Annotated in this window: 45 protein-coding genes (1 of these 45 running past the window's edge); 22 read left to right on the top strand and 23 right to left on the bottom strand. The window is 46.5% G+C overall.

All coding sequences use genetic code 11. From position 1 onward, the window contains the following. Together NF543_RS20955 and NF543_RS20950 are read left to right on the top strand one after the other, a co-directional pair. Positions 1-287: the 3' end of a LytR/AlgR family response regulator transcription factor gene (locus NF543_RS20955; protein WP_257670155.1), read on the top strand. 397 nt of this gene lie to the left of the window's left edge; the window shows 287 of its 684 coding nt (coding positions 398-684); its start codon lies off the left edge, out of view; its stop codon occupies positions 285-287. Positions 288-464: 177 nt separating this feature from the next. Continuing rightward, positions 465-1,799, top strand: coding sequence for a TolC family protein (locus NF543_RS20950; protein ID WP_257670154.1), 1,335 nt, complete (start codon positions 465-467; stop codon positions 1,797-1,799). Here NF543_RS20950 and NF543_RS20945 read toward each other — a convergent pair. From NF543_RS20945 to porX, 7 genes are all read right to left on the bottom strand, one after another. Next, positions 1,796-2,866, bottom strand: a complete 1,071-nt coding sequence (locus NF543_RS20945; protein WP_257670153.1) for an ABC transporter ATP-binding protein — start codon at positions 2,864-2,866, stop codon at positions 1,796-1,798. The genes NF543_RS20950 and NF543_RS20945 overlap by 4 nt on opposite strands. 80 nt (positions 2,867-2,946) lie before the next feature. Next, positions 2,947-3,210 (bottom strand): hypothetical protein, encoded by a 264-nt coding sequence (locus NF543_RS20940; protein WP_257670152.1) that lies wholly within the window; start codon positions 3,208-3,210, stop codon positions 2,947-2,949. A 302-nt stretch (positions 3,211-3,512) separates the two neighbouring features. Then, on the bottom strand, positions 3,513-4,421 hold the full coding sequence (locus tag NF543_RS20935) for an outer membrane beta-barrel protein (RefSeq protein ID WP_257670151.1): 909 nt from the start codon (positions 4,419-4,421) through the stop codon (positions 3,513-3,515). A gap of 112 nt (positions 4,422-4,533) precedes the next feature. Beyond that, complete coding sequence (locus tag NF543_RS20930) at positions 4,534-5,352, bottom strand: hypothetical protein (protein WP_257670150.1); 819 nt, start codon at positions 5,350-5,352, stop codon at positions 4,534-4,536. Continuing rightward, positions 5,339-5,884, bottom strand: coding sequence for an RNA polymerase sigma factor (locus tag NF543_RS20925; RefSeq protein WP_257670149.1), 546 nt, complete (start codon positions 5,882-5,884; stop codon positions 5,339-5,341). Before NF543_RS20925 ends, NF543_RS20930 begins: the two co-directional genes overlap by 14 nt. 135 nt (positions 5,885-6,019) lie before the next feature. Further along, positions 6,020-6,433, bottom strand: a complete 414-nt coding sequence (tsaE, locus tag NF543_RS20920) for a tRNA (adenosine(37)-N6)-threonylcarbamoyltransferase complex ATPase subunit type 1 TsaE (RefSeq protein ID WP_257670148.1) — start codon at positions 6,431-6,433, stop codon at positions 6,020-6,022. A gap of 22 nt (positions 6,434-6,455) precedes the next feature. Then, positions 6,456-8,009 (bottom strand): T9SS response regulator signal transducer PorX, encoded by a 1,554-nt coding sequence (gene porX / locus NF543_RS20915; RefSeq protein ID WP_257670147.1) that lies wholly within the window; start codon positions 8,007-8,009, stop codon positions 6,456-6,458. Positions 8,010-8,239: 230 nt separating this feature from the next. On the opposite strand from porX, the gene NF543_RS20910 reads away from it, so the two are divergent. The 7 genes from NF543_RS20910 (at position 8,240) to NF543_RS20880 (ending at position 15,003) form a co-directional block, all read left to right on the top strand. Next, positions 8,240-9,475, top strand: coding sequence for an HD domain-containing protein (locus tag NF543_RS20910; RefSeq protein ID WP_257670146.1), 1,236 nt, complete (start codon positions 8,240-8,242; stop codon positions 9,473-9,475). A gap of 65 nt (positions 9,476-9,540) precedes the next feature. Further along, complete coding sequence (gene lpxD, locus NF543_RS20905; protein WP_257670145.1) at positions 9,541-10,581, top strand: UDP-3-O-(3-hydroxymyristoyl)glucosamine N-acyltransferase; 1,041 nt, start codon at positions 9,541-9,543, stop codon at positions 10,579-10,581. Positions 10,582-10,628: 47 nt separating this feature from the next. Continuing rightward, positions 10,629-12,047, top strand: coding sequence for a bifunctional UDP-3-O-[3-hydroxymyristoyl] N-acetylglucosamine deacetylase/3-hydroxyacyl-ACP dehydratase (locus tag NF543_RS20900; RefSeq protein WP_257670144.1), 1,419 nt, complete (start codon positions 10,629-10,631; stop codon positions 12,045-12,047). Then, entirely contained in the window at positions 12,044-12,838 is a 795-nt protein-coding gene (lpxA, locus tag NF543_RS20895; protein ID WP_257670143.1) for an acyl-ACP--UDP-N-acetylglucosamine O-acyltransferase, read from the top strand. Before NF543_RS20900 ends, lpxA begins: the two co-directional genes overlap by 4 nt. 62 nt (positions 12,839-12,900) lie before the next feature. Next, the gene (locus NF543_RS20890; RefSeq protein ID WP_257670142.1) at positions 12,901-13,521 is read left to right on the top strand and encodes an ABC transporter ATP-binding protein; all 621 of its coding nucleotides are present in this window, start codon (positions 12,901-12,903) and stop codon (positions 13,519-13,521) included. Between the two features lie 182 nt (positions 13,522-13,703). Then, positions 13,704-14,264, top strand: a complete 561-nt coding sequence (gene efp, locus NF543_RS20885) for an elongation factor P (RefSeq protein WP_257670141.1) — start codon at positions 13,704-13,706, stop codon at positions 14,262-14,264. Positions 14,265-14,415: 151 nt separating this feature from the next. Beyond that, the gene (locus NF543_RS20880) at positions 14,416-15,003 is read left to right on the top strand and encodes a 5-formyltetrahydrofolate cyclo-ligase (RefSeq protein ID WP_257670140.1); all 588 of its coding nucleotides are present in this window, start codon (positions 14,416-14,418) and stop codon (positions 15,001-15,003) included. Here the strand turns inward: NF543_RS20880 and NF543_RS20875 are convergent. Next, a complete protein-coding gene (locus tag NF543_RS20875) occupies positions 14,987-16,279 on the bottom strand; it encodes an HAD-IB family phosphatase (protein ID WP_257670139.1) in 1,293 nt (430 codons plus the stop codon). The two genes, NF543_RS20880 and NF543_RS20875, sit on opposite strands and share 17 nt — an antisense overlap. Positions 16,280-16,285: 6 nt before the next feature. After that, a complete protein-coding gene (locus NF543_RS20870) occupies positions 16,286-17,311 on the bottom strand; it encodes an NAD-dependent epimerase/dehydratase family protein (protein ID WP_257670138.1) in 1,026 nt (341 codons plus the stop codon). A 191-nt stretch (positions 17,312-17,502) separates the two neighbouring features. Between NF543_RS20870 and NF543_RS20865 the strand changes: the two genes are divergently transcribed. Beyond that, complete coding sequence (locus NF543_RS20865) at positions 17,503-18,684, top strand: formimidoylglutamase (protein ID WP_257670137.1); 1,182 nt, start codon at positions 17,503-17,505, stop codon at positions 18,682-18,684. A gap of 30 nt (positions 18,685-18,714) precedes the next feature. Beyond that, entirely contained in the window at positions 18,715-20,079 is a 1,365-nt protein-coding gene (locus NF543_RS20860; protein ID WP_257670136.1) for a DNA recombination protein RmuC, read from the top strand. Between the two features lie 5 nt (positions 20,080-20,084). On the opposite strand, the gene NF543_RS20855 is transcribed toward NF543_RS20860, so the two are convergent. The 6 genes from NF543_RS20855 to NF543_RS20830 form a co-directional block, all read right to left on the bottom strand. Next, positions 20,085-20,873, bottom strand: a complete 789-nt coding sequence (locus NF543_RS20855; protein WP_257670135.1) for a murein L,D-transpeptidase catalytic domain family protein — start codon at positions 20,871-20,873, stop codon at positions 20,085-20,087. A gap of 25 nt (positions 20,874-20,898) precedes the next feature. Further along, positions 20,899-22,137 (bottom strand): beta-ketoacyl-ACP synthase II, encoded by a 1,239-nt coding sequence (gene fabF, locus NF543_RS20850; protein ID WP_257670134.1) that lies wholly within the window; start codon positions 22,135-22,137, stop codon positions 20,899-20,901. A 95-nt stretch (positions 22,138-22,232) separates the two neighbouring features. Next, the gene (locus NF543_RS20845; RefSeq protein ID WP_257670133.1) at positions 22,233-24,911 is read right to left on the bottom strand and encodes a carboxypeptidase-like regulatory domain-containing protein; all 2,679 of its coding nucleotides are present in this window, start codon (positions 24,909-24,911) and stop codon (positions 22,233-22,235) included. A gap of 41 nt (positions 24,912-24,952) precedes the next feature. Continuing rightward, entirely contained in the window at positions 24,953-25,849 is an 897-nt protein-coding gene (locus NF543_RS20840; protein ID WP_257670132.1) for a GLPGLI family protein, read from the bottom strand. 105 nt (positions 25,850-25,954) lie between these two features. Continuing rightward, entirely contained in the window at positions 25,955-27,013 is a 1,059-nt protein-coding gene (locus NF543_RS20835; RefSeq protein ID WP_257670131.1) for a phytase, read from the bottom strand. 35 nt (positions 27,014-27,048) lie between these two features. Further along, positions 27,049-29,898: a TonB-dependent receptor gene (locus NF543_RS20830; protein WP_257670130.1), complete on the bottom strand. Its 2,850-nt coding sequence runs from the start codon at positions 29,896-29,898 to the stop codon at positions 27,049-27,051. Between the two features lie 105 nt (positions 29,899-30,003). Between NF543_RS20830 and NF543_RS20825 the strand changes: the two genes are divergently transcribed. Beyond that, positions 30,004-31,326 (top strand): MutS-related protein, encoded by a 1,323-nt coding sequence (locus tag NF543_RS20825; protein WP_257670129.1) that lies wholly within the window; start codon positions 30,004-30,006, stop codon positions 31,324-31,326. On the opposite strand, the gene NF543_RS20820 is transcribed toward NF543_RS20825, so the two are convergent. Next, complete coding sequence (locus NF543_RS20820) at positions 31,323-32,543, bottom strand: glycoside hydrolase family 88 protein (RefSeq protein WP_257670128.1); 1,221 nt, start codon at positions 32,541-32,543, stop codon at positions 31,323-31,325. The genes NF543_RS20825 and NF543_RS20820 overlap by 4 nt on opposite strands. A 718-nt stretch (positions 32,544-33,261) precedes the next feature. Between NF543_RS20820 and NF543_RS20815 the strand changes: the two genes are divergently transcribed. From NF543_RS20815 to NF543_RS20780, 8 genes are all read left to right on the top strand, one after another. Continuing rightward, a complete protein-coding gene (locus NF543_RS20815) occupies positions 33,262-34,029 on the top strand; it encodes a hypothetical protein (RefSeq protein WP_257670127.1) in 768 nt (255 codons plus the stop codon). A gap of 222 nt (positions 34,030-34,251) precedes the next feature. Further along, positions 34,252-36,771: a DUF5686 and carboxypeptidase-like regulatory domain-containing protein gene (locus NF543_RS20810; protein WP_257670126.1), complete on the top strand. Its 2,520-nt coding sequence runs from the start codon at positions 34,252-34,254 to the stop codon at positions 36,769-36,771. Positions 36,772-36,793: 22 nt separating this feature from the next. Further along, entirely contained in the window at positions 36,794-37,567 is a 774-nt protein-coding gene (locus NF543_RS20805; protein WP_257670125.1) for an enoyl-CoA hydratase/isomerase family protein, read from the top strand. A gap of 38 nt (positions 37,568-37,605) precedes the next feature. Next, a complete protein-coding gene (locus tag NF543_RS20800) occupies positions 37,606-38,649 on the top strand; it encodes an AI-2E family transporter (protein ID WP_257670124.1) in 1,044 nt (347 codons plus the stop codon). Positions 38,650-38,810: 161 nt separating this feature from the next. Then, on the top strand, positions 38,811-39,905 hold the full coding sequence (locus NF543_RS20795) for a DUF2891 domain-containing protein (RefSeq protein ID WP_257670123.1): 1,095 nt from the start codon (positions 38,811-38,813) through the stop codon (positions 39,903-39,905). A gap of 5 nt (positions 39,906-39,910) precedes the next feature. After that, on the top strand, positions 39,911-40,585 hold the full coding sequence (locus NF543_RS20790) for a hypothetical protein (RefSeq protein ID WP_257670122.1): 675 nt from the start codon (positions 39,911-39,913) through the stop codon (positions 40,583-40,585). Positions 40,586-40,589: 4 nt separating this feature from the next. Continuing rightward, positions 40,590-42,539 carry a hypothetical protein gene (locus NF543_RS20785; RefSeq protein ID WP_257670121.1) on the top strand — a complete coding sequence of 650 codons (1,950 nt, stop codon included), beginning with the start codon at positions 40,590-40,592 and terminating at the stop codon, positions 42,537-42,539. Between the two features lie 107 nt (positions 42,540-42,646). After that, positions 42,647-44,113, top strand: a complete 1,467-nt coding sequence (locus tag NF543_RS20780; protein ID WP_257670120.1) for a glycine--tRNA ligase — start codon at positions 42,647-42,649, stop codon at positions 44,111-44,113. A gap of 5 nt (positions 44,114-44,118) precedes the next feature. On the opposite strand, the gene NF543_RS20775 is transcribed toward NF543_RS20780, so the two are convergent. The 4 genes from NF543_RS20775 to NF543_RS20760 all read right to left on the bottom strand — a co-directional run bounded on the left by NF543_RS20775 (position 44,119) and on the right by NF543_RS20760 (position 49,653). Continuing rightward, positions 44,119-46,440, bottom strand: coding sequence for a glycoside hydrolase family 95 protein (locus NF543_RS20775; protein ID WP_257670119.1), 2,322 nt, complete (start codon positions 46,438-46,440; stop codon positions 44,119-44,121). A gap of 88 nt (positions 46,441-46,528) precedes the next feature. After that, positions 46,529-48,484, bottom strand: coding sequence for an alpha-L-fucosidase (locus NF543_RS20770; protein WP_257670118.1), 1,956 nt, complete (start codon positions 48,482-48,484; stop codon positions 46,529-46,531). Positions 48,485-48,764: 280 nt separating this feature from the next. Then, positions 48,765-48,983, bottom strand: coding sequence for a hypothetical protein (locus NF543_RS20765; RefSeq protein WP_257670117.1), 219 nt, complete (start codon positions 48,981-48,983; stop codon positions 48,765-48,767). A gap of 106 nt (positions 48,984-49,089) precedes the next feature. After that, a complete protein-coding gene (locus NF543_RS20760) occupies positions 49,090-49,653 on the bottom strand; it encodes a porin family protein (RefSeq protein ID WP_257670116.1) in 564 nt (187 codons plus the stop codon). A 415-nt stretch (positions 49,654-50,068) separates the two neighbouring features. Between NF543_RS20760 and katG the strand changes: the two genes are divergently transcribed. Both katG and cobA read left to right on the top strand, forming a co-directional pair. Then, on the top strand, positions 50,069-52,342 hold the full coding sequence (gene katG, locus NF543_RS20755) for a catalase/peroxidase HPI (RefSeq protein ID WP_257670115.1): 2,274 nt from the start codon (positions 50,069-50,071) through the stop codon (positions 52,340-52,342). A 377-nt stretch (positions 52,343-52,719) separates the two neighbouring features. Continuing rightward, positions 52,720-53,523, top strand: coding sequence for a uroporphyrinogen-III C-methyltransferase (gene cobA, locus NF543_RS20750; RefSeq protein ID WP_257670114.1), 804 nt, complete (start codon positions 52,720-52,722; stop codon positions 53,521-53,523). A gap of 57 nt (positions 53,524-53,580) precedes the next feature. On the opposite strand, the gene NF543_RS20745 is transcribed toward cobA, so the two are convergent. The 3 genes from NF543_RS20745 to NF543_RS20735 all read right to left on the bottom strand — a co-directional run bounded on the left by NF543_RS20745 (position 53,581) and on the right by NF543_RS20735 (position 57,563). Further along, on the bottom strand, positions 53,581-54,828 hold the full coding sequence (locus NF543_RS20745; protein WP_257670113.1) for a YeiH family protein: 1,248 nt from the start codon (positions 54,826-54,828) through the stop codon (positions 53,581-53,583). Between the two features lie 31 nt (positions 54,829-54,859). Beyond that, on the bottom strand, positions 54,860-55,987 hold the full coding sequence (locus tag NF543_RS20740; protein WP_257670112.1) for a formylglycine-generating enzyme family protein: 1,128 nt from the start codon (positions 55,985-55,987) through the stop codon (positions 54,860-54,862). 136 nt (positions 55,988-56,123) lie between these two features. Continuing rightward, complete coding sequence (locus NF543_RS20735; RefSeq protein WP_257670111.1) at positions 56,124-57,563, bottom strand: phytoene desaturase family protein; 1,440 nt, start codon at positions 57,561-57,563, stop codon at positions 56,124-56,126. Between the last annotated feature and the right edge of the window lie 108 nt (positions 57,564-57,671).

Here is a 57,671-nt window from a genome sequence, read left to right as displayed (position 1 = left end):
CCGGATACGAACAGGTGAAGTTATCCTATCAGGAGATTGACTACCTCGAAGCAACAGGCAATTATGTCAACTTCGTGCTGGGTGACCACCATATTCTTAGCCGGATGACGATCACGGAATGTGAAGCATTGCTTCCACCTGATAAATTCCTGCGCATCCACCGTTCGTTTATTGTCGCTTCAGCAAAGATAAATAAGATAGAACGCCATCAACTCACCGTCAATGGCAGCATACTACCCATAGGGGCCTCCTACATGCACGAAATTCGGCTTTTGACAGAAAAATAATCCCTGGACAGACAAGCCTCTATCATACAGCCACGAGCTAACTGTCCGTTTTCGAACACTTACTGCACGATATCGAACGCAAACCAGCAAAACACTAACACGCAATTTGCTTATTATCTTATAGTTATAATTTTGGCGCAAACTATGTACATCCTATGCCAAAAATAAAGCAACGAAATGTTCTATAGTATCCGTTATATAATTTGTTTGGGGGCGTTCCTTTCCTTAGTTGGCCAAATCGCTATTGCACAAGACACCTTAACCCTTGAACGTTGTATTGAATTGGCTCTTGAAAATAACCTAGATGTTCAGCAAAGCCGTATACGTTCCCAAAGTGAAGCCATCAACTTGCGGCAAACGAAGCATAACCTGCTTCCCACACTGGGAGCTGAATTGCGCCATAGCTATAGCCAAGGACGAACCATTAACCCTACCACTAATCAATACGTGGAGCAAAGTTTTACCTCCGGCAATCAAAGCCTCAACAGTTCACTGGTATTATTCGATGGGTTACGGATGTTCCGTAGCATTACCCAGCAGACATATGCCTACCGTGCTTCCCAATTGGAAGAACAGTTGATGAGGGAACGGATAGCACTTGGTGTCACATCAGCGTATATCCAAGCATTAACGGCCCGCGATATGGTATCCCAAATCGAAAATCAGGTGGAAGTGACACATGAGCAGGTTAAACGAAGTACAGTGCTCAACGAAGAAGGGGCCATTTCGCCGGGCGACTACTATGACCTCAAGGGGCAGTATGCAAGCGACCTCAACAATCTTAACGATGCAAGAAACACACTCAATGAGGCCCTAGTTAGCTTATTCAAGCTCTTGAATTTACCTTATGATGGGGCGACCTCACTAACCTCACTACAAGAACTGCCCCTATCGGAAGCCCAAGTAGCAGATGCCGACCAACTTTACCAAACAGCTTCAGATCGTTTGGGCATCATCAAGGCTGCCGATCATTGGAAAAAACAAGCGGAATTCGGACTTAAAGCTACACGTTCTTCTTATTTTCCCTCATTATCTATGGGGGCTGGATTATCTAGTAACTATTCACAAGACGGTCTAGGCACTTACTATGATCAAGTGCAGAACAACCTTGGTCGGTCGTTAGGTTTTACGCTTTCCATACCGATTTTATCAAGGCTTCAAGTACGGAATAATGTTGCTCAAGCCAAGCTTAACTTGTCAGACGCAGAGAATATTGCTCAGACACGCCGCAATGAGCTACAACAAACCACAAGCCAAGCGTTATTCAACTTAGACGCAGCAAAGGAGCGCTATAAAAATTTAGTGGAGCAGGTGGCACATTATACTGAATCGTTCCGGATAGCCGAAGTGCGCTTTAATACGGGAGACATCAACTCCGTGGAATTCCTCATTGCCAAGAACAAGATGGACAATGCCAATGCCAACCTGGTGATTGCCCGTTACCAATGGCACCTCCGGCAGCGCATCGTAGATTACTATAACGGGGAGATGATATTGGATGGCGAAAACTAATGAAAGGGATAAGCATGCTTGACTTGGATATCTACAAAAGTTCCCACCGGAAAAGCGTCCTTAGCGTGGTTGATTACCCTTACTTGCAAATGCCCATCCCCCACCAGTAGTTCCTCATAAAACCCTTTGAACCGCACGTCCAATACTTCAAATGGTGACGAAGGGTTTTCGTGCAAATCCATCCATTCGGGGTGGATGGCAATGTTAGCGCTGGCTTCGATACGCAGTTGCGTCGCCTCTTCCTGGCTTAGGATATTGCTTTTGGCAAGCAGTCTCGCCGTATAAGCATTAGGTGGTTGCCGATAAAGTACGGCAGGATTACCCGCCGCCATCAAATGCCCTTCCTTCAATACCAGCAATTTATCGGCCATGGATAACACTTCAGCAGGATCATGCGAAACCAGCACCACGGTAACGCCCGTTTCCCTTACGATATCTATAATGTCGCGTTGCAGCACTTCACGAAACGAAGCGTCTACTTGGTTGAAGGGTTCATCCATTAGCAGCACTTCCGGTTCGTTGACTAATGCCCTCGCTATAGCCACGCGTTGTTTCTCGCCTCCGCTCAGGTCCGCAATGCGCTGCTTATCAAGATGGGCCATACGCAGTCTTTTTAAGATCTGTGCAGTTTTGCTGTATTTGGCCTCCAAATCCGTATTAGACAATTGCGAGGCTACGTTGTCCCACACATTGGCATAGGTGTTGAGGTCATCGAAACCCTGCGATACCATCCGCATGGCATCATGTCCGGGAATGAGCTTTTCTTTTGGATTGGGCACTCGCCATCCCCGATATCGCACCTCGCCATCATCCGGCCCCAGCACCCCGTAAATCAAGCGAAGCAATGTACTTTTGCCACTCCCGCTTTCGCCGATGATGGCCGTAATTTGTCCTTCGCTAATACCAAATGACAACCCACTAATGGCTACAATTGGTTCCTTGCCATGGAAAGAACGACTCAGGTTTTTCCCATGAATCAAAGGGAGACCATCCTGATAGGTATCGTTTGGTAATGTACAAGAAGAGGCGCTCATGGGTTGTATAGCTGTTAAAAAAATCGAAATCATGCAGACGGCACGAAGTTAACAAAAATATAGGGGATAGTCCGGAAGTTGGGAAGTCTAAAGATCACCAGGACAGTTAGCAGCTAGATTTTAATCAAAAAGAGCTTCCCACAAGCACTTTCGTGGGTATGGGGATTCAGGAATCGTCCGGTCAACCGCGTAATTCGGAACGTTGGATGTTCATAGGATTCTGCCACCGGAATGCCTGCCTCACGAATGATGTTCAAGGTGCCTTCATGTGCCAGTATCCATGTGGTTTCACCCTGATCGACCCGCTCCTTCACCCCCTCTAGATCAATGGCAATAGGCAACGTTTCCATATAGAAATAAAAAGCAAATTCAATCATCTCCCATGTACCTCAACGCATCCTTATCCACTTTTGCTTCGTGCTCGAAAGCAAGTTCGCTCAATCCTTGATAACGGAGCAACTGGGGGTAGAAATTGGCCTTCAACAGGAAATAAAGGGCAGCACTGAATGCACCTCGCCGTCCTCATTTCCATTACGTTCTATATCATTGCAGCCTCTGTGTCACTCTGTGGAGCCTATTTTGTTTTTAACCCTCGTCCATTGGAGATTATTAAATTGCCGGACAGGAATGGAGATTAATGATGCTCAGTATGCTGCACTCCTTGCCCGGACTTGGCCAACTAAAACCCAAGCATCAGCCCAAAGGTAAAGTTCTGTAAACCTTCTTGATTCGGGCTATTTTCAAAGATATCATTAAAATAGTACTTGGCATAGATGCCGAATGCGCCCACTCCAAACCGGGCAAATGCACCGTACCGGAATTGGGTGAAATTATAATTATCCTTAAATTTCTGCTTGCCCAATTCTCCACTTTTGAACCGCTGTGTCCCTTTGAGTAGGAAGCCGCCTTCTGGGCCAAATGCAAATCGCAGGCGGCCGAGTCCGTTATAATATTTACTGCGCAATTCAAACGTAAGGGGCAACCGGAGGTAAGTGGATGTGAGGCGGTTTTTTGAATAATCCACCTCGGCGTGTTCCCAAGTCAGCGGAGTAGTGTTTTCGAGGAAATCAATGTTTTCTCGTAAGCGGATATAGGTCCAGTCAAAACCGCCTGACAGGAATATACGGAAGTTGTCATTGAAGCGATAGCCTGCCTGCAATAGGTCAAATCCGAAGTTGACCGTCTTGCCGGGGCGATACCTGAAATCTCGGTTATTGTCTGATAAGGAGAAGCTTCCATTATCCAGTAGCTTAGCCAATCCGAGGTCAATTCGCGAAAATGTGATGCCATAAATGGGATAGGATGTTTTAGGATGAGAAGTGGTTACTTTCACATGCTCTTTTCCATTGGTTTCATTTGAATCAAGCTTATAGGCCTTCTCTGATTTTTCAATAGTAATCATTCCCTCATCCTTGCCTGGTATGATGATACGTACTTTACGCTTCTCCCCAGTCTTTACGTCTTCCATGATGACGGTATCGGCAGGGAATCCTCCTCCCCTTCGAAGGCTGTCTATCCGTTTTTTCTCCTGTGCAGGCGCCATCAGAACGGTGGCGCAGCATAACACTGTAAGGCTAATAGATTTCATCTGTTTAAATTATTCGTTTGTGTTCGTCTTTAGCGGCACTCATGAGCGCTACGCTGAGTTACTAATGTATTGTATGTTTTTTCCTTCAATAAACCTATGAGGTTTTCTTTTCTTATTTTATTTTCTTCTTCTTGTTTTTGGCCAATCCAAAATTAAAGTCCAATTTCAGCGATCCTTCATTGTCATTGGAGAAGGTAACCAGCTTTTCCTCACGTTGGTCCACTGTACCTACCACATAATTCAGAATGTTGCTGAGACCAAAGGGTTGTTTCCCATCAGTTGAGGCTAACATCGTCTCCTCCTCATCCTCCAAGATTACCGGTGGTTTTATATCCGGCACATTAGCCACCACATTTTCCGAAACGATGGTTCCATCCTCGGGCTTATCTGAGGCAACGGCCCCTATCTTTCCTTCAGCAGGCTTCTCGGTTTCTAACACGTCCTTAGTAGTAACCCATTGAGAAGGATCCGTCTCGTTTGGCGATTCTTTCGCTACTTCACGCGTTTTCTCCACACCCCTGGTGTTCTCGTTTCTTTCAATCCTTGATCTTTTTTTGGCAAATAACCGCTTCAACCGTTCAACATCCAACGGGTCAACTGTTGTCGCTGGCTTTTCCTCCGGTATATATGTTGCGACTGGCTTCCTGCTATCTTCCTCCTGAATTACCGCCTTGCCTTGCAGGTAAGTTACTTCCAGTGGACGACTATACCAATAGGCCATGCCACACACCACAAGCAATGTAGCGGCCACAGCCAGCCACCACGTGGGCAACCGACGGCGTCCTCGGGCCATCGATACCATATGGTGCCCATCCTGCGCGTCCAACTGGGCCTCAATCTTATCCCATAAACCTGTGGGAACTTCCGGTTTAAAGTTTTCGAACTTATCGCGCATCTGGCGATCAAATCCCTTATCTTCATTTGGATTCATATGTGCCTCCTTTTATTTTTTCCTTGAGCCATGCCCTTGCCCTTGATAGTTGGGACTTGGATGCTCCTTCACTGATATGCAGTGCTTCTGCGATTTCTTTATGCGAATACCCTTCCAGGGCGTACATATTGAATACAATACGATAACCGGCTGGAAGTGTTTGGATAATCTGCAACAAATCTTCGCACTCCAATGCGTCCATGGCAAATGTTTGCATACCATCATGAGTCTCATCGATTTCCACTGCATGTCCGCCCCGCATGTTTTTACGATAAGCTGCTATCGCCGTATTCACCATGATTCTCCGGATCCATCCTTCGAACGATCCTTCTCCCCGATAGCTTTCAATATTGCCAAAGACCTTCATAAATCCCATTTGGAGCATATCTTCCGCCTCAAAGGTGTTGTTTGCATAACGCATACACACGCCCAGCATTTTGGATGCCAATGCACGATATAGCTTTTCCTGTGCCTGGCGGCTACCTTCCTTGCAGCCTTCGTACAAACTATCGATCGTAATCGTCTGTTCCAATTCTGGTGTGTTTATTAGTATGATGGCAATATTCGTAAAAAGGTTGCATGGGTGGTTGATTTTTTTGAAAAACAAAACCCCATAGGTTTCCCCGTGCGAAAGGCCACACGCAAAACCTATGAGGTTTAAAAGCTATCAGCGGATTACCAAAATCTTCCTGCTGCCATCCGGCAACACTTCTATCCGTATTGTGATCGCATCATCAGGCAACAATCCGGATATTTTCTCCGGCCATTCCACGAAACAGTACCTGCCAGAATAAAAATATTCCTCATAGCCCATATCATAGGCTTCCTGTTCAGAGGTTATGCGGTAAAAATCAAAGTGATAAACAGACCCTTCCAGCGATGTGTATTCATTCACGATGGAAAAGGTAGGACTCGCAGTGGCATCCATCACACCCAGTTGCTGGCAGATCGCCTTAATGAGCGTAGTTTTGCCTGCCCCCATCGCACCATAAAAGAGAAAAACGCGCTGCTCATTGGCAATAGCCAGCAATTGGTCAGCCGTTTCAGGCAGCGCCGCCAAACTTTCAACTTCAATGACCATCCCTGCAAAAATACAATTTTTACTATTTGGTGGTATACGTGGCAAACGGGATAATCACCTCTTCTAATGATATGCCACCATGTTGGAAAGTTTCATTGAAATAATTGACAAAGTGGTTGTAATTGTTGGGGTATACAAAATATGTGTCTTCTTTGGCAAAGATGAAACTGGAACTGACGTGGAGCTTAGGCAATGATGCATCATGCGGATTCTTCACATGGAAAACATCCTTGGCGATGTAATTGAGATTCTTGCCTTGCTTATAGCGCAGATTGGTATTGGTATTGCGGTCGCCGATGACTTTGCTGGCGTGCTTTACCCGGATGGTTCCATGATCGGTAGTGATAATCACCCGCACCCGTTTTTGCGCAAGCCATTTCAGCGCATCCAGCAACGGGGAATGTTCGAACCATGAAAGTGTAAGCGAGCGGTATGCGGCCTCATCATTGGCCAACTGACGGATCATGGCCATATCGGTACGCGCATGCGAAAGCATGTCTACAAAATTATATACCAGCACATTGAGGTCGTTACCCATAAGGTTACTCAAATTTTCTGCCACATCCCGCCCCTGTTCAAGCGTTAAAATTTTATGGTAAGAATACTTGCATTCCTTACGCATAGTTCGCTTAATGTGGTCGGCAAGGAACTCTTCCTCATGCAAATTTTTTCCCCCTTCGTCCTCATCATTCTGCCATAGGTTAGGGAATCTCTTCTCCATTTCCAAAGGCATCACCCCACTGAATATCGAATTGCGGGCATATTGAGTTGCAGTAGGTAGTATGCTATAGTAACTTTCCTCTTCTTCAAGCCTGAAATAATTAGTGATTACCTCATTAATCACACGCCATTGGTCATAACGTAAGTTGTCAATGACGAAAAAGAACGTGGGCCTGTTATCTTGTAACGTCGGGAACACCTTCTTGCGCATCAATTGATGCGACATGATGGGGCCTTTCTCCGGTTCATTGATCCATTTGAGGTAATTTTTTTCCACAAACTTGGAAAACTGCATATTGGCTTCGGCCTTTTGCAGGGTAAGCACCTCATGCATGCCGGCATCCTCAAGCTTTTCAAGTGATATCTCCCAATAAATCAGCTTTTTATAAACATCCGCCCACTGCTCATGGTCCAAATTATCATTAAGGATCATGCCCAAATTCCTGAAATCCTGTTGGTAAGCCATAGAAGTCTTTTCGCTAACCAACCGTTTGTTTTCTGTCAGTTTCTTGATGGTAAGCAAGATTTGTTTTGGGTTAACGGGCTTGATGAGGTAATCGTCTATTTTTGAGCCGATAGCATCTTCCATCAGGTGTTCTTCTTCATTCTTGGTTACCAATACCATCGGCACAGCAGGGTTGATGTTTTTCAACTCGGAGAGCGTTTCCAATCCAGTGAGTCCCGGCATGTTTTCATCCAAAAACACCAAATCATAGAACCCCGTTTTAAATGCATCTACCGCATCATTGCCATTGGTCACCGTTTTCACATCATAGCCTTTCTCATTGAGTAGCATAATGTGTGGTTTCAGCAAATCGATCTCATCATCCGCCCATAGTATTTTCGTTTCTTGCATCCTTTATCCCGTTCTTTCTAATTTTTATTTATTGTGTTTGACGTAAGCTGATGGTATACATGGTATCAAAATCCACGTAGCTTTGTCGTAATAGGCACGAACTTAGTGAAAAGTTTAGCCAAACTGTTATTTTTAACAAAAATTAACAGGCTTGTCCCTTATCTTTGCAACATTGGTAAACCTATCGGAGCTCATGTTGCTCAGGCTGTTTATCAGCAGAAAAAATAACGTTGAACAAGAAAAAAATAATAAACGATCCAGTTTATGGATTTATCTCCATTCCTTCCGGTTTTATTTTTGACCTGATACAACACCCCTATTTCCAACGGTTACGTTATATCAAGCAGGTGAGCATGACCCATTTGGTTTACCCCGGTGCGTTGCATACTCGCTTTCAGCATGCGTTGGGCGCTATGCACCTCATGTCATTGGCCATAGAAACCCTACGCAGCAAAGCCATTACCATTACACCGGAGGAGGAAGAAGCCGTGTTATCAGCTATTTTGCTGCACGATATTGGCCATGGCCCTTTTTCGCATTCACTGGAGCAAACCTTGGTCGAAGGAGTTTCTCATGAGCTGCTATCAGCGCTCATGATGGATGAGCTCAATCTTACATTCGGTGGCAGATTGGATTTGGCCATCACCATTTTTAATAACCGTTATCCAAAAAAATTCTTGCATCAATTGGTTTCCGGTCAACTTGACATCGATCGGATGGATTATCTCAGTCGCGATAGCTTTTTTACAGGGGTATCTGAAGGGGTCATCAGCTTCGACCGCATCATTAAAATGCTCAACGTCATTGACAACGAGCTCGTTGTGGAACAAAAGGGCATTTACTCCGTTGAGAAATTCTTGATTGCCAGGCGACTGATGTATTGGCAGGTGTACCTGCACAAGACTGTACTCAGCGCCGAACAAATGTTGCTTAAGATACTCCAACGTGCTAAGGAACTGTATGAAAATGGAACTTCTCTTTTTGCAGCTCCATCCTTGGAACATTTTTTGCGCAATAAGATTACCCGGGAAAATTTCACGGAAGATGTGTCACATTTAGTGCATTTTTCTCGTTTGGATGACACGGATATTTTGTCTGCTGTAAAGACTTGGGCACATCATTCCGATGATATTTTAAGCATGCTTTGTTCAAGGCTTATGGCAAGGGCACTATACCATACCGAGTTATTTGGTACAGCTCCAAAGGAAGGGCAAGTAGATGATTTGAAAAACAGGGCTGTAACATTCTTCGGAATCGATGCCTCTAAGGTGGATTATTATGTATGGACGCAATCGATTGAGAACAGTGCATACGAACCAAATGCCAGTAATATCAAAATTTTAATGAAAGATGACAGCATACAGGATATTGCAGAAGCGTCTGATTTGTCCAATCTGGAGACGTTGTCAAAAAAAGTCCAAAAATTTGCTGTTTCCTTTCCGAAAGAGCTATTGACGGTGTCATGATCATTCAATTGATTGATAGCCAGTAATAGAATTTGTTTATACTATTTTAACTTATACATTTGCAGATGCAATTTTCCGCACGTCAAATCGCAACACTTGTAAAGGGAACTCTTGAGGGAGATCCTGATGTGATCGTGGAACAATTGGCCAAAATCGAAGAAGCATCAAGTGGTTGTTTATCCTTTTTATCCAACCCAAAATATGAGCAGTACTTGTATACGACAAAGGCTTCTGTGGTGATTGTCAATGAAGACTTAAAGGTGGATAAGCCCGTTCAATGTACCATCATCCGTGCAAAAAATGCGTATTCAGCATTCTCGACACTATTGGAAATGTACAACAAGATGCGTTTGGATAAAACGGGCATAGAAGAGCCTTCCTTTATTCATCCGACTGCGAAAATTGGCAAAGACGTCTATATTGGTGCTTTCACTTATATCGATAAGGGTGTGGTCATTGGCGACCATTGCAAAGTGTATCCCCATGTATATATTGGTGATAATGTTAAAATAGGAAACAACACGACGCTTTTTGCTGGTGTGTCTGTTTATTTTGATTGTGTCATTGGTGAACGGGTCATTGTGCATTCAGGAACGGTCATCGGCAGTGATGGTTTTGGCTTTGCTCCTCAGGAAGATGGGACATACAATAAAATCAGCCAAATTGGCAACGTCATACTCGAAGACAACGTAGAGATTGGCGCCAATAGCGTAATAGACCGGGCTACAATGGGCTCTACCATTATTCGCAAAGGAGTGAAACTCGACAACCTTATCCAAGTAGCACACAATGTGGAGATTGGCAAAAATACGGTCATTGCTGCCCAGTCGGGCATTTCCGGCAGCACCAAAATTGGCGACAACGCTATTGTAGGAGGCCAAGTGGGGATCGTAGGCCATATCAACATCGCCAACGGCAGTAAGATACAGGCCCAGTCGGGCATCAATCGATCCATCGTTGAAGAAGGCAAAAAATGGTCGGGAAGCCCCGCCACTCCGTATAATGCGCAGATGCGCTCACAGGTCATCTATTCGCGGTTGCCGGAACTGGAACGCCGCCTTGAGGAATTAGAGCAATTATTATTAACCAAAGAAGAAACGAAATAAAAAAACAAGCGCTTTAAATCCGATATCGGACGAGCCAAATAACAACGATGAACGTAAAACAACGAACGATCAAATCGGAAATTACCATCTCGGGCGTGGGCCTACATACTGGCAAGCCCGTAACCATGACCCTGAAACCTGCACCTGAACACCACTGGTTTAAATTCAGACGCGTCGACCTTGAAAACCACCCCACTATCTTAGTGGATGCCGATAATGTTTCGGATACTTCGCGAGGAACCACCATTTCTCAAAACGGAGCAAGTGTAAGCACCATCGAACACTTAATGGCGGCGTTGGTAGGCTTGCAGATAGACAATGTACTCATCGATATCGATGGGCCTGAAGTACCCATTATGGATGGCAGCTCGGCACCTTTTGTGAAGGCATTGGAACAGGCTGGCTATACGGATCAAACGGCAGACCGCGATTATTATGAGATCCCCCATAACATTCACCATACGGAGCCGGAAAGGAAAGTAGAGATGGTAGCCATGCCATTGGATGGATACCGCTTCACTTGCATGATAGATTTCAATTCACCCGTATTGGGCAGCCAGCATGCATCCATCAGTGGCATTGATGAGTTTTCGCGTGATGTATCTTCTTCACGTACATTTTGCTTCCTCCATGAATTGGAGATGTTGTTGCAAAATGACCTCATCAAAGGGGGCGACCTCAATAATGCCATCGTGGTGGTAGATAAGGAAGTAAGCAAGGAGGAATTGCGAAACCTCGCCAAATTATTCAATCGCGAAGATATAGATGTAGCCAAGGAGGGAATATTAGACAATATCGAGCTCCGCTACCAAAATGAGCCTGCACGCCATAAACTGCTAGACATGATAGGTGATCTTGCTTTGGTGGGCCGCCCCATTAAAGGCCATATCATGGCCGCAAGACCGGGCCATGCTGCCAATGTGGCGTTTGCCAAAAAAATAAAGGCGCACATTAGAAAGGAAAGGAAGGAAAAGGGCCGTAAATATGCAAAGCTGTATGATCCCAATATGCCTCCTTTGTATGACACCATCCAGATCATGAAAATCCTGCCGCATAGGCAGCCGTTCCTGATGGTCGACAAGATCTTAGAATTGACTAAGACACACGTGGTGGGATTAAAAAATGTGACGATGAACGAAGATTTGTTCATGGGTCATTTTCCGGGCGCACCCGTTTTTCCTGGTGTATTGCAAATTGAAGCCATGGCCCAAACGGGTGGGATATTGGTGCTTAGCACCGTGCCGGATCCCGAGAATTACCTGACACTCTTCCTAAAAATAGAGAATGCCCGCTTTAAGGCGCAGGTAAATCCGGGGGATACGATTATATTCCGATGTGACTTGTTGGAACCAATCCGTAGAGGCATCGCACAGATGAAAGGCATAGGCATGGTTGGCGAGAAGGTGGTCGTTGAAGCCGAGCTGATGGCACAAATTGTAAAAGTAAAAGAGGGGCAAGCATCATGATACAGCCATTAGCTTATATACATCCACAGGCCAAAATTGCAGGAAATGTGGTTATTGAGCCATTTGTAACCATCCATAAGGACGTCGTCATCGACGAAGGCACTTGGATTGGCTCCAATGTGACCATCATGGACGGGGCTCGTATAGGCAAGAATTGTCGCATATTTCCCGGTGCTGTCATCTCAGCCATTCCCCAAGACCTCAAATTTGACGGAGAGGAAACTGTTGTGGAAATTGGAGATAACACGACAATCAGGGAATGCGTTACCGTAAACAGAGGCACCAAGGATAAATGGAAGACTGTGATTGGCAAAAACTGCCTCATCCAAGCCTACAGCCACATCGCCCATGATTGCATTGTGGGCAATAATTGTATTTTCTCGAATAGTAGTACACTAGCTGGCCATATCACCGTGGGAGATTACGTCGTATTGGCAGGTATGGTGGCCGTTCATCAATTCTGTCATGTTGGCTCGCACGCTTTTATTGCAGGAGGATCTTTGGTCCGTAAGGATGTTCCCCCTTTCGTAAAAGCCGCACGTGAACCTTTGTCTTATGTTGGCATCAATTCCGTGGGTTTGCGAAGAAGAGGATTTTCTTCTAGCCAGATTAATGAGATACAGGATATATACCGCGTACTATTTGTCAAAAACAACAACCTCACTAAGGCATTGGACATTATCGAAGCTGAATATAAACCTACGGAAATACGCGACGAGATACTTGATTTCGTACGGAATTCCAATAGGGGTGTGATGAAAGGATTTGGCCAAAACAAGGGTGTACTTTAATTATGTCCGAAGGTAGCTAATAAACCATACGACTTTTAAACCACCCTCTTGGTAGATGAATTGTGGAAATCAACCTTGAAAACATCGGCAGACGATTCAATCGCGATTGGGTTTTCCAGCATTTGGATTACCATTTCGCGGCCGGGCAGAGTTATGCCATCTTGGGACCCAATGGATCCGGTAAGTCTACTTTACTTCAGGTCATTGCCTCAAGCCTTACGCCATCCATGGGCCATATCCGCTATATACGGAACGGCAATATGATTGAACCTGATAACGTTTATCGGTTCATTTCGCTTGCCGTACCATATATGGAACTGATCGAGGAATTTACGCTCATCGAACAAATCAGGTTTCATTTTACTCATAAAAGTTACCTGATGGGCTACAATGAACGTACATTGATGGAATTACTTGGTTTGCAAAATGCAATGGATAAACAAATTCGGCATTTTTCATCTGGCATGAAACAACGGTTGAAACTGGGGTTGGCCTGTTGCTCGGATGTGCCGATGATCTTGCTGGATGAGCCTACCACCAACCTAGACAAGCATGGTGTTGATTGGTATCTGCATCTCGTGGATAAAACGAAGACGGGCCGTCTATTGATTGTCTGCTCCAACCAGGAAAAGGAATATGCCTTTTGTGAACATGCCATTCACATTACGGACCACAAAACTTGATCAGACAGCCTTCCTTACCGCCGATATACCTGTGTTTTTTTTCTACACGTTGTTCGTTTGACACACAATCTCGACCCGCTGGAAATCACAAGTAACGTTATGTTTTGTCATACACCCTATTTGTATATGGATAACATATTTTGTATTTTTGCACCACATCATAGAAACTGTGTTAGATAGATATGGCCAAAGCTTCAGAAGTAAAAACCGGTAACATTTTGCGTTTCAATGGCGAATTGGTGACCGTGGAAGAATTTTTACACCGTACACCGGGAAATCTCCGGGCGTTTTACCAAGCTAGAATGCGAAACGTGAAAACAGGGAAGCTGGTAGAGTACCGTTTCCGTACGGATGAGGAGGTAGAGATTGCCCGTGTAGAGACGAGCGACTACCAATACCTCTATGAGGAAGGAGACGCTTTCGTCGTGATGGACAACAATACTTTTGAACAGTTCAATGTCCCGAAACAGCTTTTTGGAAGTTCGGCACACTTTTTGAAAGAAGGTATGCAGGTGATTGTCGCATTAGAAAGCGATGAACCTATCATGGCACAAGCACCTACGACAGTTGAATTAGAGGTAACATATACCGAGCCTGCCGTAAAAGGAGATACATCTACAAATGCATTGAAAGCTGCTACAGTAGAAACTGGAGTAGAGATACGTGTGCCGCTTTTCGTGAATCAAGGAGACAAGGTAAAAGTTGATACACGCTCGGGAGATTACATCGAGCGCGTGAAATAAAAGAATTCAAATTTTTAGGTTTAGGTTGATTATTCGGTCTTGGGGCTCCCCGCCTCAAGGCCGATGTTTTTTTGGGCTATCGATATCGTTACATACCTATTTCCCCATACCATGTCAGTAGTGTACATTTGTGAATAGAACAGTACTCCCTATGCAACATACCAAATACGAACTGCGCAAGATATACCGTGAAAAACGGATGAACCTCGCTATTGAGCAATTTCATTCGTTGAATCAGCAACTGATGCAGCAGGTCAAACAATTGAGCCTTAAGCCCTACTTAACCATCCATCTCTTTCTTCCCATAACAGGCAATCATGAACCGGACACCCATGCAATTGCCGGCTGGCTAAGGAAAACGAACCCAAGGATACGCATAGCCATAGCAAAAAGCAATGACGAGACCAGCGGCATGCACCATTTCATATGGGATGCTGATACGGTTTTAAAGGAAAATCATTGGGGTATTCCGGAGCCTGAAAACGGGATACCTGTATCCACAAACGAAATAGACGCTATCTTTGTTCCCTTGCTTGCCTTTGACAAGCTGGGCAACCGTGTAGGATACGGCGGGGGTTTTTATGATCGTTTTTTGGCCGAGTGCCGAGCCGATACAATTAAAATTGGATTATCCTTGTTCGATGCTATAGACATCATTAGTGATACCAATCAATATGATATTGCACTTGATGCCTGTGTAACGCCATACCGGATTTGGTATTTCAATACAACACCCTAAACTTCACGGTATTCTCGATTTGCCTCAACTGCTTGAGCAATCGATTATCGTATTCGATATTCACATCGGTTACGGCATAGCCGATATTACCTTTGGTCATTAGGAATTGTGCCACAATATTAATCTCGTTTTCGGCAAAGACCTTATTGATTTGCGCCATGATGCCTGGTACATTTCGATGGATATGAAGCAGACGATGTGCCCGCTCTACTTTGGGCAATATCAGGTTCGGGAAATTGCGGCTCATATACGTGTCGCCATTGTTGATGAAATCAGCCATGCGGCGCGGGATGAACTCACAGTTGCGCTTCTTATCCTTTTTATCGTCAAAAAGTACGATTCCCTTATCATTGCAGATGTCGCGGTTCACCCCGTACTTACTGTCGCCCAAGTAACCGATGGTCTTGAGCTTATCCGCTCTGGCCAGCTGACCGTCATCGAGCTTGACGTCTTTGCCCAATAGCATCATGCCCACATCCTTTACATATTTCTCTTCAAACGTCTGCTTCACCCGGATGGAAAAACCGTCACGCTTGAGGATGTGGGGCGCGATTTCAGGCACATCGCCCACAATGAGGCAAAGGATGCGGTTTTTGGGGTAGGATATGGCACGTGGTAAGTCATTCACATACAGAAACTCATCGAAACTTGGAGTTATGTGATCGGCCTTCTCCGATACGCTTTTGCGCTCAATGTTTTCGGTGAACGCAAAAAAGCGCTCAATCAAACCCGATTCCTTTAGTTGGAAATCCGAATAGCCATCACCAATGCCGTAGATCATGCCTGGCAATTGCAGTTGCTTAAGCAATTTCACCTTGCCCCCTTCTTCCGATAAGGGATTACTTTCATCATATCCAATAATGTTGTCTTGCTCATCAAATATGAACGTATTGGCATAGATATTTTCCGGTTTGATGTGGTATGGGCTTACTACGGGCACGATGAATTCTTTGAACCCGCCGGATACGATCATTACACTGTCGCTATGCTTCCGGAAAAACTCCCGGTTGCGTAGAAATGAAGGTGATACCTTCTTCTTGAGCACAGTCACCAACTTCCTGAGGTGCTCCCGATTGGCTTCCAATAACTTTACCCTTCCGGCGAGACTCTCCCTAAAGGACAATTGGCCATTCATTGATAGGTTGGTGAGCCGTTCGATTTCCTCATATATCAACTCCCTGGCTGGATGGTTGGCCAAGGAAATACGGGCCAATTCATCCAACGCCTCCACCTGAGTGAAGGTACTGTCAAAATCGATGATGTAATAGTTGTTCAAGATTTCTTAGCTGTTTATTAATGCCGCACATATTTCACGCAACGTGTTGTCTATCGGTTTGAATGTGATGCCTATAGCATCCACTATCTTTTTATTTGAAAAGCGCATCTTGCGGTTTGATGCCTTTGCAGATTCCTTGGTGAGTAATGGTGTTTTGCCCGTAAATGCTGCCATGAGCTTGGCCGCGCGCCATGCAACACCTAGCATAAAGGGTGTCGCCTGTATATGGGGAGCCGGACGATTGAGGTAGACGCTACATTTTTCCAATAACTCCTTGTGTGTCATGTTTACATTGCTGAGCAAATAACGCGCTCCACTGATGGATGTATCTGCCATAAGTGCAACCATAGCCTTAGCTACATCTTCCACATCAATAAGGCCCACAGAGCCACCTGTATAAAACTTAAGCCCCCTATGCAGCAAGGAAAAGACGGATCCACTGCCCTCCGTACCCGCCGTGGGGCCAATGATAAGTGCCGGGTTTACGATCACGGCGTCCAACCCTTCGGCGATGCCCCGCCATACTTCCATTTCGGCCTCATATTTTACAATTGCATAGCCCGACTGGTCTTTGCTAAATTCCCATAAATCGTCTTCCGTGGTTTCCCGACCGTCCTTACCTCGTCCGACCGCGGCGATAGAACTAACATGTAGCAACCGTACTTGCCGCTCCGTTGCTAATGTCACCACGTTGGCCGTCCCATCCACATTCACCTTCGTCATCCGCTTGCGGTCTGCCTTCTGGTATGAAATCATGGCCGCGCAGTGGTACACCTTGGTTACTCCTTGGAAAGCATCTTCCAATGCAAAAAAATCATTGATATCGGCATTCACCCACTGCAGGCGTGCCAAGCCGCTCAAACTAGCGGGCACAGTAGATGAAATCCGTTTTGTCGCCCGGACATCAATCCCTGAATCAATGAGTCGCCTGATGAGTACAGCGCCAAGAAAACCTGTTCCGCCTGTTACTAAAACCACTATATATAGTTGATATAATGCTTCCAAAAGTAAGGTAATAAATGGAGATTTCATCTGCATAAATATTGATTTTTACTTTATATTCTTTATAGCATCAATGAGATCAAGCGGCAGCTCCTGCAGGTTTCATCCAAAAATTTGCTTTCAATGGTAGATAGCGCCCTATAAAATAGCTATCCCCTTTGCCCATGCAAGCATTTTATGTAAGTTTGTCAAATATTTTTGCCAAGCAACATATAACGACCATGTCCCTATCCGTTTTCTTTTCCCCCATTTCCCTCCAGGATATTACTCCAGATACCGGATTTTTCAACTCGCAAATCGGAGCATCTATCGAGGTATACGATAAAAATTTCCCCGACATGGAGGATAAGCGACCAGACATGGCGCTACTAGGAGTACAGGACGACCGTATGGCTATCGGCAACCTAGGTTGTGCCGCGGCAGCAGACGCTGTACGCAAGCATCTCTATACGCTCTATCAAGGCGAATACAAGCTGCAGTTGGCGGACTTGGGGAACATCAAGGCAGGTGAAACGGTAACGGACACCTACGCCGCTGTAAAAACCGCGGCCGAAGAACTTATTAAATCGGGCATCATCCCTATCATTATCGGCGGCGGACAAGACATCACCTATGCCCAATATCTCGCTTATGAAAAGCTGGAGAAAAAGGTTGAAGTAGCCATTGTGGATTCGCGGTTTGATATCGACCAAGAAAATACGGAAAATGCCCCCCTCCATTCACTGACGTATCTCAATCACATTATCCTGCATGAGCCCGATTACCTGTTCAATTTGAATAACCTAGCTTACCAAACTTATTTTGCGAGCAAGGAATCCATTGCGATGTATGACAAACTATATTTTAACACCACGCGTCTTGGGTTTATCGCGGATAAGGTAGACCAAATAGAACCCATCATCCGGGCAGCAGACATGGTTAGCTTTGATGTGGGTGCCATCCGGTTTTCGGATGCACCGGGGAATGCCCATGCTACACCCAATGGGCTATTTGGCGACGAGGCTTGTCAAATCTGTCGGTATGCAGGCATGAGTGACAACCTCTCTTCGATAGGTTTCTATGAATATAATCCCTTACTTGACAGTCGCGAACAGACAGCTAGCCTCTTATCGCAGATGATTTGGTGTTTCATCGATGGCTTCTATAGCCGTAAAAACGATACTCCCCCCATTCCTAAATCCGCCTATATCATTTACCGGGCCACCTTGCATGACGATGCATACGAATTGGTCTTTTTGAAGAGCAAGAAGTCAGATCGCTGGTGGATGCAGGTGCCCTATTCGGGGGCTAAATCGGCAAACGAACGCCACCACCTCATTCCTTGCAGGTATGAGGATTACCAAACTGCAGTAGCGGGGGAAATGCCTGATCTTTGGTGGAAGACGTATCAAAAATTGATTTGACACCGCTCATTTTCCTATCTTTGCCTTACCATGGAACTATATCCTGTTATTATTGCCCTTATCATCCTTATTGTTGCGGTTATTCTGTTTGCCAAGCGACCTCGGTCTACTGCAAACACACAGGAGCTTGATAGGTTACGAACTGAAAAAGAATCCCTAGCCCTCCAATTGGCCCGTGCGGAGCAACAGACCGAAAATCTCGTTACCGAAAAGGAAAGCATCACCACCATGCTCCGCGATGAGCAGCAACGCCTCATCCGCGAACTGCAACAGGAACGCGAACGGCTAGCACAGGCCGAGAAATCGCTGGAAAGTGCAAAAGCCTACTATACATCACAGCAGGAAAAACTTCAGGAACAAAAAGCGGAAATAGAAACCATCAAGCAACAGTTTAACATCGAATTCCAGGTTATTGCCAATAAAATCTTAGAAGAGAAAACCTTGAAATTCACGGAGACCAATAGCAAATCCCTCGATCTCATATTGAATCCACTTAAGGAAAAAATCAAGCTGTTTGAAGAAAAAGTCGACAAGACCTATAAAGCCGAATCTGACGAACGAAATTCGCTTAAGGGTATGGTGAAGGAACTGATGGAGCAAAGCCTCCGTATCAAAGACGAGGCTAATAACCTTACCCGTGCGCTCAAGGGCGATAGCAAAAAGCAGGGCAATTGGGGAGAGGTCATCCTCGAACGGGTGTTGGAGCGTTCCGGACTGGTCAAAGACCGAGAATACCGGCTTCAGGCCTCCATGGCGGATGAAGATGGTCGCCGCTTACAACCCGATGCCATCATTGACCTGCCGGATGAAAAACATTTGGTTGTCGATTCCAAGGTGTCGCTTCTGGCCTATGAACGTTGGGTGAATGCGGACACCGACGAAGACCGCGAAGCCTTTGCCAAACAACACGTTCAATCCATGGAAAACCATGTAAAAGGTCTATCGGCCAAAAACTACCAAGACCTGTACCAAATCAATTCGCCCGACTTCGTCTTGCTGTTCATGCCCATTGAGTCGGCCTTCAGCATGTCTATCACCTATAAAGCCGACCTTTTCAGCGATGCTTGGGACCGCAAGGTGGTGATTGTAAGCCCATCTACCCTACTGGCTACCTTACGCACCATTGCCAGCATGTGGAAACAAGAACGGCAAACGCGCAATGTGCTTGAAATCGCGAAGGAGGCAGGGGCGCTCTATGACAAATTCGTGGGTTTTCTACAAGACATGGGCAAAGTGGGCGAACAGTTGAATAAGGCAGTACGCTCGCATGAAGAAGCCACCAAGAAGCTGGGGACAGGCCCCGGCAATGTCATCAAGAAAGTGGAGAAGCTGAAGCAATTGGGTGCGCGAGCAAGTAAGCAGATTGATGGTAATCTGTTGGATGATACCGAATAACACTCTTAATCACTATTCCGTGGCTCAAGTAGTTGGTTCATTGCCACCTCTTCATCCAACCATACCGAATGGTAATCTTTCGAGGGCCCAATAATAAACAATACCGATCTTCCTTTGACCCAGTCAATCACCTGATGGTTTACATCATGTGAAACCGCGGGGCATCCTTCGCTATTGCCCAAGTGGCCATACGCATCAATGGTATCCTGGCTCACATAATCGGCTCCATGCATGACCACATAGCGTTTGCGCGCATTGGTATTATAACCCACATCAAGGCCATCAAGTTTGAGCGAGCGACCGTTTTTGCCGATGTATTCCTCGGCAGTAAGGTAAAAGCCCAAGCTAGTCTGCAACGAACCCGGTATGTTGGAAAATATCGCGGCCATCTCCGTGCCACTACCCTTGCCATGGGCAGACCAGGTGCTCAGCAAAAGACTATCCTTATCCGCGTCAATGATCCACATCCGATTCGTGGTGCTGGGCAAATTAAAATCAACAATGGTCAATATCGGAGAGGTAGTTCTTCCCTTGGCTTTTAGGTTGAGGTATCCGGTATAAGCTGTGTAAAACACTGCACTGTCCAACCCGCTATTGGCAAGCCCAGCCACGCGGTAATGGTGCATCACCATCTTCCGGTAAGCGCCTGAACGGGTAGTATCTATACTCAATGTGGTTAATGTATCTTTATCAGGCGCCGCCTGGATGTTTCCCCCATCATGGTAGCAGGAACCATTGGTAAGGCCTGCGGCCAAAGCGACTATAACAACCGTGGATATTACATTTACCTTCACCGCGTAAACTTAGCCTATACAACCATCATATTCTCTTGAATACAACACTCGCATTATGTCCGCCAAAGCCAAATGAATTGCTCATGGCCACATCTACTTTGCGCTCCAACGCTTCATTTGCCACAATATGGATGCTTTCGGGGATAGCCTCATCTAAATGCTCCATATTGATGGTGGGCGGAATGATGCTGTCATTGATGGATTTTATAGCAAAAATAGCCTCTACGGCTCCAGCTGCACCCAACAAATGCCCGGTCATGGACTTTGTAGCACTGATGCTGAGATTTTCCGTTTGCTGAAATGTTCTGGTTACAGCATATAATTCGCTGATATCGCCAATGGGAGTTGATGTAGCATGTGGGTTCAGGTAATCCACTTCAGCCGGGTAGATGCTTGCTTCGTTCAGGGCTAGTTCCATCGCCTTTGAGGCCCCAATTCCTTCGGGATGCGGGGCGGTCATGTGATACGCATCGGCCGTCATTGCCGCACCCACAATTTCTGCATAAATATGGGCTCCACGCCTTTTCGCATGCTCATATTCTTCCAAAATTAAAGCGCCTGAACCTTCTCCCATCACAAACCCATCACGGTCTTTATCATATGGTCTACTGGCATGCAGCGGATCATCATTCCGTATCGACATTGCTTTCATGGCCGAAAAACCTCCTACAGACGCCGGGGTGATGGGCGCTTCGGAACCGCCAGTTACGAACACTTTTGCTTTGCCCATCCTGATGTAGTTAAAGGCGTCCATGATGGCCGTATTGGACGTAGCACATGCTGAAACGGTGGTATAATTGATTCCCTGCAGCCCAAACTTCATGGAAATCATCCCTGACGCCATATTGACAATCAGTTTAGGTACGAAAAAAGGGTTGAACCGGGGTGTATATTTCCCCTCAACATAACTGATCACCTCCTGTTCAAACGTGTCCATTCCGCCTTGTCCCACCCCCCAGATTACCCCGATATCAAATGGATCCATTTTTGACACATCCAATCCGGAATTTTCCATTGCCTCGGAAGCAGCATATAGGGCGTACTGGGTAAACAGGTCACTACGTTTGATTTCTTTTGTATCAAGGTACTTTTCGGGCGAAAAATCCGTCACCTCACAGGCTATTCTGGTCCTGAATTTTTCCGCATTAAATCGGGTGATTGTTCTGGCTCCACTTACACCATGAATTGCATTTGTCCAACATGTTTTCACGTCGTTTCCTATGGGTGTAACGGCTCCCAATCCGGTGATGACTACTCTTGTCATAATCTGCTTCATTGTTTGCAAGCGAAGGTAACAAAATATACCCGTCGGTATAAAATGTTTTTGAGGCTAACTTCATCCATCGAGAAGATTAATCCTCACAGGCTGAATGTGCATTTCAACACTGCCATCCTTCCACGTAGATTGTAATGACTATAGGCAAACTGGTTGGCCGAGAGGTGATAAGTTTCATAGGAGGTGACATTGGCCAAGTTGGTGAGCTCAAACTCTATATCGGTACGCCACTTGATGAGCCTATGCCGGATGTTGGCATCGGCGAAGAAATAACTGATGTCTGCTGTTTGCTGTTGGCCCGTATACTGGTGCCGCCCATTTACACGGATAAATGTATGTGTAAACGGGGAGCAAGTAATCCCTACCGATTGATCAACCATACGTAACTGTTGGTCATGGATTGTCGCAGTTGCTTCCTGATCTACTAGTCTACTGGTGGTCCAGGTACCGGTGCCACTGTAATTGATGCTGATGCGGCCGAAAAGCCGGGCTTCGAAACCGGGATTGAGCGTGAAGGAAATATTGTCGAAAGGCAGCGACTCACCATTAAGCAATTGATTGAACTTCGTGGTGCTCCATGAGGCCTTGAGGCTGGCCGTAGCACCGAGAGCGAAGATGTATTTGCTAATGCCTCCATTAGCGCTTAGGCTGCTCACATCGTTATCAAAGGGTAGCAATACCGTACGCGCTATATTGTCAGTGATCACGCTGGAGGCAATAGTGTTTGCTGTGGACTTGCTATACGTGATGCCTGCATTCATAAACAGCATGCTGATGGCACGCTGAAAATTGTACCGCAGGCCTATATTATGGCCACTTTGCTCCTGCAGAGCAGCATTATTCGCTCGGATACGTCGGTAATTAGCCAGCAGGGCCCCACGGAATACGCCGTTGATGTTGCCCATCTGGTTTGAAAAATTATAACTGACCGAGAAGTAATCCTCTACATTGGTCATCAGCTTCACCCTGAACGAAGGATTGAAGAGCACCCGTATTTCTCGTTCACTGAGGGCAAAGGTGGCATCTTCATAGGCTACGCGTTGTGCGGTAAGCGGCAGCATGAGTGACGATTCCCACGGCCCCTTTTTATATTCATAAGTGCCCTCGGCAAATAGCTGTTGGCGGTTCCAGTGCAAGTTGTTGTCGTCGCTGCCGACATATGGTGTCTCGCTGCCGTCGTTCTGCATGAGGCGTAGAGATGATCGGAGCCGTTGCCATTCATTGAGCACCCCCACCCGGTAGCGCTGCTTGACGATACCCTTGGTGAGCCGGTAAGCCAAGGACGCACGATTGAACCACGTGGGGGTTTCCGCAAATTGGCGGATACCAGCGAAAGGTTCCCCATCGTTGAGCACATCTCGGTTGATACCCGGGGCGATCGCAAGCGTCTGCGGCTGGTTATAATGATTGAGGTACCATTGGATGTTAATGACATTCCCGTTTTTCAATGCAGGGGTATATGCCAGAGTGTTGGAAAAGTCGCGGACGCGGTGGCGCAACCGTTGATCCATATCCATGTCGTTACTGAGCAGAGAAGATGCTCCTGTTTCGCCTGAGTATTTCATTTTCAGCACGTTGCTGAAATAGTAGTCATCTTTATTGGCCATGGCCGATAGGCTTACATCGGTAAGGAACGGACTTTTATCGATATCCTGTCGCTCCGAATAGCGTATGGTATCGCTGCTGAGATAAAGCTCGCTCAGGCTGTTATACGCCATGTTATTGCGGTCAAGCAGCCCGTTGATGTTTGATTTGAGTTGCAGGCCACTTTTCAGATTCACTAGGTTATTGGCATTGAGCGAGCCTGAGTTGTTGAAGTAATACCGCTGCTTGGGCAGGGCAGGATTGCCCGCGGTTCCTGATGAGAGCAACAACTGCGGCCGGGAGTTGCCTGCGCCAGCGAGCATGTCGGAGAAATTGAAGGCCGTAAAGTCAGCCGCCAAGTCATCGCCCACATTGTTGCCCTTGGCCACATTGAGCATCTTGTATTTCTTGTTGAAGAGGATGCTGTTGAGTTCGCCGTCATACTGCTGCGGCAATCCTGCCCCCAGCTTCGCCTGTCCGGTAAGCTTCAGCTTGGCCTCGTCCTTGATGATGAGGTTGAGTGCCACTTTATCGCTGAGTGTTTTGTTCTTGAGCACCTTCAAAGGCTGGTGGTTCTGGAGAACCTCCAGTTTCTGTACCATGGCGTAGGGGATGGTTTTAGTGCCGACACTATATTTGTCGTCCAATAGGTCGTCGCCATCAATGTAGAAGTTGGAGATATTTCGGCCATTGTACTTGATTTGCCCACTTTCACTTACTTCCATCCCCGGCATGCGCTTAAGCACATCGCCGATGCTGCGGTCTTCGGCCTTGGCAAAGGACGCTACATCGTAGCTGAGCGTATCTCCGCGCGAATCGATGCGCGGCCGGCTTTTTACTTCCACCTCTGAAAGATCAATCGCCTTCTCTTCCATAGTAATCTCATATCGGTTCCTGTCGATTGAGAGTGGGAGGTCTATTTTTGCATAGCCGAGGTGGTTGATCTGCAAGCGCAGGCTATTCGGCTTAACCGGAGCGGGCAGGGCGATGGCAAAATTGCCGGAGGCATCACTGGATTTGAAGGCCACGATTCGGTCCTGCGTGTTACGAATGGTCACACTGGCATGAGGTACGGGATTACCGTCCTGGGTTTTGAGGGCACCATGGATTTGGTAGGGTTGGGCAAAAGCAGTTGTTGCCAACAACATGAAGACTAATAAAAGCGCCTCCTTAAGCATTTTTATACACGTTGTTATTTGAAGGCGTTGCCAGCCAACACTCAATTTTTCAGCTCCAACGGATTATTCGTCACCGACGAGGTCTGGGAGGAATCCTTTTTCACGTTGATGCTTTTGATACGGGAAGGATCCATGGCGGGTCCGTCGCTTACGCCACCTGTTCCGAAGCTAACCGCGTTTCCCCCTCCGGCACTTCGGGCGCCTGCTTGTGAGCGAGCGCTCATCGCCGCCTGTGGATTCTTCTTGTAGGCTTCTACCAACTTGTTGAGGGCCTTTTTATTAGTGGCGATCGCATTTTCAGGCAAAGCGATGGTAGCCTCCCCTTCTTCCAGGGTTTCAAAACCTGCATATTGGAAAACCACCTCGTTCCGACTGTCTGTGGCTTCGAGGATAAGTCCAGGCAATCCTTTTAGCTTCCATGGGCCATCTTGGAATGGTAATTCGGTGGTAAACCAAGCCACATAATCTCGTCCTTTGAAGTGACTCGTTGCCTTTTGGGCAGTATATCCACCGACCACTTTGGTTTCTTCGGTTATCCGCCAATCAATGGAGGGGTAGTCTTCATCTATAAGGTACTGTTCCCCGGCAAGGCTGTAAAGTTGTTTAAACAGTTGTTCGGCGGGTCGTGTGTAATAAGATTCCTGTGTAGAGCGCCCACTACCCGTGATGGTGAGGTTGCCGTCAAATGCCGGATCCTCCATTTGTTTCTTAATTTGCTGGTTCACCCGCTCACTGGAGTAGGTGCCATACAGCGAGGCATGCTGCCCGATGTATAGCACCATTTCCTCGTTATGAGGTTTGTCTGGTTGGAGCGTGTCATTGATATGTGTGAATTCATAAATCACACGGGCGAGCGCTGGTTCACTTTCCTGGGCCACCACCGCGCATGCCATTGAAACACCAATCAATAACAAGCTAATTACCTTTTTCCTTTCCATAAATTCGATTTTTCAATAATTCTACGAAATTATAGTAATTATCCGAAACAACCGAATTTATTTACGAAAAATCCGTAACAAGTTTATCAAATAGGCAGCCAGTGATTACAACTTATTCGTATCAATCCATTGTTGTAACTCCTGCCAATCGTAATAATGAAATGTCATGCCATTACTCATAGCCACTAATACACCTTTGGGAAATTGGCTGCCCAAATTTACGGCGGTCACATCAGCACCATCACACTCCACGACTGATACGGGTATTTCGGCAATAAGTTCGTGCTGGTGAGGGTTATCGCCGGCACCTTCCCGGGCATATACTACAAAAGTGTTGGCCTGTTGGTTGGATACTAGGATATAGCCGGTGCTATCGCTCAGCTTATAAATAGCGATACCCTCATGGTCGTCCTTCATGTCGCTGGTGGCAAACAAAGCCAATTCACCATTTCCCGCATCGGGATTGGCATGATATTTCTTTACGCCCACCCCCTCATCTGAGAAATACACGTATCCCAGCTCGTTGTCCACCGCAATGGCTTCAATTTCTTTTTGGCCGCTAAATGTACCGAACTTCCGTACCACTTCGGCTTTCAGGTGTCCGTCTGATGCGTCCAGGCGATACTGCCACAAGTATCCGTCCTTCGGCCCCGACTTCCTTCCAACGATAGCAAATATAGTCGAATCGGCTTTACGGGTATACAGTGCTATACCCATGGGGTCGCGTTCTTGCTCACCATCGAATACCGGAATGCCCCCTCCATCGATGGGAGCCAAATCTGGCAACCTGAAAATACGGATTTGATTGGCCTTCCGCTCGGTAACTACGGCGATGTCCACCAATGTATCGCCATATCGCAATCCATAGGCTATATCCACATTATTAGGCCGTTTCAAATCGGCCACTTGGTTTACAATATTGCCGTTGAGGTCATAGGCATATAATCCACCATCTGAATCTTTGTCCGTACCGATGATGAGACTTTTGGACGGATCCAATGGATTTATCCAGATGGCCGGGTCGTCTGTGTCGTGTGGCGTTGGCTGGGTTACCACTGCCGGCTTGATGGCATCTTCCCGCACGGGAGCGAGTCCGCCTTCGCATCCATATAGGGCTAAGGCCATACAGCCAATGCCTGTCATTAGTTTAAGATACCTATTCATTGGTCAAATCTATCGGTTATTATTGGTTAAAAAAATTATAAATCCAGTTTCAGGCCTAAGTTATAGCGTGGCCGGTAATACTCCATCTGCATGGTACGGGATGCGATGCCCTGATAGTAGCGGAGTGGCTGGTTGGTCAGGTTGTTGGCCTCGGCAAACACACGTAGCGCTTTGGTTATGCGGTAGGAAGCATTGGCATCCAAAAAGGTCTGCTTGTCGTAATACCGGTCTTCAAAAGCATCGCCGCCCAACTCGTCCAGATATGCCGCGGCATGGTTGAGCGATAGCCTTGCGCTGAACCGTTGATCTTCCCATGATAAGGAGGCATTAAACATATGAGGCGCCGAGCCGGGTAGGCTCAGCCCATCGCGTTCCTCTCCATCTTCGTTGGTAATGCCTTTGGCTTCCGAATCGGTGAAGGTATAATTGAGGTATACCCCAAAACCTTTGAGAAATTTACTATCAAAGAAATCCAATTGCCGCTGTACGCTCACCTCAAGGCCGTAAACCTGCACATTGTCGCCATTCTGGGCCTGCACGAACGTCCAGTTTTCACCGGTGGAGATGGGATTGCTCAATCCGCCAAAATCACGGGAGAATTTGTCAGTGGTGTATTGTTCATCACGTTTGATATAGATGAAGTTATTTATACTTTTATAGAAGGCGCCACCAGAGATCAACCCGATGGACTGAAAATAATATTCACCCATCAAGTCAAAGTTCCAGGCATAAGAGGCCGATAATTCGGGGTTGCCTGCAAACAGCTCTTCGTCTGAAGGGCGGGAGTCGATGTACGGAGCGAGTGCATAGTAATCTGGTCTGGCAATCCCTGTGGTAAACGCCGCACGCAGTACGAAATTGGAGGCAGCGTTGTATTTAACGCTCAAATTGGGCAGGATATTCACGTAATCATTCTTAACCTCCCGCACCCCTTCCAGTGCCTCTTCGTCTTGGATGATGTTACCCGTGTAGGTAATGCCCGTCCGCTCGACACGTGCACCGGCAATCATGGAAAATTTCCTGCTCAAATCTTGATCCCAACGGAGATATCCGGCTAAAATGGTCTCCTTTGCATGGTAATTGGCCGCGAGGTATTCGGATGGGTCGGCCTCTGACTCAAATTGGCTGGCATCGGTAAGCGGCAGATTGCCTAGAAAATCCTTGGAAGGCAGTATGCCAATAGCATACTTATTGTCAGGAACCCAGTTCATACCCGCAAGGTTATTCAACGGTATCTGGTCGAAATCAAAATCAATATCCCCTATCGGACTATATTCATGGAAAATATTGTTTCGGTCTTTGCTTTTCAAGCGCAGCCGGCCACCGAAACGCAGACGCCCCTTTTGATCGGGCACCACACTGAGCGGAATACGGAAATTGAGCTTCGCGCCAAATTCTTCTTCCGTCGTTCTTCCGTACTGTTCAGTTACCTTGTCAAGATCATAATCTGATAGGCTGGGATCGTTTATAAACGTAAGAAGCGGTTGTCGCGAAGCCCCAAAATCCTTATTGAAAGCGACACCCGGTTCATCGGGTTCATCCGAATCATACGGTATCTCGTATTCGATATAGCGTTCGTTCGGCCGGTATTCGCTGGCCCTTGAAAAGTTGGCCGACCAATCTACATCCAGTGCACTGCCAAACAAGTGGTTGCCGCCTATGGCGTAATTTTGTACTTTCTGTTCTTCCAACCTGCGTTGTTTTACTCGGTTGTTGTTTATCCCTCCCTTGGTTTGCAAAGACATCGCCCCTTGGTATCCGATGATGTTGTCATTCGCATCATAAAGGGGTTCAATGTCCTTCGCATTCCAACGGAAGCGGTTTTCCCAGTCGTCGCGCCAATTGTACATCCCATTCAAATACAGCGAGTGGCTGGGGCTAAGGTTGAAGTCGAAGGCTGCGGAAAGGCTGCGTCTTGTCCGACGTACATCGTATTTCCGGATATCCTGCTCCTCCACATAGACATTGCCGAAATCGTCTTCTTTCCATGCGGCCTCGACGTTATCCGAACCATAGTCATTGTTGTTGTATGACCCACTCAGCACCATGCCGATTTTGCCTTGGGCAAAGCGATTTCCGTAAATAAAGGCCCCAGTATAGGCCGCTTTTTCGCGGATGGGATTATACCCTCCGGCCAATGTGGCAGATATCCGCTGTCCATTGGGCGCAGCACGGGTTATCAGGTTTACCGACCCCCCGATAGCATCGGCATCCATATCAGGTGTAAGTGTTTTATTGACTACGATGGTCTGGATCATGTCAGAAGGAATGAGGTCCATCTGTACGTTCCGGTTATCGCCCTCGGCAGAAGGGATGCGGTCGCCATTCAACATCACGGAGTTCAGCGAAGGCGCCAAGCCGCGGATGATAATGTTACGCGCTTCGCCCTGATCATTCTGCATGGTAATACCGGGTACCCGTTTCAACGCATCGCCGATGTTGGCATCAGGGAAACGGCCTACCTGGTCAGAACTGATGACGTTTGTGATGTTGGCGTTGTTTTTCTGTTGGTTGAGGGCGCTTGCTTGTCCGCGCAACCTATCGCCCATCACCATTACCTCATCCAATTGAGTACCACCTGCATCCAACTCAAAATCAACCACCACATTTTGCCGGCCAGTTACCGTAACGATTGCGGTAGCCGGTTGGTAGCCCAAATAGTTGATGCTTACTTCATAAGTACCGGACGGTACATTTAAAAACTCGAAATTTCCCGACTGGGTCGAAATAGTATAGCGGTTGCCCACATTGAGCTTAATGGTTGCCCCCGGCAATGACAAGCGGGTTGCGCCGTCAACAACTTTTCCGGAAATGAGCCCATTTTGCTGGGCAAAACCTCCCACAGAGGCCAACAAGAATAAACACCATGTAAAAATATATCGCATGATTAAGTTTTTTTTGCAATACTATTACACTTGTGTTAGCTCAACATTAAGTTGGGATGAATTATTACCCCGGATTTAATTACCCTAAACCATTACCTTTGTGATATGGGCGACTTTTATGTGGATAGACAAACCATGGTTGATTTACAACTTCTTGATGAAGGGACGGGCAGTGTATTCGCGTGTTTCAACCAAACCATCACCTATGGCGGGGAGGATGCCTTGCGCGACTTATTCCATAAACCGCTCACAGACCGCCGCCAGCTCCAGGAGCGGGCCTCCACCATCAAATTCTTGATGGATAATATGGAGGAACTCACGTTTGACAAAACCACACTGGATTTTGTAGATTACTACCTGAAGCGACCCGATCGGCCTACGTCATTTTCGATTTATAGGGGTATTCGTAACGCTGTAAAACATTTTTTTTCGCCCAATCAAGCCTATTATACCAAGCGCCGCGGCGTAGCGGAAGTATTCGACACGTTGGCATTTATTACAAAGCTCTGCGAAACCTATCCCGCAGGCAATGATACTCCATTATTGGCTAATCTCCGGGAATCGCTTCAGCAATTAACCAAAGATCCCTTGCTTGCCAAGCATGTGGGTGCTCCTAAGAAACGGGTGAGGCGCTATGCTGTTGAGCGGGTGGATTTCCTATTGCGAAAGAAATACCATGAAGAGGCGCTCATGCTACTTAACCAAATTTATGTGCTGGATGCCTATTACGCGGTAACCAGAGCTTCCAAAACCATGGCACTCATTTTTCCTGAATTCCAGGATGGCGAAATCCTTGAGTTGGAAGGGGTTTACCATCCATTGCTGGACGATCCCGTGCCGAATACCCTTTCACTGGATGCCAGCCGTCATGTGAGCTTCATCACTGGCGCCAATATGTCGGGTAAGTCCACCATGATGAAGGCGGTAGGCATCGCCGTTTATCTCGCCCACTTGGGCTTTCCCGTGCCGGCCATGCGGATGAAAACAACTATTCTGGATGGGCTGATCACGACCATCAACCTTGCGGACAATATCAATGAGGGATATAGCCATTTCTACAATGAGGTGAAGCGCGTCAAGCTCGTGGCCGAACAAATCCAGCAATCCAACCGCCTATTGGTCATCTTCGATGAATTGTTCCGCGGCACCAATGTAAAAGATGCTTATGATGGTTCACTCCGCATTGTGCAAGCATTTTCGGAGCTTGATAGGGGATTCTTCATCATTTCCACTCATATCGTGGAGGTTGCCCATGCGCTGGCTACGAACGAAAAAATAGCATTCAACTACCTCCCCACCCGTATGGAGGAAGGGAAGCCCGTGTTTGATTACCGCCTGCGTGAAGGTGTCACCGATGACCGCATTGGTTTATGGATACTGGAAAATGAAGGGGTATTTGCGTTATTAGCGGAAAGCAAGTCGGATTAATTAGCCATCAATTGTCTGTATCTCATCAATGCTTCTACATAATAATAATCTGCATATGACAAAGGCACGTCGATTTCACTTTTGCTCGGGAAATTACCGGTAGAATGCGTCAGTATAAATCCGCCGTTGGTACCGATGGGTGCTTTGTATGATGGCGATGATAAACTGGTTAGCATCTGCTCCGCCGCACGCAGGTAACGCGTGCTTTTCGACCCTTTCGCCATGCCAGAAAGTTCCAGCAATGCAGAAGCGGTGATAGCCGCCGCTGAAGCATCACGTGGTACGTCCGCTCCCGGAGCAACGCTGTAGTCCCAGTAAGGCACCTTATCCTCTGGTAGGTTGGGGTTTCCAAGGATGAAGTCGGCTATCTTTATCGCTTGGTTAAGGTAAGCTTTATCCTTGGTGTCGCGGTACATCAGGGTATAACCATAAAGGCCCCATGCCTGTCCACGAGCCCAGGCCGATTCATGATCAGCCCCTTGATGAGTATGCTTATTGCGTACGGCCCCTGTTTCCGAATCATAATCAATGACATGATAAGAGCTATTATCCGCACGGAAATGGTTTTTCAGTGTTGTATTGGCATGTGTTTTTGAAATCTCCGCATATTTTGGATTGCCTGATACGCGCGAGGCCCAGTTCAGGAACTCCAGGTTCATCATGTTGTCAATGATGACCGGGAATTTCCATTTGTCGCCATTGTGATCCCATGAACGGATGCACTTGACGGTGGGATTGTACCGCGAAGCCAACGATTCTGCTCCCGTCAGTAAGATCTCTTCGTAATCCGCATTGTCAGTAAGGCGCAAGGCATTACCGAAACCACAGTAGAGCATGAAGCCCAAATCATGGGTACCTTTATTGTTTTTCTCTTTTTCGAGCAACTTTAATCGCTCCTTGGCTTCCTCCAGCAAGTCCGGTTGCTGGCTATATGCATACAAATACAGCAGCGTACCGGGATAAAATCCGGATATCCAAGAATTGCTTTTGGCAGTCACCAATGAATCATTGGCCTTTAGGTACGTTCGGGGAAGTACCCCCGCGGGCACACGCTCCATCAGGGTATGGTACTGCGCGATGGCATTATTCAGATTGTTGTCTACAAAATCCTGGGTTAATTCCAACTTGTTAGACCGTTGAGCGTTTACGGTTGCCGCCGTCATTAAGAGCAGTATTAAACTCCACCTTACTTTCACCATTTTCTTCTTTTGCTTCATAAAATTCTGTTGTCTACATTCGTCTTACTATTCTTGTTATTTTGAACGTAACCATTTCAAACAAAGTCGAGGCGGCACGCTTCTATGCCTAGGAAAATTTCTCATATGAAGTGGGTTTATAATTAGTTTTAGCTTCGAACCATTAAGTATCTCGTTTGTGAATAACATGCGTTTAAACGAGTCTCAACATTTTGAATGAACAATAATACTGAAACGCAATTGAAAACGTTAATCGTTTACACATAAAATTACGAAAACGTTGTAGTATAGTACTCAGCGATATACTGATTTTGGCATCCATGTATACGCAGGGCGAATGCCACGATGTGGGCTATTGGTGTGCAGGGTTTCTCTCTTGCTTTGCAAGCAAACACCATTTCAAGTGAATAAAATGAACAATTAGTTTATTATTATTCCTAATTACATTTATCGCTATTCAAAACACTCATACATCCATCTCCTATGAAACCGACATGATTAAAATAATCATTATTCACAAGTTTGCCTGCTTTCAAAGGCGTTCATGAATGCTTCGCAGTTAAGNAAAACACTCATACATCCATCTCCTATGAAACCGACATGATTAAAATAATCATTATTCACAAGTTTGCCTGCTTTCAAAGGCGTTCATGAATGCTTCGCAGTTAAGCCCACAGGGGAATGATTATTTTTAATCATCAAAGGTTCCATCTGGCCATTGAGAATTAAAAATAAACAGATGAAATTAAACAGATTTTGCCGTACGCTCTTTTTTGGATTATTGGCCTTCGCAGTAATCAATCTTTCTGGATGTTCAAAAGACGATTCCCCAGCCCCCGAACCCCCTCCGCTCTCCTTGGATGAATTATATCAACATGCGCTAACCGATGCCATGGTGGCAGACGATACGGAAGTCATTGATACACTTTGGGCCATAACACCAACGAACCAATCGCTGACATGGAAAACCATCAATGGAAAACAATATGTACTAATGGGTACGTTTATGCGCTATCCCGCTAGTTACCCTGTTGGAGATTCCATCACAAACACTTGGGGAGAATCGTGGCTGTTTGTCCCACAACAAATGAAATCCCGAATAGGCAACTCGTTGTCCCCGACGTCCGATACAACCATGAGGATTTGCCAACTACTAGGGTTACCCCCAGCCAATGAAAATAGCAATACCCATATTGCAGAAATTTGGATCGATCCCGACCGTCTCTATCGCCCCGCAGGCAATATTGATATTACGACCACTTCTACAGGAGCAGTGCTCGCCAACAACGCTAGACCAACCTATATGGATTGGTTCAACAGCTATATCATATTTGCTTATTACCGGACACTTTCTTCCGCCACGGAGTTTCACTATCCATGGACACGATTGGGCTATACGTATGATTGGGCACCGGAAACCAGTGAGGTAGGACTGAGTGAATATGTGTTGCAAGCCGAATCGGGAGCTTGGGTTGAGCACGTGGCAAAAGTGGGTGAATTTTTTTAATCGAACTTTACCCGTTACCGTATAACGACCCATCGATACCGTAAAAATAGCACGCGTATATGCCAAACAATTGAACGATTCCATAGCTTGCATTATTTCCCCAACAAATTGTATCTTGTCTGCGTTTAAAATCGTTAGTATGGAACGGAATGGGTTGTTATGGGGTTGAAGCAAGGGAAACTTAAAAACTATATAAAAATAAATATACGACTTATTGCTTTGATGGGAACATTGGTGATAGTCGTCTGCCTGTTAATGCCATCATTGGCAATTGCGCAAACCACTATCCGGGGGAAGGTGACTGATGCTTCCACAGGTGAGGGTATCTCCGGTGTATCGGTGTTTTTATCCAACACCACAATCGGCACCTCCACAGATAGCCTGGGGTTTTATAAGCTTACCCCCCCCAAACATGCCACGCACATCCAGTTCAATGGATTGGGATACAGACCTGTAACCAAGTCGTTGGTAACAAATGGGCCACAAACCATCGATGTCGAATTGGAAGAGGAGTTCCACGCACTTGATGAGGTGGTGATAAGCGGTAAAGGGCGCTACCGCAACCGGGATAATCCCGCTGTGGAGCTCATCCGCAAGGTTATTGCGCATAAACCGACCAATCGCCTCTCGCGCTTTGACCATGTAGCGTTTGAAGCCTATGAAAAAATCATGATGGCCGTAAGCCATGTACCCCGAGTGATCGCCAAGAACGCGCTGACACGTGGATATCAATTTGCGCTTGAGAATGTGGATACTTCCTTGGTGCCTGGCCGCTCCCTATTGCCTATTTACCTAGAGGAAAACTTATCGCAACGGTACTTGCGGTTATCCCCAAAAGCAACCAAGACCATCATCACCGCCAATAAGAAAACAGAGCTCGATAAGCGATTTGTGAATAATGAGAACCTAGAGATGTATTTCAAATTTATCCACGGCGATGTGGACATCTATGAAAACAACATCTTGATACTCAACAAACCTTTTTTAGGCCCCACAGCAGACGCTGCGCCTCTCTTTTACAAATTCTTTATTACAGATACCATTTCCACTGTCGAAGGACAATTCGTGGAACTCACCTTTGTACCAAGAAACAACGAAGACCGCCTGTTTTCTGGCAAATTGCAGGTAACGCTCGATGGCAACTATGGCATACGCCGCGCTGATATCTGGATAGACCATCGGGCCAATCTCAATTGGATTACCAATGTAAATATCTCCCTGCGTTTCAATCGCCATAATAGCGGCATCTATCTGCTTGCCTATTCGGGTATGCAAATCAATTTCGGACTCTATGAAGGCAAACGCGGGGCCTTTGGCCAACGGACGCTCGTCTATCGTGATTACGATACCGAAACCACAATCCCCCCAAGTACCTTTAGTGGGCAAAACTGGGAGCAAGCCGAAGATGCCAGCCACCAAGCACCGAATCATTGGCAAGAAAACCGGCCTTTGGAACTTACGGAGGTAGAAGCGAAAACATATACCAACCTAGATAGCCTGCAAAATAACCGCTCTTTCCGGCGGACGCTAAAATTGGGATACCTGATTGCCCAGAGCTTTGTTTATACAGGGCCTGTAGAATTTGGACCGCTTGAGTATTCTTACAGTTTCAATGACCTTGAAGGCAGTCGTATACGACTAAGTGGCCGAACCACCCGCGAGCTTTCAGAAAAATTTTATGCCGAAGCTTATACGGCCTATGGTTTCCGTGATGAACGAATGAAATTTTACGTGGGTACCGCCCAATCACTCAATGGGCGACCGGTGGCCGAATACCCATCGCATTACCTGCATGCGACCTATCAGCAGGATGCCCGCGAACCTGGCCAATTGCTGGGTTTTCGCAATGGTGATAGCTTTATCCGTTCTTTCCGTAGCGCCCCACAGGACAAATGGATGTACAACAATGCCTTTAAATTGAACCATATTATCGAGTTTGGCAACCATGTGATGCTCCAAACCCATATCGCCTCCTTAAAGCAAGCCCCAGCTGCCGAACTCCGCTTCATCACCGCCGGGATGCGAGACACATTAAGGGCCTTGCAAACATCGGAACTTGGTATTGACCTCCGCTGGGCACCGAACGAGGAATTTTTCCAACGTAACCTTAGCCGATCGCCTATCATTAATGAGTATCCGATCTTTACCTTACGATATAACATGGGAATAAAAGGCCTCCTTGGTGGCGAACGTGCATACCACGCTACGCGGTTGGATATCTTCAAACGGGTTTTCCTTTCCCAATTGGGTTTCGCCGACGTCAACTTAGGTGCAGGTTATATTTTCGGGACACTGCCATATCCCCTACTTGACATCCCGAACTCCAACCAAACCTATGTGCTCACCAGCGACTCATACAGCCTGATGAACAACCTCGAATTTGTAAGCGACCAATACATCAAGCTCAGCGTTGAGCATCGGTTGCATGGATTTGTGCTGAATAAAATCCCTTTGATAAAAAAACTCAAAATGCGTGAATTATTAGGGTTCAAGCTTCTTTATGGAAATGTGCGACCTGAAAACCGCCCAGAAAAGAACGCTAAGGCATTCCTGTTCCCAACCGATAGCGCTGGAAACCCCACCACGTTCACATTGGAAAGGAAGCCTTACATGGAAGCCAGCATTGGTGTAGAAAACATTTTGAATGTGCTGCGTGTAGAATATGTACGGAGATTGTCGTACCTTAACCATCCCGACGTTGATCGGGGTGGATTTCGTTTCGGTATAAAAGTAGATTTTTAGTGGGGGCGTAAAGCATTTAAACATGACATATCAAAATTTATTAATCCATGATGAAGGATATGTACGTCGCATTGTCATCAATCGGGAGAGCAAACTCAATGCACTGAACAAAATTACTTTGGCCGAATTGCATCATGCAATTACGGATGCACTGGCCAATAAACCTATACGGGGCATCCTATTAACCGGAGCAGGCGATAAAGCTTTCGTTGCTGGAGCAGATATTGCCGAGTTTTCAGCTTTCGATGCCAATCAGGGCCGGGAACTAGCCCAAGAGGGGCAAACCAACGTGTTTGACCTGATACACCACGCCAACAAACCGATCATAGCAGCTATTAATGGCTATGCCTTGGGTGGAGGATTGGAATTGGCACTGGCCTGCCATATACGGGTTGCAACTACCGGCTCCAAAATGGGGCTACCTGAAGTATCCTTGGGCCTCATTCCAGGTTACGGCGGGACTCAGCGCCTTACCCAATTGGTGGGACGTGGGCGTGCTTTGGAAATGATTCTCACTGGCGACATGATAACCGCAAACGAGGCATTGGGCTATGGTTTGGTCAACCACGTAGTTGCGCCCCAAGACTTGTTGGGCAAGGCTGAAAATATACTCACCAAAATTTCAACACGCTCAACAAATGCAATAGGGGCTGCTATCCGGGCAGTAAACGCAGGCCTCGACCCTACACAAAATGGATTCGAAACAGAAATAACAGCTTTTGCACAATGCTTTGGCACCCCCGATTTCAAGGAAGGGATTTCGGCATTTCTGGAAAAGCGAAAACCAAATTTTTGATTTTACGTTATATCATTAACCGCTTATAGTTTTGATATATGTCCTATTCCGTATTCACGCAAAAGGAGCGAAACATCATTACTGTTATCATCCTGATTTTATTAGGGATTGTTATCGCATACGCGGTTAGAAATATTATCGGGGCGTTGCTCGGCACCATGGTGATGTATACCATTTTCCGGCCAATGAACATTTGGTTGGTGGAGCGACAGAAATGGCGCCGTCCGATCGTAGCCGTGATTATTATTATTGTCTCTTTCCTTATCATCGTACTACCTTTTTTGGGCATAGGCACCATGCTCACCAATAAAGTGGTGAGTCTATTAAAAAACCCGGAATGGATAAAAGACATGGTAAATGCCATCAATGAATTTGCCGGCGACAAGCTTGGCAAACCTGATTTGCTTCGGGAGCAATTGGAGAAAAGTGCGACTTATCTTGGTGGTTTATTTACTTCGCTTCTTAGTGGTGCCGCAGGCCTCTTTCTAGACATCGCCGTGATGTATTTCTTGTTCTATTTTATGTTGGTCAATTTCAGGGGTTTTGAACGTGGGCTGCTCCGCTATTCGCCCTTTAGGATAGAAAACGCCATCCGATTCGGAAACGAACTGCGCAACATCACCTATTCCAATGTAATCGGACAAACACTCATTGCCTTGATACAGGGAGCTACGCTGGCGCTGGGATTTTGGATATTCGGTTTTAATGATCCCTTATTTTGGGGCGTGATATGCGCTATCCTTGCCTTTATTCCGCTGCTAGGCCCGCCGCTAATTTTTGTGCCCGCAGCAATCATTGCATTCGTTCAAGGTGAGAACCTAGCGGCAATAGGGTTATTGATATATGGTTTCCTCGTGGTTATCAATATTGATAATGTGCTGCGCCTTATAATTGCCAAAAAAGTAGGTGATATACATCCCATCATTACCGTGGTAGGCGTTATTATTGGCCTACCGTTGTTCGGAGTGATGGGATTGGTATATGGCCCGCTCTTACTTTCCTATTTTCTAATCACGGTACGCATTTATGAAGCAAATAAAAGGCAGAAACCTTCAACAGATGAACCGGTGATCAACAAGTGAAAATCTCCAATATGACCTGGCCTTATGTTGCAAATACGATTAAAAACACGCATATAGTTTAAGCAAAATCATTACCTTAATGGCATTGGCCGAAAATACCTGAAAATAGGGATTCTATAATTGCCAGCGCAATCCTATCTTTGTTCACTCATTTGATGACTATGCGGATTACTCTACTATCACTACTTTTTGCGTTTTGCTGCGGAACCCTCAACGCCCAATCCAAGGCACATTATGAAACGGTAGGCGACCATATTACGCTTACTTTGGCCGGGGCTTCACACCTCGCCCAACTGCCCCTAAAATGCATGCAGCAGGAGTACCCCTATAAAACCGGAATAACATTTGCCGATTCTTCGCTCATTCAATCGCCAATAACCTACCACCCTGCATTCTATGGTTGTTTTGACTGGCATAGCAGTGTGCATGGACATTGGATGCTTGTGCGTCTCCTCAAACGATACCCCAACCTGCCTGAGGCCACCGAAATAAAAAACAAACTTGCTGACAATCTAAGCACATCGAATATCGCCATGGAAGTACAGCTATTTGATGGATTGAATAAAAGCTTTGAACGCACCTATGGGTGGGCGTGGCTCCTACAGCTCCAAGCCGAGCTACTATCTTGGGATGACCCTCTCGGCTACACATTAAGCAAAAACCTCCAACCGCTTGCTGATGTTTTGGCCGAATTGTATAAGGAATATTTACCCAAAATGAATTACGCTATCCGCGTTGGGGAACACTCGAATCTGGCATTTGGACTAAGGCTCGCATACGACTATGCAGCTCAAGTGGACGATGTGGGGCTCAAAGATGTCATTCGGAATACGGCTTTGCGTTTCTATGCTCAAGATACCGATTGCCCATTAAGTTGGGAACCGGGAGGTGCTGATTTTCTCAGCCCTTGCCTAGAGGAGGCAGACTTGATGTGGCGGATCTTACCTCCAGACCAATACCGCACCTGGGTGAAAAAATTCATCCCCCAATTATTTAAGAAATCTTTCCACCTGGAACCGGGTACGGTGAGTGACCGCACGGATGGTAAGCTTGTTCACCTCGATGGATTGAATCTGAGTCGTGCTTGGTGTCTATATGGTATCGCCCGACATGCCGGAAGAAACGAACAACGCCTTTTTGAATTGGCCAATATGCATTTGAACGCCGCCCTGCCAAACGTGGCCAGCGGCGATTACATGGGTGAACATTGGCTCGCATCCTTCGCGGTCTACGCATTGACAGCACAAAACAATTAGCCATGATGCAGAGACGATTACGATACCTGCTACTTCTTCCAATCTGTCTAATGTTCCACTCATGTTTCCAAATTATCGAGGAAATATCGGTGCAACCTAACGGCTCAGGTACGGTGGTGCTTACGGCAAATCTTAGCCAGAGCCGCAGCAAACTCGCTTCGGTAATGTTATTGGACAGCATCAATGGCCACAAGATACCCTCCAAACAGGATATCAGGAGCGAAATGGAAGAAGCTGTGAAAATTCTCCGTGGAATGAAAGGCATTAGTCAGGTAAGCCATACTATGGATTTCGACAAATACATCGCCACGATTCGTTTTTCCTTTGCTCAGGTGGCCAACCTGAATGACATCACCACCATAATCTTTGAAAAGCTGAAGGTCAAATCGGCGAATAACTCAGCATATACTTACCATACCGTCAGCAAAACATTTAACAGGCACTATTCCTATGAGGCAAAAGCAAAATCGGAATATAACAAGCTCAAATCGGCTGATAAGGAAATTTTCCAAAACGCCATGTATACCAGTATTTATCGCTTTGACGACACTGTGCTAAAACAAAGCAACGGCAATGCCAAGATTTCTGCTTCAAAAAAGGCGGTGATGCTACAATGTCCGATATTGGATCTCATCGATGGAAAAATAAATATCTCGAACAACATACAACTTTCAAATTAACGATATGAACAAATTTTGGAACACAGCTATTTTATTATTGGCTGCAGCAACCGTAACCGCCCAGGATCTAGCCTATAAAATCCCACATGACGCTTTTGCGGTCGTCAATGTACAGACAGACCATTTCTTCAAATTGATGAGTGTGGAAGATTTCAACCAATCCACCATTGGAAAAGTCCTGTTGGAAAAAGCCGGTGAGGCTGGACTTTCAGACATTGGAGGAATTGAGGATTTTGGTATCGGCTTAAATAAGACTGGCTATTTTTATACAATAAAGACAGATAGTGTGGTGTACTATAATTTCTTATTGCCTCTTGCCAATGCCCAACTATTCGAAAAGCACTTTGGCAAGGATGAGGAAATTACCCAAAACGCGGGCTTTCGTGGCTTCACGAAAGACGTGTCCGGAAGCAGTGCCATGTTTGCTTGGAATGAGCAGATGCTGTCTATCTCCACGGCCGGCTTGGTAGGCCATTATTTCGAGCAGCCAGAAGTGGCTGCCCGTTATGGAATCCAGAATTACAGCTATTCCGATTATTACGAAAATAACGATACGGAGGTCGTTGAAAAAGCTGAAGATATTGCGGATAGCGCATACTCGGACGATATTCTCATTGCTCCGCCACTTCCTGATTCGCTTGCCATCATTGATACGGTGACTACCGATTACACAGAAGAATGGAATTGGGAAGCCGATACGACCGTCTCCGATGCCGCAGAAGCTTATGACTATGACAGCAATTATGAGGATGACAACCCCTATTCTGACTATTATGAAGCCGACCAACTCATCAAAAAAGGACTGGAAGCGGAATGGGCTATGCAATATACCGTGGGCCTATTTGGCAACAATCCGGAAAAGAACATCTTAAGCAACTCCTCATACCTCAAGAGCCTCCACAAGGACGCAATTGTTACTGCTTGGCTGTCTAACCTAGAGACTATCTACAGCAGCCTGCTTCCGGAGTTATTCGGGTTAGGGCGGACAGGCAAAATTTTCAGCCATTATGGAAGTATAAATGCTGGGCTATTTGCAGATAAAGAAGGATTCAGGTTGAGCAGCTCCATGACTGTATCAAATGAATTGGCAGCGAGCCTCAAACGCATTTATAAGCGCAAGCTGAACAAGAAATTCTTGAAATACATGAATAGTGACGACATGGTAGGTTTTTTTGCCTATGCCGTGGATGCCCAATCTTATCTGGAAGAATTACCCGGCTTGATTAAAGACACCTACGGCGGTCTCGTAGGGATGTATGAACCTGAAATCGCTTTGGGTACAGATATCATATCACTCCTATTGGATGAAAAGGCTATAGCAAATGCCGTGAAAGGCGATGCTTTATTCGTGTTAAATGGTATTTCCGAAGAAGAGGTCTCATACACTGCATATGAATATGATGAGGACTATAATTACCAGGAAGTGGAAAAAACCAAGACCGAAGCCATTCCTGATTTCCTGCTGATGTTTTCATCAGACGATGTTTCCATTTATAATCGTATCATGTCCTATACGTCCAGCAAGGGGTTAGTCGATGAAGAACAGGGGGTATATACCGTGCAAGAGCACGACATGCCCTTTGCTCTACATATCACCCGTAAGGATGGTATCGTTTTCATTGGTACTTCCTCCAGCCAGCTCCATGATATTAATGCCAATCGCTATCGGGGATATCTGGCAAAAGAACACCGCAACCTCCTTCGGAAAAATAAGTTTTCGGGATTGCTTAGTGCCAAGAAAATAGTCGACGATATCCCTCAGGAGCAGCTGCAGTCGCTCGACCGCTATATCGGTTTCAACAAATTGTTTGGAAGTATGGGCAATTTCTATTTTCAATCCAAAGGCATAAAATCAAACACCATCTCTTCGGATTTTGTTGCTGAAACCCCCGAAGGGTTTGACAATGCCATCCAATACATTTTTGCCTTGATGGATTACGCGGCAGAACAATAGGAAAAGTTATCAAAAGGCCGTCTGTCTATCATAGGCAGTTATTTACACTCATTTTTGTTTAATATGAGTTCGTGAATACGAAGCATTTTATCTATGTTTGCCCTCTTATGAGCAAGCAAACGGACGATTTCTTTAAAAATGTAATTTCGCACGCCAAGGAATATGGATTTGTATTTCCTTCAAGCGAGATCTATGACGGCCTAAGTGCCGTGTATGACTATGGCCAATTGGGTGCCGAGCTGAAAAACAACCTCAAAACTTATTGGTGGAAAGCCATGGTACAGCTCCATGAAAATATCGTGGGTATTGATGCGGCCATTTTTATGCACCCTACCACTTGGAAAGCGTCTGGACATATAGACGGGTTCAACGACCCGATGATTGACAACAAGGATTCAAAGAAACGCTACCGTGCGGACCAACTTATCGAGGATAAGATAGCACGGTATGAAACTGATGGCAAGACAGAGAAAGCTCAACGATTGCAGACTGATCTCAATTCGGCTTTGAATGACGATGACTTGCCCCGTCTGAAGGTGATCATCGAGGAACATAACATTGTATGCCCCATGTCCGGCACCAAAAACTGGACAGACGTGCGCCAGTTTAACCTGATGTTTTCTACCCAAATGGGTGCATCAGCCGAGGGTGCTGATACTGTATACTTAAGGCCCGAAACCGCCCAAGGTATCTTCGTCAATTTCCTCAACGTACAGAAAAGCGGCCGCATGAAGATCCCCTTTGGTATCGCGCAGATTGGTAAGGCTTTCCGGAATGAGGTTATTGCCCGCCAATTCATCATGCGCATGCGCGAGTTTGAACAAATGGAGATGCAATTTTTCGTACGCCCCGGTACGGAGCTCGAATGGTATGGCAAGTGGAAGGAGACCCGATTGAAATGGCACCTGGCGTTAGGCGGCGAGCAAACCAAATACCGCTACCATGACCATGTGAAACTGGCTCACTATGCAAACGCTGCGGTGGATATCGAATATGATTTCCCCTTTGGCTTCAAAGAAGTGGAAGGCATCCATTCGCGTACTGACTTCGACCTCAGCCAGCACCAGAAGTTTTCGGGCAAGAAGTTACAGTATTTCGATCCAGAAATCAACCAGAATTACGTACCTTATGTCATTGAAACATCTATTGGCCTAGATCGGCTCTTCCTCACTGTCCTTTGCAACTCATTTGAGGAACAAGATCTGAGCACAGAAGATAAGCAAGATTCTCGTTCGGTGTTGCATTTCCACCCGACGTTGGCACCTATAAAGGCTGCCATATTGCCGCTGACGAAAAAAGACGGACTGCCGGATAAAGCAAGGGAGATACTGAGCCGCCTAAAAATGGATTACAACGTGCAATATGACGAAAAAGATTCCATCGGCAAACGGTACCGCCGTCAAGATGCCATCGGCACGCCATGCTGCATCACCGTGGATTACCAATCATTGGAGGATGATACCGTGACGTTACGCCACCGCGACAGTATGGAACAGGAACGGGTAGCTGCAGTAGACTTGGAGAAAATCATTGGTGATTTGGTGGGATGGAAGAATCTATTGGGAGCACTATAATTCGTTTACCCGCCAACAGATACTAACTCCCCATTCACCAGTACATCTACTGGTTCACCGGTATGTGATATAATGTTGTAATCAATGACCTTGCCATTGCGCCATTTGATATCCACTGTATAATTACCACGGGCCTTCAGCCCTTTCACTTCGCCATCCTTCCATGCATCGGGCAGCGCTGGCAACAAGTGGATAAATCCGGCGTGGCTTTGCAATAGCATCTCGGCAATACCCGCCGCACCACCGAAATTACCGTCAATCTGAAAAGGCGGGTGTGCACAGAATAGGTTGGGATAGGTTCCTGCACCAGCCTGCATGTTGATTTCACTACCCATAGCGGGCTGCAGTAATTGTTTCAAGATTTCCAACGCATGGTTGCCATCCTGCAAACGCGCCCAAAACAAGATTTTCCAAGCCCGGCTCCAGCCTGTGCCTTCATCGCCCCCGCCCCGCACCTGCAAGGTCTTTCTAGCGGCTTCGGCCCATTCGGGTGTGGTCTGTGGTGATATAAAAGCTGCTGGATGGAGACCATATAAGTGCGATACATGGCGGTGTTGTGGCTCGGGCTCTGCATATTCCTCCAACCATTCCATCACGCGGCCATCACTACCCACCTGCACGGGAGGCGGTAAAAAGGCTAGACTATTCTTCAACGTATCGACAAAGGAATCCTGCATACCCAATTCCTCCGCTGAAGCGATGACATAATTATACAATTCCCGTACAATTTGATTATCTATCGTAGGGCCCATAACCACACTAGCGCGTGTGCCATTAGGCATGATAAATCCATTTTCAGGCGATACAGAAGGTGCCGTGACCAGCCAGCCATTACGGGGTTCTTTGATTAATGTATGGTGGTAGAAAACAGCCGCGCCTTTCAGGATAGGGAATACTTCAGCTAAATAAGATTTATCCTGCGTAAAGAGATAATGTTCCCAAAGGTGATTACACAGCCAGCCGGAGGCCGTACTGGACCCCCATGAAGCCTGTTCACCTGGAGCCGAATACCCCCATATATTGGTCATCATATAACATACCCATCCCGGGGCGTTGTAATAAGCCTTGGCTGTTTTTTTACCTTCCTCGGCAACCGCTTTAATCATATCGATGAAAGGTTCATGCAGTTCCGGCAGGTTACCTACCTCTACTGGCCAATGGTTCATCTGCGCATTGATGTTTAGGTGGTAGTCGCCATTCCATGGGGTTTGCACTTGGTGCGCCCACAACCCCTGCAGGTTGGGCGGCAATAACCCGGGGCGCGTACTGCAAATACTCAGATAACGCCCATATTGGAAATAAAGCGCAGCCAAATCATTATCGTTTGCCGGATACTCAAAAAATCGTTTCAACCGTTCGTCCGTAGGAATATACGCCGTATTTTGCCCCACCAGCTCCAATGATACGCGCCCAAACAATTGCTGGAAAGCTGTGATATGCGTTTTCTTTTGTATTTTGTAGGGTACTTGGAGGGTTTGTTCCATCAATTTGGCCGACTGTTGTTCATGCAGGTTACCCCTAAAATCTGTGGCTGCTGAAAAATATAGTACGGCTTCATCCGCTCCGGTCACACGAAGGGAATTCCCTTCTACCACCAATTTGCCGCCCTTATGTTGGATGCGCAAACGGGACATGTATTGCATTCCCTGCCCTCCATGTCCATCATTGAGCGCTCCAAACATTTGCAGCTCATTCCCCACGGTATTTATTTGCGCATTTTCCGTTCGTGACAATGTGACGGAAAAATCCAGCCCCCGCTTACCAGCTGCGGTCAGCCGAATTACCCCTACGTCCCCATCAAAGGAAGTGAAGTATTCCCTGTGGTAGGTGACCCCATCCGATTTGTATGCCGTGGTGGCAATGGCTGTGGGCAAATCCAATTGCCTACGGTAATCACTCACCTGCCCCGATCCACTATGGTGGTATTGAATGAGCAGTTCACCAAGGGTTTGGTAAGCTCCATAAGGCAAGTTGGCACTTTGGCCACGGCCGCTACCGGCTCCGGCACACACAAAATTGGCGTTCACCAATTTCTCGGCCTCATCATTTCGGCCTTGAAGCAACAGTCGCTGGATATCACTTACACTTTTGTATGCCTCATAATTGTTGGGATCCTGTGAACTGCCTGACCATAAGGTAATCTCATTGAGCACGATTTTTTCAGTCGTTATCCCTCCATCGGGCATCATACCCAAACGACCATTTCCCAATGGCAGGGTTTCTTCCCATATTCTTGCAGGTTTATCGTACCATAGCTGCAACGGTTCCTTGGCCGATGAGGCTAAATATACACAGATGTAAATCCCTATAAGCCCATATTTCTTCATAATCCTAAATTAATTGACCGTGGATGACACCGATTCAACTGATTGGCGTATAAATCCGCGTCATCTGCGTTCCATCCAACCGCCTTCCTTAATCGCGGTACACTTCAAACTCCGCTATAGATACTACTGATCGGTTACTTTGGGCATTGGCCACGGCTTCAACCGTAAATCGGAAATAACGAGCCTGTACCTGTTTTTCGAAATCTATATACTGTATGATGGGGTTGGCTACGATATTGGAAAACTCTCCTTTGGTCATCACCTCCCAGGTGTTTCCATCCGTACTGGTCTCAAACACATAACGACTTACCAGCCCCACAGCACTTTTGTCCTGCCGGGGTAGGTAGTCGAAACCTGATAAGGGCTGTACATTACCCATATCCACGGTCACCTGTTGGGGCAAATCCACTTCGGCCGTAAGCCAAAAAGTTTCTTTATTCCCATCCACGGCTAAGGCGGGGTCGCCGCCTTCCAGTCCATTAGCGATTATATTCCATGTCGAGCGGTCAATACGTTCACGTTCTGCTTCGGCTATGGTAAACTCCACGTCGGCCTCCTTAAATAGGCCGAAATCACTCAATGCTACAGCCACCGGTGCGAACAGCCGTAGACGAAGTTTGCTTGCAGCTATTGGCGCTTCTAAGTGAATGAGCCGATTGGCGCCAATACTGGTAGCAGAAGCTAGTGGCTTCCAAGCATCATTTTCCCATACATCCACCCATACGCTATCCAAGCGCTGACCCAATTTGATGTTTTCACGCAAACGGATTAGATCAAAAACTGTCTCCTCTTTCAGTTCAATGACCAATTCGGGTGAAGTCACTTCGTCATCAGTAGCCCAATAGCTATAACGGTCGTCATCTAGTATATTGGCTGGCCCGAAATGCTTCATATGGCTATCCCTGACATTGGATGCCTCAAATTTGGCCCCTGCTGCTCGATTCTCTGCAAACGTCTTGGTTAACTTCTCCCCAAATCCCTTCAACGAGGCTACATCATTAGGGTGCAAGAGCCCATCGGTGTTGGGAGCCAACCCAAGGTTGAATGCAGCTCCCCTGCCTACACTTTTGAGGTACAGCTCAAAAAGCTGGTCGGGTGTCTTTACTTGATGGTCTTGATCCGCATGATAAAACCAACCTGGACGGTGGGGAACATCACATTCGGCCGGAATCCAATACTTCCCATCGCGCTGCCCACTTCCAAGAAAGCGTTCGTCTATATAGCCAGGAGCTGCTTTACCTCCATCCGGACCTACGGGAGTGAATGTGGCCCAGGAAGTTTCCGGGGCAACACCTTTCTCATTTCCCACCCAACGCACATCTGGGCCGATATCGCTAAAAATGACGGCCGTTGGTTGCATTTCACGAGTAATTGGCCAGGTTTTATCTTCCCATCCATAATAAGTTGAGCGGTCTATCCGTCGCGTTTCATTGGCTCCCCCATAATATCCATCGCCACCATTAGCCCCATCGTGCCAACTGGTAAATAATTGTCCATAGTTGCTATACAATTCACGCAATTGTTCACGATACGCCTCGGCGTATTGCTCGTTGCCGTATTCCGGATGATTGCGATCCCAAGCTGAACAATAAACCCCAAATTGCATTCCTTGTTTGCGGCTGGCTTCCATAAATTCCTTGACCATATCACCCTTGCCTTCACGCCAAGGACTTTTGGAAATGTTATAATCGGTAGTTTTAGTGGGCCAGAGGCAATAACCATCGTGATGCTTGGCTACGGATATCAGTCCCTTGAACCCTGCGGATTTGGCCGTCTCGGCTATTTGGTTGGCATCAAAATGCCGCGGGTTGAACAAATCAGCCGGGGCATCACCAAAGCCCCATTCCTTATTCTGAAACGTAGTGGGTGTAAAATGGATAAGGCAATACATTTCTAGCTCATGCCAATTCAATTGTGCCTCGGAAGGAGTGGGGCCATAGGGAGCAGGCTCATTTCGGAGCTGCCCGTCTGATGAATTGCAGCCAACCAATAGCATCACGACATTGATTCCCAATAATAGTTTTCTACAAATGCAAGACATCATAACCAATTTGGTTTATCAAACGTAAAGATAATTGTTTCTTGACATGAATACTGGAAATGCAAAAATAGCATAACATATTGGTAATATGTTTCACGAATCACCAGCATATAGGCTATAGACCTGACCGCTCACCACATGATTCATGGATGGCCTTTAATAGGATTTTCGACAAAAAAATTGTGCCGAGAATTACTATGGCAAACAGGGTCAATCCAATCCCCCCAAGCCATGTAAGTATCGTTAAGTTTTCCATTTGTATTACTTAAACAGGTTTCCTTCTTTATCTTTTTCCCATGCGCAGCAGGATGTGGTGCAACCAAGCTGTGTGTACATCCGGCATGGCACGCTTTGCCAACTGTTTGCTCGCTTTCCAAATGAGTCTAATCTGATTGAACGCTTTGGCATTCGCCGGATGCTTGGCCAGCCATTCCCTGATGTAGCTTGATTCTGCCTGATTTGTCTCATGAAGCAGGTATTTGATCAATAAACGTTCTTTCATTTTAGGGCCTAACATGTTCATGTTTGCTGATGCTGGTATAACTAGCAACACCAAGGAAGACGAGACAGGTGCACAAATGCACCCATCCGTCTTCCTGCAATCAAACTTAGAGAAACTTAAACCCTACCGACAGGGCAAAAACGCCGGGTCTTTGCTCCAATTCCTTGTTCATTTTTCCCAATCCGAGACTGTACCGTGCATCGAAAGTAAACCTTCCCACATCTATGCCGGCGTTAAGGACACCTCCGACATTAAACCGTTTGAATTCCGTACCAGCGGGCGCATCTGGTTTTTTCAGATTAAAATTCAAATCTGGGCCTAAAGAAACACGGAAGTTCAGATTATCTTTATTGACAATCTTATAACCAACCATCGCTGGCAGGTTAAGTTGCCTAAACTTAGATTCGTACGTTTCGGAATTATAGGTGTACTCACTACCGAAAGTGGAAAAATTAAGTTCAGGCTGGAAGAAGAAATCGCTCCCCGTACGAACAAATAATCCCACATGCATTCCGGCTTTACCTGATTTTTCGCTCACGGCGTCCAGCCCTGTACGTAATGTCCCAAAGTTGACACCGGCTTTGATACCCATGTCCAAGGACTGCGCATTTACCAGGTTTGTACTGACCAACACGGCGAGTACAGCTACATAAAATTTAATTGTTTTCATTTTGAACTTGTTTTTGATAGTTTTCATTATTGTTTTTAATCCTTATTCCCTGTTATGACACACTCATCCGGTTTTACCCTGAACGTTTGCTAAAAAATTTTAGGATTATTTCAGTTTATACCGAATTCCGGCGTTGACGAACATATTGGCCGTTAACAGATGGATGGAGTTGATTTTTTTATTACAGCATAGTCTTTCTATAAATTTTAACTATGCCACATCATTATTTGTGATTTACTTTATTGAAAGTTTAAGGTTACATTTGATGTACCAAAAGCAAATCTGAGGGAACTGAATGATCGCCAATGTGGTTAAACAATTATAAAAAACAATATTATGGAAACAGCCCACAAAAACTCACCTCGGCTTTTATCTACAAATTTGAATATTCAACTTTCAACATAATTTATTAGAAATGGAAAACAACATGAGTAAATGCCCTTTTCATGGTGGCGATGCGCCAACGAATAGCGCCGGTAGCGGGACAAAAAACCGCGATTGGTGGCCAAATCAATTAAAATTAAATATTCTGCGTCAACACTCACCTTTAGCTAATCCAATGGACAAGGGGTTTAACTACGCTGCAGCATTCAAGAGCCTCGATTTGGAAGCCGTGAAAAAAGATCTTCATCAGCTCATGACTGATTCACAAGACTGGTGGCCAGCAGATTTTGGCCATTACGGAGGTTTGTTTATTCGCATGGCTTGGCACAGTGCAGGTACGTACCGCATCGGTGACGGCCGTGGTGGTGCAGGGGGTGGTCAGCAGCGGTTCGCGCCTCTCAACAGCTGGCCCGACAACGTCAGTCTCGACAAGGCGCGTAGGCTACTGTGGCCGATCAAACAGAAATATGGACAGCAAATTTCCTGGGCCGACTTGATGATCCTCGCCGGCAATGTAGCACTTGAATCGATGGGCTTCAAGACCTTCGGTTTCGGTGGCGGTCGCGAGGACACCTGGGAGCCGGAAGAGGATGTCTACTGGGGTTCCGAAACTACCTGGCTGGGCGGAGACGAGCGCTATGCCTTCGGTTCCGAGGGCGTTGAGAAGGGGGGCGCGGTACTTGTATCTGATGATTCGGCGGACGGTGACATACATACGCGCAACTTGGAGAAGCCACTCGCCGCCGTACAGATGGGACTGATCTATGTCAATCCGGAAGGCCCTGACGGCAACCCCGATCCGATTGCAGCAGCTCATGACATCCGTGAGACCTTTAAACGCATGGCCATGGATGACAAGGAAACCGTTGCGCTGATCGCCGGTGGACACACCTTCGGCAAAACCCACGGTGCCGGCGACGCGGCACTTGTAGGCGCCGAGCCAGAAGCAGCGGACATCGAAGAACAAGGCCTCGGCTGGAAGAACAGTTTCGGCACGGGGATAGGCGCAGATACCATCACCAGCGGCTTGGAAGTGACTTGGACGACCACGCCGACGAAGTGGAGCAACGACTTCTTCCGACACTTGTTTGGCTACGAATGGGAACTAATGAAGAGCCCAGCCGGGGCGCATCAATGGAAGCCGAAGCATGGTGCGGGTGCTGGTACGGTGCCCCATGCCCATGATCCGTCGAAGCAGATCGCGCCTTCCATGCTGACTACGGACCTCGCCTTGCGGTTTGACCCAATCTACGAGAAAATCTCAAGACATTTTTTAGAGAACCCGGATGAATTCGCGGACGCCTTCGCCCGCGCATGGTTCAAGCTGACACACCGTGATATGGGTCCGCGCGCACGTTACTTGGGCCCAGAGGTACCCGAAGAAGCGTTGATTTGGCAAGATCCAATTCCGGCAGTCGACCATCAATTGATTGATGATAATGACATTGCTGCATTGAAAGCCAAAGTATTGGATTCGGAGCTATCTATCTCCCAACTGGTAGCTACCGCGTGGGCCTCGGCATCCACTTTCCGCGGTTCCGACAAACGTGGTGGCGCAAATGGCGCACGCATTCGCCTGGCCCCCCAAAACAATTGGGAAGTCAACAACCCTGCTCAACTGGCAAACGTGTTGAAAACACTTGAAGGTATCCAAACAGCATTTAACAATGCGCAATCCAATGGTAAAAAGGTTTCACTGGCTGACCTTATTGTATTGGCAGGCTGTGCAGGCGTCGAAAAAGCGGCGAGAAATGCGGGCCATGATATAACGGTTCCGTTCAGCCCAGGTCGGACGGATGCATCACAAGAACAGACTGACGTGGATTCTTTCAAACCGCTAGATCCTGTTGCCGACGGTTTCCGCAACTACCTGAAAACCAGATATACGGTATCGATAGAAGAGTTGTTGATCGATAAAGCGCAATTGCTAACGCTAACCGCCCCTGAACTGACGGTTCTTGTGGGTGGTATGCGCGTATTACATACCAACTTCAATAACACCAAGCATGGCATGTTCACTGAACGTCCGGAAGTGATTACCAACGATTTCTTCGTAAACTTGCTCGACATGAATACGGTTTGGAAGCCAACCGGTGAGCATAAGGAAGTGTTTGAAGGACATGATCGCGCAACCGGTGAACTGAAATGGACGGCAACCCGTGCAGACCTTATCTTTGGCTCAAATTCAGAGCTCAGGGCACTTGCCGAAGTTTACGGATGTGCCGACTCCGGAGAAAAATTCGTGAAGGATTTTGTAGCAGCTTGGAACAAAGTGATGAACCTTGACCGTTTTGATTTGGCTTGATTTTATCAGGCTACCCGAAGGTAACACAAGGTAGGAAATTGTTGCTGACATCATGAAAGAGACTGATCAATATTTTGACAGTCTCTTTTTTAATTAAAAATAATTTCACTGATAATCAATGAATTATCGAAAATAAAAAACAGACTATCTAAATTAATCTATTAATACAATAGACTTTATATATATTTGCATCATGAAAACAAGGAATCAGCATAAGGCAGTATTCAATAATAACGTTTGCATGTGTGTGCAGCTGATGTGTTACGCACATTGTTGAAGATGCTTTATACGGATTGACGAGTAATAGAAAAGCCTCTTCGACGCATAAAATCGAAGGGGCTTTTTTAATTTGATGACAACGAGAAAACGAGCAAAAAATGGCAATAGAAACAACAACTGAAAAACAATACATCGAACCGAAAATCACGATCGTAGGTGCTGGGCCAGGAGATCCTGATTTAATCAGCATCAAAGGGGTCAAAGCATTGAAGAAGGCAAATGTAATCCTTTATGACGCGTTGGTTGATGAGCGCTTATTGGACTATGCCCCTAAAGAAACCATTAAGGTTTATGTTGGAAACCCTTCGGGTGATGAAAACTTTTCGCAAGACGTCATCAATCAACTGATGGTCGATTATGCGATGAACTTTGGTCACGTCGTTCGCCTCAAGGGAGGCGATTTATTTGTCTTTGGCCGTGGATATGAAGAATTGGACTACGCCGCCTCTTATAGTATCGAGGCAGCCATCGTCCCCGGCATTTCCAGTGCGATATCTGTACCGGGATTACAAGGGATCCCTGTGACACATCAGGGGCTGAGCGAAAGCCTGTGGATACTTTCTGGCACGGATAGCAATGGAAATTTGTCGCCCGAACTAACAGATGCCGCCCAAAGTAAGGCCACGGTAGTCGTGTTGCTTGGCTACGACAGGCTACCCGAAATCGTTTCACTTTATCAGGAAATAGGCAAAGGCCGATTGCCTGTGGCTGTCATCCAAAACGGCTCTATGGTTAATGAAAAAATAGCCGTCGGTTTGGTAAATACGATTGTGGAGATGGCTGAGGAAAAAGAAATTGATAATAGAGGTCCGGTACTGCTCATTTTTGGTCCTGCTGTAGCGTTGCACCATGATTTCCGGCACATCCGCCAATTCTTCGAATTGCAAGAGCACTTGGATTAGCCTTGAAGATTCGCTCTTCATATCATGCAACTTCCGACATAACATGAAGTTGCGCAATCATCCAAACAGCCACCATGCTATGACTAGCGTAATCAAAATATTGAACGTCTGGGCGATGAGAAATATCCAAAATGGTTTCACATTATTCTGGCCCAACAAATCTTTGAAATTGGTCTCCAATCCGATGCTGGTAAATGCCAATGCGAACCACAGTCCTTGGATATTTTTGATCCCTCCTTTTACCTGTAACACGGTACTGTTGTCCAAGACAAAGGAAAAAAACAGGGATGCAGCGAGGAAACCAATGACAAATTTAGGAAAACGCTCCCAAATTACACCAAGCCGTGGTTTTTCCACCTGCTCCCCTTCGGGCGTGCCCCTGTATGTCCAGTAAATTGAAATGGCAAGTGCTGCAATACCCAGCAACACATTCTGCGAAAACTTAACGATTGTACTGATTTCCAACGCTCGGTCGCCTACCAAGCTGCCTGAAGCGACCACCGCACCCGTAGTATCAATACTCCCTCCTAGCCAAGCCCCCGCCACCTCTTCCGAAAACCCAAATACACGTACAAGATAAGGCATGCCTATCATCATCGGGATGGCCGTAATCAATACCATAGAAACTACATAGGATAGTTTCTTAGAATCGCCCTTGATGGCACCTGCCGTGGCGATGGCAGCTGATACCCCACATATCGATACCGCACTGGATATCATCATGGTCAGTTCTTCATCCACTTTCAGTTTCCGGCATAACCAAAAGGCAAAGTACCATACCGTTAATACCACAATAAGCGACTGTACCAACCCCAGAGAACCGGCCTTCAGAATATCAGAAAAAATTACGCTCGTGCCCAAGAGCACCAATCCAATCTTGACCAGCAATTCGGCGTTAAGCGAATCCTTAAACCATTTCGGCAATTTGAACAAGTTACCTACCAATAGGCCTATCAATAAACTGAAAATAACCGCTTCCAACCCCAAATCATGTAAGAACGAATTGCCCGCCAATAAAAGAGCGCAAATGGTTAGCACAAATACAATTGGAAAACCCAGTAAATTGGATTGGATGGGCTTACCGGTTATGATGGCACCGATGATGACAACGGCATAAGCAAATATAAATTGATAAAAAATGCTCAACCCATTAGTCGCCGAAAACAATAACTGCACCGCTCCTGCATCATGCCATTTATAATTGGGAATGGGTATGGTAAGACCCCATACGGTCAAAATAATAATAATAAATCCCAATACGACAACAGCCCAATCTTCGCTTAGGCTTAGTTTTGATGATGACATGTTTTGAGTATGAAAGAAATGATGTTTTACTTTATTTTGCTGGAGGTGCCTCATCACTCACGCACCTAAAACCAAGATTGTTGCTACCACTGCTTATCTCTCCTTTGCCACGGCTACCAGCAATGTACCGTTCGCAGTATTGTTCATTGCAAAGAAAAGAACCACCGCGCTGCACCCTTTTCACCGCGCCTGGTTCCAATGGGTCATGGCTATCATTAGGTCCTTTCGGGTTTTTGGAAGGGCTATTTTTATAATAACCTGGCCGGTAGTAATCTGAACACCATTCCCATACATTGCCGTCTATATCATATAAGCCAAACCCATTCGGCGTATAAGATTTGACCGGTGCTACCCCCTTGTATCCATCTTCTGCAATGTCTTGAGAAGGGAAGTTACCTTGGTAGACATTGGCTGGCCATTTGCCGGAGGGTTTCAATTCATTCCCCCAATAATATTTGCTATTTTGTTTCCCCCCACGTGCAGCGTATTCCCATTCAGCCTCCGTAGGCAGTCGCTTATTTGCCCATTTGGCAAAAGCTTCTGCATCTTCATAGGCGATATGCACCACAGGTTCATCTTCACGCCCTTTAATGTTACTTCCAGGTCCTTCGGGTTGATGCCAGCTTGCCCCTGGGACATATCGCCACCATTGGATATGATTGTTTAGATCCACGGCCTGGCTAGGAGGCGTAAATACGGCCGAACCGGGTTGCAATGCATCGAGCGGTACATTTGGAAAATCCTTAGGATCCAACGGACGTTCAGCCACTGTCTGATAGCCTGTCGCAGCAACAAAACGAGCAAATTGTGCATTGGTTACCTCGTGTTCATCCATCCAAAAACCATCAACTGTCACCTCATGCACAGGAGTTGCATCGGCAAAATCTTTACTACCCATCTGAAATGTACTGCCCGCTATGTATATCATTGAGGCATCGTCTGCGCCAAGGAAGTTATGCGACGCTTCTGATTCTGAGATTGCTGCCATACGCGAAGGAATGCCGTGTGCTACGCAAGTGGCCGTACTATCTTTACTCAATGAATTACTTTGTCTACTGTCACTTTTTTGTTGGTTACAGGAAACCAATAGTGTTAATCCCGACAATAGTGGGATAATGGTTCGATTCACATAGCTCACCGTCATATTATACCGTTTCAATAGTCTTATTTTCCATTATTGCAATAGGTTTGAGGTGTTAAAGGTACAAGATTTGGTCGATAATGCGAAACACTCCTTGGATCCTTGCGATAAGCCGCCTGTGGTTAGCGTGGCACTAACATGAGTTTCGGCAGTGCTAACCCTTATCAAAACCAAAGATATCTTTCAACGCCGTTCTTGCAGCATGATAGCCACACATGCCATGCACACCGCCACCAGGAGGTGTCGAAGATGAGCAGATATACAGTCCTTTGGCCGATGTGCGGTAGGGTGAAAATCGAAGTGCTGGACGGGTGAACAGTTGACCAAGGTCTATAGCTCCCCCATTAATATCGCCACCTATATAATTGGGGTTATATGTTTCTAATTGGGCTGTATTAATGGTATGTTTTGCCAATATACGTTCACGAAAACCGGGAGCAAATCGCTCCACCTGTCGTTCAATGGCCTCAGTCATATCCACGGTAGAGCCCGCTGGCACATGGCAATATGCCCATACGGTATGTTTACCTTGAGGTGCACGGGTACTATCAAACACGCTTTGCTGTGCCAACAACACAAAAGGGTTTTCGGGATGACGGCCTTTCCAGATAGCCCGCTCGCCGTGAGCGATCTCTTCTAACGTACCCCCCAGATGCACCGTTCCAGCCTCCTGGCACTCGGATGCAGTGAATGGCACAGGGCTATCGAGCGCCCAATCCACCTTGAATACACCCATCCCATACCGATAACGATTGAGCTGCCATTTATATAGGGATGAAAATTTATGTCCGGCAATTTGCAGTAGCTGCTTGGGAGTGATATCAAACAATACGGCTTTGGCAGCGGGAAGTTGGGACAGCGATTTAACATAAAAGTCCGTTTCTATCTTGCCCCCCAGCGACTGGAAATAAGATGCCAATGCATGGGCAATATGTTGCGCCCCACCTTTGGGCAGGGGCCAACCGTTGAGATGCCCGTTTACCGTGAGCACCAATCCGATGGCCGACGTGGTGAAGCTCGACAATGGTCGCAGCGAATGAGCGGCCATGCCCGCCCATAGTCCTTTTGCTGCCACTGTATGAAATATCCGGGAGATGTATTTAGCGGAGGGTAGCGCTTTCAGCCCAAAGCGAGCCAATCCTATTGGGTTTTGTGGAAGACGTAGTGGTCCCAAGACATCTGCAACGATACCCGGCCACAATCGCAGCAATGGCTCATATAATCGTCGATATTGCTCCTCATCACGGCCAAGGAACCTTGCGGTTTCATCGAATGATGCTTTTAGTACGGCTGCCTTCCCGTCGTCGAAAGGATGTGCAGCAAGTACGGGTGGATGGATATACTCAAGGCCATGAGCTTCCAAGGGTAACGTTTTGAAAAAAGGAGAGCCCGCCGCCATGGGATGCACAGCGGAGCAAACATCATGATGGAAACCAGGCAGCGTGAGTTCGGCGGTGCGCATACCGCCCCCTATGGTATTATTGCCTTCCACCACTAAAACCGACAAGCCTTCTTGCTGTAGGGTAATGGCTGCCGCAAGCCCATTGGGGCCGGCACCAACCACAATCGCGTCATAATCCGTTTTGTATTCCAATACAGTGATTGTTTGAAGGCTAAGTTACGAAGCGTTTGGTTAAACTTCGATGTTTTATAACATAAAAAAGGCCCCGTGTCGCTGTGACACGGGGCCCTATGAAATCCG

The organism is Parapedobacter tibetensis (assembly GCF_024704835.1).
GTDB classification, from domain to species: domain Bacteria; phylum Bacteroidota; class Bacteroidia; order Sphingobacteriales; family Sphingobacteriaceae; genus Parapedobacter; species Parapedobacter tibetensis.
Note: the sequence above shows the minus strand (reverse complement) of the source record. Positions and strands in the feature narration are given on the sequence as shown.

Coding starts and splice junctions, on each gene's coding strand:
- NF543_RS20775 (WP_257670119.1), bottom strand. CDS start 46,440: ATGAAGAAATATGGGCTTATAGGGATTTACATCTGTGTATATTTAGCC.
- NF543_RS20770 (WP_257670118.1), bottom strand. CDS start 48,484: ATGATGTCTTGCATTTGTAGAAAACTATTATTGGGAATCAATGTCGTG.
- NF543_RS20950 (WP_257670154.1), top strand. CDS start 465: ATGTTCTATAGTATCCGTTATATAATTTGTTTGGGGGCGTTCCTTTCC.
- efp (WP_257670141.1), top strand. CDS start 13,704: ATGGCCAAAGCTTCAGAAGTAAAAACCGGTAACATTTTGCGTTTCAAT.
- NF543_RS20790 (WP_257670122.1), top strand. CDS start 39,911: ATGCAGAGACGATTACGATACCTGCTACTTCTTCCAATCTGTCTAATG.
- cobA (WP_257670114.1), top strand. CDS start 52,720: ATGGCAATAGAAACAACAACTGAAAAACAATACATCGAACCGAAAATC.
- NF543_RS20820 (WP_257670128.1), bottom strand. CDS start 32,543: ATGAAGCAAAAGAAGAAAATGGTGAAAGTAAGGTGGAGTTTAATACTG.
- fabF (WP_257670134.1), bottom strand. CDS start 22,137: ATGACAAGAGTAGTCATCACCGGATTGGGAGCCGTTACACCCATAGGA.
- NF543_RS20785 (WP_257670121.1), top strand. CDS start 40,590: ATGAACAAATTTTGGAACACAGCTATTTTATTATTGGCTGCAGCAACC.
- NF543_RS20805 (WP_257670125.1), top strand. CDS start 36,794: ATGACATATCAAAATTTATTAATCCATGATGAAGGATATGTACGTCGC.
- NF543_RS20865 (WP_257670137.1), top strand. CDS start 17,503: ATGTCCCTATCCGTTTTCTTTTCCCCCATTTCCCTCCAGGATATTACT.
- tsaE (WP_257670148.1), bottom strand. CDS start 6,433: ATGGTCATTGAAGTTGAAAGTTTGGCGGCGCTGCCTGAAACGGCTGAC.
- NF543_RS20840 (WP_257670132.1), bottom strand. CDS start 25,849: ATGGAAAGGAAAAAGGTAATTAGCTTGTTATTGATTGGTGTTTCAATG.
- katG (WP_257670115.1), top strand. CDS start 50,069: ATGGAAAACAACATGAGTAAATGCCCTTTTCATGGTGGCGATGCGCCA.
- NF543_RS20940 (WP_257670152.1), bottom strand. CDS start 3,210: ATGATTGAATTTGCTTTTTATTTCTATATGGAAACGTTGCCTATTGCC.
- lpxA (WP_257670143.1), top strand. CDS start 12,044: ATGATACAGCCATTAGCTTATATACATCCACAGGCCAAAATTGCAGGA.
- NF543_RS20945 (WP_257670153.1), bottom strand. CDS start 2,866: ATGATTTCGATTTTTTTAACAGCTATACAACCCATGAGCGCCTCTTCT.
- NF543_RS20800 (WP_257670124.1), top strand. CDS start 37,606: ATGTCCTATTCCGTATTCACGCAAAAGGAGCGAAACATCATTACTGTT.
- NF543_RS20860 (WP_257670136.1), top strand. CDS start 18,715: ATGGAACTATATCCTGTTATTATTGCCCTTATCATCCTTATTGTTGCG.
- NF543_RS20745 (WP_257670113.1), bottom strand. CDS start 54,828: ATGTCATCATCAAAACTAAGCCTAAGCGAAGATTGGGCTGTTGTCGTA.
- NF543_RS20825 (WP_257670129.1), top strand. CDS start 30,004: ATGGGCGACTTTTATGTGGATAGACAAACCATGGTTGATTTACAACTT.
- NF543_RS20810 (WP_257670126.1), top strand. CDS start 34,252: ATGGGAACATTGGTGATAGTCGTCTGCCTGTTAATGCCATCATTGGCA.
- NF543_RS20760 (WP_257670116.1), bottom strand. CDS start 49,653: ATGAAAACAATTAAATTTTATGTAGCTGTACTCGCCGTGTTGGTCAGT.
- NF543_RS20765 (WP_257670117.1), bottom strand. CDS start 48,983: ATGAAAGAACGTTTATTGATCAAATACCTGCTTCATGAGACAAATCAG.
- lpxD (WP_257670145.1), top strand. CDS start 9,541: ATGCAATTTTCCGCACGTCAAATCGCAACACTTGTAAAGGGAACTCTT.
- NF543_RS20830 (WP_257670130.1), bottom strand. CDS start 29,898: ATGCGATATATTTTTACATGGTGTTTATTCTTGTTGGCCTCTGTGGGA.
- NF543_RS20870 (WP_257670138.1), bottom strand. CDS start 17,311: ATGAAATCTCCATTTATTACCTTACTTTTGGAAGCATTATATCAACTA.
- NF543_RS20835 (WP_257670131.1), bottom strand. CDS start 27,013: ATGAATAGGTATCTTAAACTAATGACAGGCATTGGCTGTATGGCCTTA.
- NF543_RS20795 (WP_257670123.1), top strand. CDS start 38,811: ATGCGGATTACTCTACTATCACTACTTTTTGCGTTTTGCTGCGGAACC.
- NF543_RS20845 (WP_257670133.1), bottom strand. CDS start 24,911: ATGCTTAAGGAGGCGCTTTTATTAGTCTTCATGTTGTTGGCAACAACT.
- NF543_RS20900 (WP_257670144.1), top strand. CDS start 10,629: ATGAACGTAAAACAACGAACGATCAAATCGGAAATTACCATCTCGGGC.
- NF543_RS20815 (WP_257670127.1), top strand. CDS start 33,262: ATGAAATTAAACAGATTTTGCCGTACGCTCTTTTTTGGATTATTGGCC.
- NF543_RS20780 (WP_257670120.1), top strand. CDS start 42,647: ATGAGCAAGCAAACGGACGATTTCTTTAAAAATGTAATTTCGCACGCC.
- NF543_RS20930 (WP_257670150.1), bottom strand. CDS start 5,352: ATGAATCCAAATGAAGATAAGGGATTTGATCGCCAGATGCGCGATAAG.
- porX (WP_257670147.1), bottom strand. CDS start 8,009: ATGCAAGAAACGAAAATACTATGGGCGGATGATGAGATCGATTTGCTG.
- NF543_RS20880 (WP_257670140.1), top strand. CDS start 14,416: ATGCAACATACCAAATACGAACTGCGCAAGATATACCGTGAAAAACGG.
- NF543_RS20935 (WP_257670151.1), bottom strand. CDS start 4,421: ATGAAATCTATTAGCCTTACAGTGTTATGCTGCGCCACCGTTCTGATG.